Below are 57,671 nucleotides of genomic sequence, written 5' to 3'. Positions count from 1 at the left end.
CCACTCTCCGTTCACGTAGTTTGCTCTCGTATCCGTCATCAGCCACATGTTCTCGGTTCTCGCATACTACTCTTACGGTTCCCCAACTACCTGCCGACGAGCGTCGACTCGACGACGACGAACGTTGCCGTCGGTTTTCCGCCCCGTCCACTACACTTTTGCCAGTCGCCGAGAACGCTCGTAGTATGTCACTCGACGACCTACTGCAGGGTGTCCGCACCCGTGACTGGGAAGCACTGGATTCCGGAACGCTCCGACTCGCCATCATCGGTCTCGGCTGGTGGACCCGACAACAGGCGATCCCGGCCATCCAGGCCTCGGAGTTCTGCGAAGCGACCGTCGCCGTCAGCAGCAGCCACGAGAAGGCAAACGACACGGTCGAAGCGACACCGACGATCACGACCGGTCTCACCTACGACGAGTTCGTCGCGGGCGAGGCGACCGACGAGTACGACGCGGTCTACATCTGTACGCCCAACGCGCTGCATCTCCCCTACGCGGAGGCCGCAGCCGAACACGACAAGGCCGTCCTCTGTGAGAAACCCGTCGAGGCGACGCTCGAACGCGCCGAGGAGCTCGTCGACGCGACCGAGGACGTCCCGCTCATGGTCGCCTACCGGATGCAGACCGACCCGCAGGTCCGACTGATGCGTGACCTCGTCGCCGAGGGAGCCATCGGCGAGCCGGTGGCCGTCCACGGCCACATGGGCCAGCAGATGCTCGACTTCGTCTCCGGCGACCCCGACCAGTGGCGGCTGAACCCCGACCTCGCGGGCTACGGCGCGACCGTGATGGACCTCGGCATCTACCCGCTCAACACCGCGCGGTTCGTCCTCGGGACCGACCCGGTGAGCGTGACCGCCCAGATGCACTCCGAAGACGAGGCGTTCCGAGACGTCCCCGACCAGCACGCCACCTTCACCATCGAGTTCGACGACGGCACCTACGCCGCCTGTACGGCCAGCCAGCACTCACATCTCTCGGGTCATCTCCGGTTCGTCGGCACCGAAGGGGAACTCCTCTTGGAACCGACGTTCCTCGGCGAGTCGCCGCAGACACTGACCTACCGGACGATGAACGGCCGCGAGGTCGAACTCGACGACGGCCGCCGCGACGTCTTCGCTGACGAGATGACCGAGGAGTTCGACTACTTCGCCGACCACGTACTGCGAGAAGAGCCGCTGACGCCCGACGGTGACCACGCGCTCGTCGATATGCGAGCGCTCGCCGCCATCTACGAAGCCGCAGAGACCGGTCAAGAAGTCGACCTCGACTCGTTGTGAGCGGTCGAGACCGTCGCGGGACCGCACGACCCGCGTCGGCGACGACCTACGAACTTCCCTGCCGCTCGAAGATGTCGACCAGTTGGTTGGCGAACTCGACCGTCCGGGCGGGGAGACCGTATCTGTCCGTCGACATATCGTAGTCGACGAGGTCCGCGACCTTTTCTTCGGTGTGTGGCAGCGTCATCACCGCCTCGCGTACGTCGATCTCGAGCACGCCGTCGTCCGTCCGGAGCCACGGCTGGGTTCGCTGGTGGTGGTCGTATTCGATCTGATACGTCTCGCCACCGATGGCGTCGACGATGTCGTCGACGGTCCCGATCTCGATCCGGTCGCCGTCGTCCTCGCCGACGAGAACGAGTGTGTCGTCCACGCACTCGGGGGTGTACCGTGTCATAGTGTCGACTATGCCGGTGTGGGTAGTAATAGCTTGTCGGTGTCGCAGTGCCAAAAAATGTCGTCGGACGAATAGCGGGACGGGAGTGTCCGCGCGTGGTCTCAGTGCTGTGCGATGTCTTCGGGTTCGGCGACCGCGCCCTCGAGGGGTTCGCTGTCCCAGTACGCGTGGTCCGGGTCCTCGCGGAAGCAGGCCGCGGCTCCGTCGCCGTCGTCCAGCTCTGACAGCTGCGGCTGCTCCTCGCGACAGGCCTCACGCGCAACCGGACAGCGCGTGTGGAACCGGCAGCCCGACGGCGGGTTGACCGGGTCCGGAACGTCGATCTCACGGATCGGCGGATCCTCGGCGTCCATCGCGTCGAGGTCGAGGTTCGGCGTCGCCCACCGCAACACTTCCGTGTAGGGGTGTCGCGGGTCGTGGATGAGCCGCTCGGCGGAGCCGATCTCGACGATCTCGCCGAGATACATGACGGCGATACGGCCGTCACCGTGCTCGGCGAAGTAGCGTGCGTTTGAGAGGTCGTGGCTGATGAACAGGAACGAGGTGTCGAACTCCGCCTGGAGTTCGAGCATCAGGTCCATGATCCCGATACGCAGGCTCACGTCCACGGCACTGATGGCCTCGTCTGCGAGGATGGCGTCCGGGTCCATCAGGAGCGCGCGCGCGAGCGCGACACGCTGTTTCTCGCCACCCGACAGCTGGTGTGGGTAGCGGTCGAGGAAGTCGGCCGCGGGCGTCATGCCGACTCGCTCCAAGAGCGAGTGCATCCGGTTACGCCGCTCGGCACGGCTAATGTTCGGATGGGTGTGACGCAGTGGCTCCGACAGGATATTCGAGATGCGCCGGTTGGGGTTGAGCGCGCTGCCGGGGTCCTGGTGGATGATCTGGAGTGCCGAACGGACCTCGTCGTAGTCAATGTCGGCGTTGCCGTCCTTGGCCTCCCAGATGTCGTGACCGCGGTACTCGATGGAACCGCCGGTCGGCTTCTGGAGACCGATCATCGTCTTCCCGAGCGTCGTCTTCCCACAGCCACTCTCGCCGAGCAGACAGACGAGGTCCTGTTCCTCGATGTCCAGCGAGATGCCGTCGACTGCGCGGACGACGGTCGGGTCCTCCGTGAACCGTTCGACGAGTCCCTGCTGTTCTTCGAAGTGGACTTCGACGTCGTTGAGCGACAGCAACGGCGTGTCGGCCGTCTCCCTGCTCCCCGTGGTAGCCGCCGGTGCCGATCCGCCTTCGGACTCCTCGCGGAGCGGCTGCTCGAAGTCTTCGGCGGTCTTGCCGAAGTTGAGCGGGATCTTCTCGCGGGCCTCCTCACGGTGGTGACAGGCCGAGCGGTGGCTGCTCTCGTCGTCGACCGGCGAGAACGGCGGGTCGTCGGTCCGACACTCTTCGGTCGCGAGCTGACACCGCGGATGGTACCGGCAGCCCGAGGGGACGTTGACCGGTGCGGGCCCCTCGCCCTCGATGGGCTGCATGTCCTCCAACGGCGCGTCGAGGTTCGGGGTCGCGTTCAACAGCTCCCTCGTGTATGGATGCGCGGAGTTGCCGATAATCTCGTCACGCGGGCCGATTTCGGCGAACTGGAACGCGTAGATGATGGCCATCCGGTCGGCCAACGACGCGACCAGCGGCAGGTCGTGCGTGATGAAGATGATCGTCAGGTCGTACTCGCTCTGGAGGTTGTCGAGGAGCTGCAGAATCGACCGCTGCATCAGCAGGTCGAGTGCGGCCGTTGGCTCGTCCATGACGAGCACCTCCGGGTCGAGTACCATGCTCAGCGCGATGAGCGCGCGCTGCTGCATCCCACCGCTGAGTTCGTGCGGATACGAGCCGAGCACGCGCTCCGGTTCGAGATAGAGGTTCTCCAGCAGTTCGCGAGCGAACTCCATCCCCTGCGAGACGTCCTTGTCGTGGGTTCGCAGCGTCTCCTTGAAGTGCGACCCGACCTTCATCGTCGGGTTGAACGAACTCATCGCACCCTGGAAGACCATCGAGATCTCCTCCCAGCGGAACTGGCGGAGTTCCTCGTCGCTCATCTCGAGGATGTCGACGGTCGAGCCGTCCTCGCGGTTGTAGTGGATCTTGCCGGTCAGGAGACCGGGGTCCGGGACTGCGTCGAGCAGCGCGGAGGCGAACATCGACTTGCCCGAGCCGGACTCGCCGACGATGCCGAGTACCTCGTGGCGGTCGATGGTGACGTTGACGTCTTCGAGGACGTAGGTGTCGCCCTCGCTGTAGGTGACGTTCGTGTCCTCGATCTCGAGGATCGGATCGTCGACCTCGTCGTCCGATACTACCGTGTCGTTTGGTGAAGTGTTGGTCGCCATGTTATATCACACCCACGTGGACGTGGATTCGTTGTCGCTCTCCTCGACGGACTCGGACTTACCGGTGAGGCGCGTCCGAACCCGCGGGTTGAAGATACGGTCCATGCCCTGACTGACTAGGATGAGCCCGAACGCGAGGCCGACAATGGCCACGATGGGCACGAGCAGCCAGTGGAGCGCGCCGAGGGTGAACAGTCCACCCTGGTTGTACGCGTTGTTCAGCGTGACGCCCCAGTTCTGGCCGGTGTAGGGCAGCACACCGATGAAGTACAGCCCGACCGACGCGAAGATGGTGTACCGCGCGGCGAGCACGAAGTTGACCATGATGTAGGGCATGATGTTCGGCAGCACGTCCTTCACGATGATACGGGGCGTGCTCGTTCCCATCGTCCGCGAGGCTTCGACGTAGCTTTCCTCACGAATCGAGAGGACCTGCGACCGGATCGACCGACCCAGCCCGGCCCAGTAGTTGATGGTCAGGATCACACCGAGGAGAAGCGGGTTCTCCGGACTCAGCGCGATGGCAAGCACGATGATGAGCGGCAGTCCCGGAATCGCCATGAACAGGTCCGAGATGGACGTGATGACGGTGTCGACGGTACCGCCTTTGTAACCCGAGATGGTTCCGACGACGATGGCGACGCTCGTCGCCCATACGCCGCCCGCGAGCACCATCAACAGGATGAACGGCGTCGAGTCGATGATGAGTGCGAGTAGGTCGACGCCCGACTGCGTCGTCCCGAGCGGATACTGCATATTTGCGAAGGGGACGAGCAGGCGCGGTGCCTGGTTCGGCACCGGTGCGCGCCAGAGTCCCAGCACGTCGATGAGCGCCATCAGGAAGTAGACGCTCAGGATGACGATGCCGATTCGCGTCCGGATGTCCGACCACGCGACGACGGCGGGTTCGTAGATGCTCTGTTCGTAGAACTCAGCGAGCCGGTCGCGTTGGCTCATCTCGGCCGACGACGAATCGGATCGCCAGTCGATATCGTCGGACGACGAAGAGGAGTCGGCTTCAGTAACCATCGGAATCACCTGCACTGATGCGGGGGTCGATGAGACCGTAGGTCAGGTCTGCGATGTAGACCGCGATGACGAGCGTGATCGTGATGATGAGGAAACAGCCCATCATCAGCGGATAATCGTTCGCGTTGACCGCGGAGATGAGGTAGTAACCCAGCCCCGGATACGAGAAGATCTGCTCCAAAACGACGGTTCCGCCGAGACGGAAGCCGATGAGCAGCAGCAGTCCCGTGTACATCGGGAGGATAGCGTTCTTGGCGACGTACTTCGTCGCAATACGGCTGTCTGAAAGCCCGCGGAGGCGGGCGACTTCGACGTACTCCTCACCGAGTACCTGAATACCGTTTCCGCGCATGTTGAGTGCCGTCGACCCGACGCCACCGATGGTGAACGCCAGGATCGGCAGTGCCGCGTGGTGGAGTACGCTCAAGATGTACTCCAAGCTGAGTGCGGCATCGAGGCCCCGTTCGACCGCGTTCCCGGTCGGGAACAGTTGAAGCTGGAACGCGAGGAAGAACAGGAACATGACGGCGAAGATGTAGTACGGTACGGCCATCAGGAAGATGGAACTCCCCGAGGCGAATTTGTCGAACCGTGAGCCTTCCTTGTACGCCTGCACAGCCCCGATGAGGACGCCGACGACGAACATCAGTACTGTCGACGTCACGACGAGGAAGACCGTCCACGGAAGCGCGCGGGCGAGCACTTCGACCACGGGCGCGTTGAGGGATATCGAACGACCGAGATCCAACTGAACCACGCCGATGAGATAGTCGAGATACTGTTGCCAGAGCGGTGCGTCGGGTCTGATGTTCTGAAGCGCTTCGATACGAGCGTTGACCTGCTCGGCCGGAACACCCTGACGGATAAGCTGGATGCGCAGCTGCGTAAACGGCCCACCGGGGAGGAGGCGAATCAACCCGAAGGTGAGCGTCGCGACTGCGAGGATGGTCAGGGGTATTCTGACCGTTCGTCTGAGGTAATAGTTCATTGTTGGCGTTGGTGGCTTTGTCGAGGGGGCTTATTATCCCTGGTACTGCAGCTCGCCCTCGTGGACCCACCAGAACGGGGGCCACTTGACACGGCGGTTGGGACTGTCTTCACTGGCAACCGTCCACTCGTCGTCGGTCACCCAGGACTGCTCGAACTTCGAGACCAGCCCGAGGAACGGCAGTTCGATGTGGTTGTGCCACGCTGCCTGCTGGACGTAGGGCCGCGACTCGTCGTCGTTCGCCTGTCGAGCGATGTTACGCGTGACCTCCAGCGGATTGAGCGTCGTCTCGCCACCGTCGCGGCTGGGGATGGTCTGCTCGGAGTCGGCCTTCTCGCGGTAGCCGTGGCCGCCACCGATGTCGGTCGCCCACAGCTGGTAGTACAGCGGGAAGTACGGGAACGACGAACGCGATCCGCCCGGCAGCCAGTACAGCGACCCCATCGAGAAGTTGCTGTTGGAGTACTGGCCGAACCAGTCGTTCGTCGGCTTCGTGCTGACCGAGAAGTCGAAGCCGAACTCGTTGAGCTGGCTGACGACCGTCTGGGTCATCGTCGTCCAGTCGGTCCACCCCGACGGCGAGAAGTACTCCCCACCGAGGGTTTCGCCTTCACTGTCCTGCCAGGTGCCGTCCACCTTGGTGTAGCCGGCTTCTTCGAGCAGCTGCGTCGCCTGCTCTGCCTGCGTCTCGTCCGCGCCGTAGGTTTCGAAGTCGTCGTACCAGTCACCGAGCCAGTACTCTTGGTCGCGCGGCGCGATACCACAGGGAATCGGCGCGGTGAACTTCGTCCGCGGCCCGGCGTTGTCGACGAGTGCCTGCCGGTTGATGACGTGAGCGACAGCCTGTCGGACGTTCCGCTTGCCGAAGTGCGGGTCGTTGTGGTTGAAGACGATACCGTAGCCCCACTTCGCCGGAATGTTGACCTCGACGACGTGGTCCGGGAAGCGGTCTGCGATTTCCGGCGGTGTGAACAGACTCGTCGACGCGTCCACCTCAGTGCCGGAGATGAGTGCCTGGTGCTGGGCGGTGTTCCCACCGTAGCTCTCGAGGAGATAGCTCTCGAAGTTGACGTTGTCGGACTTGTAGAACTCGGGGTTACGCGAGAACTCGAAGGCCTGCTGGTCTTTGTTCTCGAACTGGAACATTCCGCTCGCGACAGGGTCTTCCCACGCCCACTGCAGGAAGTCTGCTTCGGGCGCGTCCAGCCACTGTTCGTGGGTCTCTGCCTTCGTGTCGACGAAGAAGTTCGTCAGCTCGAACTTGATGATCTGGGGGTTCGTCGGTCCCGACAGGATCAGTTTCCCCGTCTTGTCGTCGACCATCTCGAAGTCGTCGACGTAGCCGAACAGCGAACTGCCGGTCTTCTGGGCCAGCTGGAGCTGGACCTCCAGGTCCTCTGTGGTCCACTCGTCGCCGTTACTCCACGTGAGGTCGTCACGGAACGTCATCGTGACTTCCTGGTCTTCGATCTGCAGGTCGGAGAGCGCGCCGTACATGAACTCCGAGTTGTTGAACGAGTACTTCAGGAACGGCGCGAACACGGCTCGCCCGGCAGGCCAGGCGAAGTTCTGGGTTGCCGAGGCGTTGAAGTGGAGGTCGACCGGGTTGCCCGTGTAGGCGTTGGAGAACGACGCATCGGCGACGGACATCCCCGACTCACCCGACTCGTCTGTTGTGTCCCCCGAACCGGAACCAGAACCGGAACCCGAATCTGTCGGTTCGGTATTTCCACCGGAACAGCCTGCGAGGGCCGCAACCCCGGACGCTCCGGCCGCCGCCAGCAGCCTCCGGCGGCTCATGTGTCTATCGTACTCCCGCCTGCTATCAGATGACATAACATGGCGTAGTATTCTATAGTTGATTATAAACATTGTGTATTATAATGGGCTTATATCCCCTGAAAAATGGTATCAAAGGGGCTCTCGGTACTACGCGGACCGGAATCGGGTCGGATTGCTGACAACCTGCGTGGCACTGACTGTCAGCGGTTAACGGAACTGACGGCTCACACCAGTTTAATTATTCGGTTGAGCACTACCGTTTTAGTCCCCGGTACCGACTGCCCAGTCGAACACGATGAATCAGTACGACAGCTGCTGGCTCCGGTACGAGCGCGTCCCCGACGGACGTCTCGACTCGTACCGACGTCGGTGTCGACACGCGTACATCGCGGAGAAAGCACCCGAACTGAGCGCCGTTCGCGACGAACTCCGGCGCGCGCTCCCCGACCTGCTCGGGAGTGACCCACATCTCTGGCAACATCCCCCCACAACAGCCGACGGCTTTCTCGCCATCGGGACGCCCGACGACATGGCGATGATCGCCGAGTCGGTCCCGACGGACGTCGTCGACGACCTCGCCGACGGCGGCTATCTGTTGAAGTCGGTGACGTGGAATGGCCAGGACTGTCTCGTCGTTACCGCCTCGACTGACCGCGGGTTGGTGTACGGAACGTTTCACCTCTTACGCCTCCTGAACACACACGAACCCGTCGACGACCTCGACGTGCGTGAGGAACCGGCCTACGAGAACCGACTGCTCAACCAGTGGGACACACCCTTCCACCGGTCGGTCGAGCGCGGCTACGGCGGCGAGTCTATCTTCGACTGGGAGCGACTGCCCGACCTCCGACCGCGGTACGAGGATTACGCGCGACTCCTCGCCTCCGTCGGCGTCAACGGCATCGTCTTCAACAACGTCAACACGACGAAGCCGGAGCGAGCGAGCGCGAACGCCGCCTTCGACGCCTTCGAGGGCTGGCAACTGCTCGAATCACACCGGCTGGAAGCCTTCACGAGTCTCGCGTCAGTGTTCCGTCGCTATGGGATTCGGCCGTATCTCTCGGTCAACTTCGCCGCGCCGATGCTCGTCGGCGACCTCGACACGGCTGATCCGCTGGACGAGGAGGTCCAGGCGTGGTGGCGCGAGAAGGCCGACGAGATCTACGAACTCGTTCCTGACTTCGGGGGCTTTCTCGTCAAGGCCGACTCGGAGGGACAGCCCGGCCCGTACGACTACGGCCGCGACCACGTCGACGGCGCGAACGCTATCGCACGCGCGTTGGAACCACACGGTGGCCGAGTCTGGTGGCGTGCCTTCGTCTACGGAACCCACGAGGACCGCGCAGTACAGGCCTACGACACCTTCGAACCGCTCGACGGCGACTTCGACGACAACGTCACCGTCCAGATCAAGAACGGTCCCATCGACTTCCAGCCGCGCGAGCCGGTGTCGACGCTCTTCGGCGCGATGCCCGAGACGGACCTCGGACTAGAACTGCAGATCACCCAGGAGTACACCGGGCAGGGCGTCCACGCGACCTACCATCTCCCGATGTGGGAGGAGATATTCGACTTCGACACACACGCCGACGGGCCGGGGTCGCCAGTCCATTCACTGTTCCGCGACGACGGCGAGGGCGTCGTCGGCGTCGGCAGCGTCGGTGAGGACCACAGCTGGACGGGGACGTACCTCGCACAGGCGAACCTCTACGCCTTCGGCCGAGTTGCGTGGGACCCCGAGGCGTCCGCCGAGGCGGTCACGGAGGAGTGGGTCCGCCAGACCTTCGGCGGCGACGAGGAAGTCGTCGACACGGTGACTCGCATCCTCCACGACTCGTGGGAGGCCTGCATCGACTACGAGACGGGCGGGCTCGGTCTCATGCACATGATGCACAACGGCGAGGAGTATCTGGAGAACCACTACTACCCCTCGCCCGAGGAGTGGCCGGGCTACCACGGCGCGACCGAGGAGGGCATCGGCGTCGACCGGACGAGCACGGGCAGCGGCTACGCCGGCCAGTACCGCGACCCGGTCGCCGAACGGTACGAGTCCGTCGAGGACTGCCCCGAGGAGCTCCTGTTGTTCTTCCACCATCTGCCGTGGACCCACGAACTCGCCGACGGGACGACTGTCGTCCAACGGCTCTACGACAACTGCTTTGCGGGCGTCGAGGAGACCAAGCGACTCCGCGACGAGTGGCAGTCGCTCGAGGGCGAGATCGACGAACGGCGGTTCCGGCACGTCGCCGAACGGTTCGAGGAACAGGTCGCGCAGGCCGAACGCTGGCGTGACGTCCTCACAGACTACTTCTACGACTACTCGAGCGTCGCGGACGAGCAGGGCCGCGTCGGCGACGACTGACGGCGACTCGCTCGACGGCGTCGTTTTCTCAATAGGACCGTTCACTCGACGAGATCGAGCGGCGCGCCGAACTCCACGCCGCGGTCGAGCATCGCGTCGACGAAAGCTTCGAACTCCGCGGGGGAGTTTCCGGCGTCGTGAAAGAGGACGATGTCGGCGGAGTCGCTGTCGAGACGGGAACCGACCGCGTCGGAGGTGACACGCTCACGGAGATCCGCAGGCGACTCGGCCGTCCAGTCTTGGACCTCGATGGTCCAGTACCAGTCGAGCCTGTCGGCGTGTTCCGCCGCGTACCAGTCGTACGTGACTCGCCCCGCGTCCGGCGACACGAAGTCGAACTCCGCGAGGATGTCTTGCAGGGCCGCGGCGTGGTCTCCACCGTCATCGCTGCCGTCGTCACCGTAGGGAAACCGGAATGTTCGGGTCGGGCGGTCGACACCGGCGTTCTCGTAGACGTCGTCGAGGAGTGCCTCGGTCCACGCCACTTCCTCGCGGAACGTCGCCGGGGAGAGCGACGAGGCGTGCTCGTGGGAGTAGGCGTGGTTACCAAGGTGGTAGCCGGCCTCGACCGCCTCGCGGGCGTGGTCCGGATACTCCGTGAGCCGTCGCCCTTCGCAGAAGAACAGCGCGGGGACGTCCCGCGCGTCGAGGGCGGCGACTTTGGCGGGCAGGCTGTCGGACGGTGCGTCGTCGACGGTGAGATAAGCTGTCGTCATCGGTGACCTGTGGGCGAACGTCGACCCCGTGGTTCATGTAGATTGTCCCGTCACCGAACTGTCTCCGACGCCCGCTCGCTGCTGGCTGCTCCCGCGACTTCCGTCCGAGCTGAAATGGGCTGGTATAACCGAGATAGCGGATAAATTGCTGTCATTACCACAGTATTAAGTAATGATGTTCCTAGCTGCCAGTGGAGCTACATGACGAACGATAGTTCACAACTCAGTGGCAAGCGACGACTGTTCTTGAAATCACTTGGCGCGCTCGGCGTCTCGGCTGCCGTCGGGTCGACCGCGGCCGCTCAGTCCTCGTCATCGGCACTCGACAACTACCACCAGACGCTTCGGGCAGAACTGACCGCCTCGGCCAGACAGCAGAAATCCCTCCCCGACGGGACGTACGTCTACGGCGAGACGGAGGATGCAGCGACGGAGGCGTTCACACCGCGGGGCGGCGCGACGACGGAAACAGTCACCGTCGACACGGACGCTGTACCGATCACGACGGGCGAGCAGCTGACGGTCTCGGCGGGCACCGAGGACCCCTCGGCTATCGCCTACAGCGGTGCCGTCTCCGACCACGAGTTCAGCGAGGGCGACCTCCTGCTCGGCGTCGCCTACGTCCGCAGCGACGCCGACGATGCCGAGGCACACGCCGCCTTCGGCTACCGCGCACCCGACGCTGCTGGCAACACTCCCGTTGCAGAGAACTTCGTCCAGCGGGGCGCGGAGATCGCCCCGACCGGCGAGTGGATGCGCTACTTCTTCCCCATCGAAGTCGGCGCGAAACCGAGTTCCGACGCCGTCCCGACGCTGGAGTTCTGGGCCGGATACGGCGCGCAGAGCATCGAGTTCGGTGGCGTCGCCCTCTTCGACTACAGTGACGGCGACATCTCACTCGGAAACCTCCCGCCGTACGACTACGAGGGGCGCGACGAGGACGCCGAATGGCGGGAAGCCGCCCACGAACGCATCGAGGAGATCCGCAAGACGGACATGGAAGTCGAGGTGCTCAACCCCGGCGGCCAGCCGATGAACGACGCGACCGTCGAGGTCGAGATGGCCGAGCACGCCTTCGACTTCGGGACTGCCGTCTCCGTCGAACACATCACTGGCGACAGCGAGGACGACGAACGCTACCGCGAGGTCTTCCAGGAGAACTTCAACAAGGCGACCATCGAGAACGGTCTAAAGTTCCCCGCGTGGGAGGGTGACTGGGACATCGACAACGAAGCGACGCAGGCCACGCTCGACTGGCTGAACGACCGTGACTTCCCGGTTCGCGGCCACCACCTCCTGTGGGAGCAGGCCAACCCCGACGGCGGCGGTGGGATGAGTCTGGAAAAGGACCTCTCGGAATACACGGCCGACGAGGTCGACGAGCTCGTCTCCGAGAAGATCCGGAGCCACGCGGTGGAGTTCGAGGACGACGTCGCCGAGTGGGACATGCACAACCACCCCATCTGGCAGTCGAACTTCCGCGACAAGGAGGGACTCGGTTGGGAGGCCGTCGACAAGTGGTGGGACATCGCCGACGAGAACTCCGACCACGAACTCCACACCAACGAGATGGGCGTCGTCGGTGGTGCGTGGCAGCGGAGCCAGTACTACGACTACATCACCCACCTCGTCGAGAACGACTATCCGCTCGACGGCATCGGCTTCATGGCCCACCACCAACAGCAGTGGAACCAGATGCTCGACATCGAGAACATGATCGCGGGCTTCGACGACTTCTCGGAGTTCGGTGTCCCCCTCATCATCACCGAGTTCGACATCCAGATCTTCAGCCGTCGGAATGCCCAGGACGTCGCGGTCCAGCGCGACTACCTGCGTGACTTCCTGACGGTGGCGTTCAGCAAGCCTGCCGTCGAGGCACTCATCTCGTGGGGCTTCTGGGAAGACGACCACTGGCGGCCGACCGGTGCCTACTACGACTCCGACTGGACGCTCCGCGAGCACGGCGAGAAGTTCCTCGAACTCGTCTACGACGAGTGGTGGACCGAGGAGACCGGCGAGACCGACGACGACGGCGTCTACGCCACCCGCGGCTTCAAGGGCGAGTACGAGATCTCCGCCGAGAAGGGCGCGCTCTCCGGCGAAACGACCGTCACGGTCGACGACGACACCGACACCGTGACCGTCGAGTTGGAGACGCCCGGCAATGGCAACGGTAACGGAAACGGCAACGGCAAGGAAAACAAGGGCAAGGGCAACGGCAAGGGTAACGGAAACTGATCCGGCGGCGCGACAGCAGAACCGAGTAACAGCAGTAGAACGACCGCTGGCTTTTTTTATTGGGTCTACGGACCACGTACTATGGCGAACACGTCGTTTCTGGTCGATCTCGTTTGCGCGCAACGTGAGCGGATCAAGATTCTGCTCGCACTTCTCATCGCATCGGCGCTCTTCCTCGGTTTCTCCGCGCTCTACATCCGACCCGGTGACGAGACGTACCCCATCCTCGTCATCGACATCGTGCTCGTCGTCGTCCTGTTCGTCTCCTTCAGCGTGCTCTACTGGTACTGTACCAAGCGTGCGATGGAGGAGTGAGCTAGGTTTCCGCGTTTCTGCGCGTCCGCGCTCGGTTCGCTACTGTTTTTCTGTGATGAACTCGGCCGTATCGGCCGCCAGTTCTCGCACGTCCTCGTCGTCGTCGTTCTCGGCTACCTCCTGAAGTGCCGACACCGTCGACTCCTCACCGAGATAGCCGAGTGCCCGGATCGCTCGCGCACGCACGAGAGTGTGGTAGTGGTCGAGGCAGTCGACGAGCCGGTCGACGACGGGGGCGACGGCGTCGGGATGGCTCGCCGCGAGTTCGCCGAGTGCGTCGACCGCGCCGCCCGCAACCGTGGGGTCGACGTCGTCCAGAAGCGCGACGAGGTCGTCGACCGCCTCGACCGCCGCGTCCGGGTCGGTCTCGGCGACGGCGACGACGACGTTGACGAGGGTGCGACGGCTGTCCAGCCGTCGGTCGCGCTCGCCCTGTTCGTGTTGTTCGAGCGTCTGGCGGGTCACCGGGTCGGAGACGACTTCGCCGAAGTTCTGCGGGTTCTCGTCGAGTTCGGTGGCGCGGATGGCCGCAACGAGTTCGCGCACGTACGGACTGACGAGCTCGGGCTGTTCGACGACGAGCGTCGCGAGGACCCGCCCGCCCGTGAGCTGGACGTCGACGAGCTCGGAGTCGAGGACGGAGACGAGGTCGTCGAGCCGGCCGTCGAGTCGCGTCGGGTCGTTGACGGCGACGGTGTCGAGGACGCCGATAGCTCGCAGCGCGATGGCGACGTTGTCATCGGCGGTCGCCGTCGCGATCTCGTCGAGGAACGGGTCGACGGCGTCGAGATCCTGTGCGGCCAGCGAGCCGAGGACTTCGACGCCCCGTTGGCGGACCAGTGGGCTGGACGAGGCGAGCGCGGCACGAATCTCCGCGTCGTCCACGTCGTCGGGTGTCGTCTCTTCGGGGGCGATACCATCGAGTGGCTTCGACGAGTCCGTGGTCATGGCCGTACGATACGGAGCGGGAGATAAATACGTGGGGGTTGGCGTGAGAGACCCCGGGTCGCGTCGAACCGGTTAGTCCGGCGGAACATCTCCGGAAACCGATAAAAACGCATTTACTGGTCAAGTCGTAACAGAGAGAAGATGACGTCTGAGAACTCGCGAGGACTCTCGCGCAGGGCGCTGGTCAGGTCGGCACTCGCCATCGGTGGTACGAGTGCCCTCGCCGCCTGCCAGGAGGCCGAACGGTCGCCGGACGCCGAGACGCCCGACCCACCGGAGTATCCACAGGGGACCGACGACCGCTCGGAACTCCCCGACCGTCAACACGCCTGGGACGACTATCTCGTCAACAGTGCGCACGGGACGGTGACCCAGAGCCAACACCAGTTGCTGCTCGGGCTGTCCTACGAGGGGTCGGTGCCGCCGACCGACGAGGAACGACAGCAGGTCGAAGACGCGTTCCGGCTGCTCGAACGCGCCTTCCAGTGGGGGAGCGGTCTCGACACGAGCGGAAGCATCAACAACGGGCTCCTGTTTCTCGTCGGCTACGCGCCGCGGTATCTCGAACAGGTCGGCATCGACCTGCCCGAACTCCAAACGCCCGAGGCGATTCTGGAGGAACTCGGCGAGGACCCCTCGCTGGCCGCCGACTTCGACGCGATGCTGTTGCTCGACAGCGACTACGCGTCCATCCTGCTCGCCGCCGAGGAGGCGTTGTTCGGCGAGAAAGAACAGCTCAACGGCGTCGCGGTCGACAGTCGGCTGTCGGGCGTCTTCGAGGTCGTCGAGCGTCGGTCGGGTGTCCTCGGCAAGGGACGACCTGCTCAGGAGATCGGCCACGAGGACATCCCGGAGGATGCCCCGCTGTCGATGGGCTTCCGTGCGGGCTTCGACAACAGTCTCCCGCCGGAGGACACCGCGACGTTCTCCGACGGTCCCTTTGCGGGCGGGACGACGCTCGCCGTCTCGCGCATCCGGACGTCGCTGGACGAGTGGTACGGTCAGTCCCACGAACAGCGGACGAAGGAGATGTACTGTCCGGCTCACGACTACGACGACGTGGGCGACATCGGCGACCGGATGGGTAGCCACAGCGGCATCACGGAGGAGAACGTCGCAAACATGGAGGAACTGGCGGCCGAACACGGCATCGTCGGCCACGCCCAGAAGGTCGCGAGTGCGCGCGACGAGAACTTCCAGACACAGATCCTCCGTCGCTCCGAGGGCGTCGCCACCGACGACGTCGAGGGGTCGACGTTCAACTTCTCGTCGGTCCAGACGGACACCCAGAAGTTCGTCGACGTCCGGAAGGCGATGAACATCGACCAGTACGACCTCGACACCGACGTTCCGGACGACAAGCACGGCATCGTCGACTATCTCGGGACACTCTCGCGGAGCACATATCTCGTCCCGCCGCGCGCGGACCGCGCGCTCCCGAGCCAGCGATGAGTGGGCGAGCAGGCCGCCGACGAACCCTCACGCTCGCGACGCTCGCGCTCACAGTCCTCGTCGTGAGTGCGGGCTGTCTCGGCGCGGTAGGCGGAGCGGGCGTCGACACGGACATCCAGTTCGAGGAGTCGACCGAATCCTCGGGGCTGGACTACCAGACCGACGGTGGCGGCGCGGGCAACGGTGACGACGGCGTCTACGTCGCCGACTACGACAACGACGGCTGGCAGGACGTCCTCGCCGTCGGCGGCGAGCGGCCCGCGCTGTTCCGCAACACCGGCGGCGAGTTCGCGCGCGTCGAGAGCTTCCCCGAGTTCGGCGACGCGGTCAAAGGCGCGCTGTTCGTCGACTACGACGGCGACGGCTGGGAGGACCTGCTCGTGTTGCGCTCGCACGCCGAGCCGGTCCTGTTGCACAACGACGACGGGACGTTCGAACGGTCGGATACCGACCTCGGCAATCTGACCTATCCGATGGGTGCGACCGCAGCCGACTACGACGGCGACGGCGACACCGACATTCTGGTCTACCAGTCGGGCGACTGGGTCGACCGCAAGCCCGAGGGCTACTTCAGCCTCTATCAGTTCGTCGACGAGGACAACGGCAACCGGAACGTCCTCTACGAGAACACCGACGACGGCTTCGAGCGCGTCGAGGACTCCGGCCTGAGCGAGGCCGACCGGTGGAGTCTCGCGGCGAGCTTCGTCGACCTGAACGACGACGGCCTGCCGGACGTCCACGTCGCCAACGACTACAATACCGACGCGATCTACCTGAACCAGGGCGACGGCAGCTTCGAGGAGCGCGTCCTGCGCGGCAACACCTCGCGTAACGGGATGTCTTCGGAGATCGCCGACGTGAACGGCGACGGCCGCCAGGACGTGTTCACGACGAACATCTATCTGCCGCTCGACGAGGTCGAGGACAAGGAGCGCCACGAGCGGCTGAGACTGCTCTTCGGCAACGTCCTCAAATCCGGCCGGACGAAGGGCAACACGCTGATGATCAACGACGGCTCGGGTAATCTGACCGACCGCGCGGTCAAGTACGGCGTTCGAGAGGGCGGCTGGGGCTGGGCAGCGAGTCTGACCGACCTCGACAACGACGGCGACCGTGACCTGATCCACGCGACTCAGTACGTCACCCAGATCGACCCGGATGACCCCCACTACACCTATCCGATGCTGTTCGAGCGCGACGGCGACGAGTTCCGGAATCTCGACGCCTCCGAGCGCAACCTGACCGAACACGACGGCCGCGGGCTGGTGACGCTCGACTACGACCGTGACGGCGACCGCGACGTCATCGTCGCACCCTACGACGGGACGGTGACCGTCTACGAGAACGTCGGCGTCGGCGACGCGGCCAACAGCGTCGCCTTCCGCGTCGTCGACGACGCTGGCTCGACCGTCTACGGGGCGGAGGTCGTCGCCTCCACGCCCGGCGGCGAGACGGTCGTCCAGCAGACGGTCCAGTCGGACTTCCTCTCACAGGAGAGCCGCGTCACCCATCTCGGTCTCGGGAGTCGCGAGCAGGTCGACCTGACCGTCACCTGGCCCGACGGGACCGAACGCACATACGAGGACGTCGCGGCCAACCAACGGCTGCGAATCACCAAAAACGGCGTGGAGACCGTCGTCGCCTACGACGAGTCGAACGAGTCGGATTGAGAGACGCTCTCACGCCCTCTCGGCTGCTCTTTTCGTTCAGTATCGGTCCACCCGGCAGAATCGCTACCGACCCGCAAGCTTTAGTAGCGGCTTTCGGGATATACGAACGCAATGGTCGACCACGCCAAGCTTAGCGACCCGAACGCAGAGTATACGATGCGTGACCTATCGTCGGAGACGATGGGTCTCACCAACGACCGCGGCGGCGTCCGCGACGCGAAGATCACCGACGTCCAGACGACGATGGTCGACGGCAACTATCCGTGGATTCTCGTGCGCGTCTACACCGACGCGGGCGTCGTCGGCACAGGCGAGTCCTACTGGGGCGGTGGCGACACGGCCATCATCGAGCGGATGAAGCCGTTCCTCGTCGGCGAGAACCCGCTGGACATCGACCGTCTCTACGAGCATCTCGTCCAGAAGATGTCCGGCGAGGGGTCGATTTCCGGCAAGGTCATCTCGGCCATCTCGGGCATCGAGATCGCGCTGCACGACGCCGCAGGCAAGCTGCTCGACGTCCCCGCCTACCAGCTCGTCGGTGGGAAGTACCGCGACGAGGTGCGCATCTACTGCGACCTCCACACGGAGGACGAGGCGAACCCGCAGGCCTGCGCCGCCGAGGGTGAGCGCGTCGTCGAAGAGCTCGGCTACGACGCCATCAAGTTCGACCTCGACGTCCCCTCGGGTCACGAGGTCGACCGCGCGAACCGCCACCTGCGCGGCCCCGAGATCGACCACAAGGTCGAGATCGTCGAGGCCGTCACCGAGGCCGTCGGCGACCGCGCCGACGTCGCCTTCGACTGCCACTGGTCGTTCACCGGCGGCAGTGCGAAGCGTCTCGCACGCGCGCTCGAGGACTACGACGTCTGGTGGCTCGAGGACCCCGTCCCGCCGGAGAACCACGAGGTGCAGGAGGAAGTCACGAAGTCGACCGCGACGCCCATCGCCGTCGGCGAGAACGTCTACCGCAAGTACGGCCAGCGCACGCTGCTGGAACCGCAGGCGGTCGACATCGTCGCGCCCGACCTGCCGCGCGTCGGCGGGATGCGCGAGACCCGGAAGATCGCCGACCTCGCGGATATGTACTACATCCCGGTCGCGATGCACAACGTCTCCTCGCCCATCGGGACGATGGCCTCTGCACAGGTCGCGGCCGCCATCCCGAACTCCCTGGCAGTCGAATACCACTCCTACCAGCTCGACTGGTGGGAGGACCTGGTCGAAGAGGACAACCTCATCAGCGAGGGTCGCATGGAGATCCCCGAAGAACCCGGTCTCGGCCTGACGCTCGACCTCGACGCCGTCGAGGAGCACATGGTCGAAGGCGAGACGCTGTTCGACGAAGCGTAAGCCGAAGCCGAACTTGCTGAGCTTCGCTCAGCAGTGTTCGACGAAGCGTAAGCCGAGTCAAGCCAGCGAATCTCTGATTCGCGCTGTTCGACGAAGCGTAAATTCGTCGTGCGAGAGAACTTCCGGTTCCCATTTCGTCTGCGAGCGACGATACATTTTTAGTGGTCTATAGTCATCAACGAGTATGCGGTACTACAGACTTCCCGGCGGAGAGCATCGGTCGGAATCCGACTCACTCGTCGTCATCGACGACGAGGGTGACGCTTACGACTTGACGTCGACCTCCGAGGATCTCGGTTCGTTCACCGAACTCGCACGGGCGGCCAACGCTAGTAACCAGACAATCGACGCGATCGCCCGCGAGCGAATCCCCGAAGCGGACGAGCGCGACCTTGACGACGTCGAAGCCAACGCGCTTCGGCCCGTCGTCCCCGAAGAGGTGTGGGCCGCAGGGGTCACCTACCGCATCAGCGAGGAGGCCCGGAAGGCCGAGAGCGGCAAGCCCGAGGTCTACATCGACGTCTACGAGAGTGACCGCCCCGAACTGTTCCTGAAGGCGACGCCGTCGCGGACAGTCGGCACACACGACTCTATCGGCATCCGCGGTGACTCCAAGTGGGACGTGCCGGAACCCGAACTGGGCGTCGTCCTCCACCGTGGCGAGGTCGTCGGCTACACCGTCGGCAACGACGTGTCCAGCCGCGAGATCGAGGGCGAAAACCCGCTGTATCTCCCGCAGGCGAAGGTCTACGACCGCTGTTGTTCCGTCGGCCCCTGCGTCTCGACCCCCGAGTTCGTCGAAGACCCCCATGACCTCACGATGTCGCTCACCATCGAACGCGACGAAGAGGTCGTCTACGAGGACTCGACGTCCACGAGCGAGATGGCGACCTCCTGCGAGAAGTTGGTCGACTACCTCGGTCGTCACAACAACCTTCCCGAGACGGTCGTGCTGCTGACGGGTACGGCACTCGTCCCGCCGGAGACGTTCACGCTCGAAGAGGGCGACCGCGTCTCTATCGACATCGACAACATCGGCCGACTCGTCAACGACACGGTCGTCGTCTGATCGGATACTGCGCGTAACGGCCACCGACACGAACCGACGACAGAAACTGAGACGACCAAGCCACCCACACACAGCACCCCATCGCCGTCGACCTCAATCTCGACCCCGAACCCGACTCCCTCGAAAAAAGACCCGAATACCTCAAATCGGCCGAAAAACGGCCGAGTGACCCCTATTCGAGGGTCGTGACGTCCGTCTCGCTGAAGTACGTCCGACCGTTCGACGGCACTTCTTTCGTCTCTGTAACCGTGACCGACGCGGTCGACGTGATGTCGGCTGCCGAGTGACCGGTACGGAACTCGTAAGGACCTTCCTCGACCGCGAGGTTCATGTCCCGGTCGTGGTAGGCGAGTTGGTCGGCGGCGACCGTGAAGCTGACCTGCGTCGTCTCACCCGCGTCGAGGTGGACGCGCTCGAAGCCGACGAGCTCCTGGACCGGCCGCGCCTGGTCCGGGTTTTCCGCGTGAGCGTAGAGCTGGACCACGTCGTGACCGGCGCGGTCGCCGGTGTTCTCGACGGTCACCGTCGCCGTCACCGTGCCCGCGGGCGGCAGTTCCTCGGTCGACAGCGTGAGGTCGCCGTACTCGAACTCGGTGTAGGAGAGACCGTGGCCGAACGGGTAGAGCGGGTCGCTCTCGGTGTAGACGTACTCCTCGTTGGCCGTGTTGGGCTTGCGGTTGTAGTGGACAGGCAGCTGGCCGACGCTCCGCGGGATGGAGACGGGCAGATGGCCGCCGGGGTTGTGCTCGCCGAAGAGCACCGACGCGACGCCCTCGCCACCGCGCTCGCCGGGGAGCCACGCCTGCACGACGGCGGGGACCGACTCCGCGACGGACTCGATGGAGTGGGGCTTCCCACTGATGACGACGACGACGACTGGCGTGTCTGTCTCATCGAGCCGGTGGACCAGTTCCTCCTGGACGCCCGGCAGGCCGAGGTCGACCACGTCACAGCCCTCGCCGCTGGTGGCGACGCTCGGCATGTTGACGCGCTCTTTGTCGGAGTCCGAGAAGTCGACGGCCGAGCGGGCACCGACGAACGCGAGCGCGACGTCTGCGTCGCTTGCGGCGTCGGCCGCGGCGTCGAACCCGTCCGTCTCGGGGCCTGTCGTCGTACAGCCCTGCTCGTGGAGGACGTCGAAGCCGTACTCGTCGCCGCGTGCGGTGAGGGCGTCGAGCGGCGTCGTCGCCTCGAACTCGACCTCTTCCTCGGGGTAGTGGGCAGGGTAAGCGTAGTCGCCCATCAGCTCCTGTGCGTCGTCGGCTTTCGGGCCGACGACCGCGACGGAGTCGGTGTCGTCGCCGACGAGCGGCAGCAGGTCGTCCTCGTTCTTCAGGAGCGTCATCGACTCCTGCGCTGCGCGCGTGGTGAGGTCGCGTGCCTCGTCGGTGCCGAACGGCTCGGCGGCCGCCTCGGGGTCGACCGTCGAGTCGTCGAGCAGTCCCTTCTCGGCCTTCATGCGGAGGACGCGGCGGACCGATTCGTCCAGCGTCGCCTCCGAGAGTACGCCCGCCTCGACGGCGTCGACGAGATGCTCGCCGTAGCAGTCGGTGTACGGGAGTTCGACGTCGATTCCGGCCTCGACGGCCGCGACGCCGGCTTCCTGTTCGTCGGCGGCGACGCCGTGCTCGCTGCGGAGGAACTCGACGCTGTAGTAGTCGGAGACGACGGTGCCGTCGAAGCCCCATTCGCCGCGGAGCACGTCCGTCAGGAGCCACTCGTCGCTGGCACAGGGGATGCCGTCGATGTCGTGGTAGGCGTTCATGACCGACTCGGCGTCCGCCGTGCGGATCGCCGCTTCGAAGGGGAACATATGGGTCTCACGGAGTTCGCGGCGGCCGATGTTGACCGAACTGCGGTTCTTGCCGCCCTCGCCCGCGCTGTGGCCGACGAAGTGCTTCAGCGTCGCCGAGATGCCGTCGCCGTCACCCTGGAGACCGCCGACGTAGCCGCAGGCCATCGCCGCCACGAGATAGGAGTCCTCGCCGAACGTCTCCTCGACGCGCCCCCAGCGGAGGTCGCGTGCGACGTCGAGGACGGGCGAGAGCGCGTGGGCGGTGCCGATGGCTTCCAGCTGTTCGCGGATCGTCCCCGTGACAGACTCGAGGAGGTCGGGCGACCAGGTGCTCGCCATACCGATCATCTGGGGGAACGTCGTTCCTTCCGGTCCCATGTAGCCGCTGAGACACTCCTCGTGGGGTGTCGCGGGGATTCCGAGCCGCGTCTCCTCGCGGAGATACGTCTGGAGTTCGTTCGTGCGCTCGGCCGCCTCGCGCGGGGGAAGACTCCCCTCGCCGCCGATGCGTGTCAGGTGGCCGATGCCCTCGGAGAGATGTTCGTCGACCGCGTCCTCGTCGAGCGTGCCGTCGTCATGGAGAAGCTTCTCGGCGTTGACCGAGCCGAGCTGTGCCGCCTTCTCCGCGAGCGTCATCTGCTCGAGAAGGTCGTCGACGCGCCGTTCGGTGGCCGTTGCGTGGAGTCCACCGTCTGAACCAGTGTGCATCATCATTGTTCACTCAATCCCGTGTCTTAACCGTTCGGACTGGCCGACTTCGACGCCCCTCTGGACTTCTGATTCGAGACGATATTCGAATTCTTAAAGAGAGAACAGTGGGTTCTCGTTGAGAATGGCGGATGTGGCTGGTGTCGCGGAATCGAGATACGACAAAGCTGGGTACAGAGCTTCTTTGCACGTCGTTCGGTAGAATGAGTCTTGTTCTGAAAAAGAGAATCTACTGGTGGACAGGACAGAACGGACTGGACCCGGACTGTTGTGAATGGGTGACACACTACTCTCGTAAAACCATTACAAGACTAATACTGTAATGAATTTGGCCGATATGGAGACATTCGGTGGTGTGACGGAAGAGGATGGTGTCGTCGACTGTGAGGTGAACTGGAACGTGCCTGATTCTTCACGTTGCGGCGAATAATCTGTTCTCTATTTCAGAATAGTGTGAGAGACAAGACAGACGGTGTCGCACACGAGGTGCGGCCACAGAGCGGTTGCCGATTCACTGAATTATAACTGGCAGAACGTCAGCCATGACCCATGGAGTATACGACACTCGGATCCACCGGCATGGAAGTCAGCCGTCTCTGTCTCGGCTGTATGAGCTTCGGCAGTGGCAGCGACTGGATGCTCGACAGCGAGGAGGGTGCGGAGATCATCGAACGAGCCATCGACCTCGGCATCAACTTCTTCGATACGGCTAACGCGTACTCGAACGGCGAGAGCGAGGAGATTCTGGGCGACACGCTCGCGGGCTACGACCGCGACGAGCAGGTCGTCGCGACGAAAGTCCGGTTCGACCCGGGAACGGACCATCCGAACGCAGCCGGACTCTCGCGGAAGACCATCGAACAGGAGTTGGACAACTCCCTGGAGCGACTGGGCATGGACACGGTCGACCTCTATCAGATCCACCGCTGGGACGAGAAGACGCCCATCGAGCAGACGATTCGGGCACTGGACGACGCCGTCCGGCGGGGGAAGATCCGGTATCTCGGGGCGTCGTCGATGTGGGCCCACCAGTTCGCCGACGCGCTCCACACCGCCGACAACCTGAACGCAGAACAGTTCCAGACGATGCAGAACCACTACAACGTCGTCTACCGCGAGGAGGAACGCGAGATGAACCCGCTCTGTCGGAACGAGGGCGTCGGGCTGATCCCGTGGGGACCGCTCGCGCAGGGCTACCTCGCGCGTCCGCACGAAGAACTGTTCGAGACGACGCGTGGTGACCCCGACCAGAAACACAACCCGAACCCGGAGTATCGCCGAGCCGGTGGCACGGAGATCAACGAACGGGTGGCCGAACTCGCCGACGAGAAGGGCCTGACGATGGCACAGATCAGTATCGCCTGGCTCCTCCACAAGGATATCGTCGACGCGCCGATCATCGGGACGACGAGTATCGAGCATCTCGAAGCAGCGGTGGAGGCCGTCGACGTGACCTTGACCAGTTCGGAAATCGACTATCTCGAAGAGCCGTACGAGCCGGTCCCGGTCTTCGGACACTGACGGGTCCGAGTCGGGGCTGGTCGGGCGGTCGGTGAACGCCCGGTCAGTCTGCACCCCGCGGAACGAAATAGCCGCATTGGTCGCAGACGAACTCGCTGTCGCCGAACTCATCGTGTACGGTAAGCGTGTGGCTACACTCGGGGCAACGCATACAGGACGAACTGTTTACGACAGAGACTTAAGTTTAACTACGACAATCGTCGAACTCTCGTGGGTACCACACGACTGCGGCAACATTTTCACTAGCATCGTTTTTTATGTAGGTACAACTCAGAGGGTTAGATGGCCTAACACAGATGGCCACTCGTGTGAGTGTCTTCAGTCATTACACCCTTACACGGCGCCAGCGAGAGGGACCGTCTGTCCCCAGAGAGGCTCGTGAACACTCCTCTCGTGGCGCTTCTCGCGACGAAATCAGTCAGCTACGAGCGGCGGCTCGCTCCACAGTCAGTCGTCGCGTGGCTCGAAGATGAACCGCGTCTCGCTCGTGACGACGGCCGTCCCGACGACGTCTTCGACCCTGAGTGAGACGTCACGCGTCGTCCCACAGCCGCAGTTGACGAACTCCTCGAACTCGTCGCCGACGGTGACGGGACCGTCCCGTGTCCGCCGGAGATACGCACGGTACGACTCCGCGTCGAGTGCCGTCGCCGTTCTGTCGTCGGCCGGAGCGTACGAGAGAACGACCGTCTCCGCACCCTGTTCGCTCGCCGTCATCGGCCACGAGGCCGCCAGTGGTTCTGTCGTGTGCGTCCCATCGACCAAACGTTGTCCGTCAGAACTGATAAACTCGGGGGTGGACGTCTCGACACTCAACTGCTGGCGGTACCGCATCGGGAGCCGGACGGACCCCGGCGACCCGACGCTGTGACGTCCTCTACTCTTCTGCTGTTGGCTCGTAGGTGAAGTGGTCGAAGGAGGCGGGCGGCGTCGCGTCCTCACCTGTCGTCGCGTACGGTCCGACGTACACCCCGGTGAAGTCCCCGGTGACTTCGGTGGCGAGATATTTCGACGAGGCGGTGGCCGCTGCAACCGGGCTGTCGTCGTCTCCGTCGTGGTAGCTCAGGCGGTATTCGTCGGCCGTCGCGTCGACACGGAGCGAGTGTTCGGTGCCCTCGACCGGGGTCTCGACGACCGTCTCGGTCGCGTCGCCGATACGCAGTCGGACGACTGCGACCGTGCTCCCGTCCCGCTGGGTGACGCCGATCTCGTAGTGGTGGCGTTCGTCGGCGATGACGGTCAGCCCGGCTTCCGCACCCTCCGCCGGGTCGAACTTGAGGCGAGTGTCGACCTGACAGTCGAAGTGTGCTTGTCGACGGCCGACGAACGTCACGCCGTGGTCGTCGAGGCTCTCCGTCCGTCCGTAGAGGGTCAGGCTCCCCGGTCGGTCGGTCAACGAGTAGGCCGACTCGTCGGGGTTCCGACGGTATTCGAACGCACTGTCCAACGTCTCCCCGTCGAAGGTCGCTCGTGTCGCCCGTGCTGGCTCCGCCCGTTGCGGAGCGGTTCCCTCTCCGGGGAGCGAATCGACCGTCATCTGGAGTGTCACCAGCTCGTCATCGTTGACGACGGGCCAGCCGTCGACCCATTCGACGGGTGCGAGAAACGTCTCGCGGCCGAGCTGGTGCCAGCCGGGGTGGCCACCCTGCTGGCGGATGCCGAGGAAGATGATCCACCACGACCCGTTGGGCGCGCTGACCAAATCGCCGTGGCCTGTCGCTTTGATCGGCTGCATCGGATCGCCGCGGTGCGAGAGGATCGGGTTCGACGGACAGCTCTCGAACGGTCCCGTCGGGTCGTCGCTTCGGGCGGCGACGACCATGTGGTTGACGTGCGTCCCACCCTCGGCGGTGATCAGGTAGTAGGTCCCGTCGATCTCGTAGATGTGAGGTGCCTCGGCGAACGTGCCTTCGATACCGCGCCAGAGTTCGGACGGTTCGCCGACCTCGCCCGTTTCGAGGTCGACGGTCGCCTGCTTGACATTCGTCTCGGCGAGCGTTGGCCCGTCTGCGTACGAGAGATACGCGGTGTCGCCGTCGAAGAAGAGGTCGGGGTCGAAGCCGGGCGCGTCGAGCTGTATCGGTTCCGACCACTCGCCCGCAGGGTCATCCGCGGTGAGGAGGACGTTGCCCTGCCCGCCGACGTCCGTCGTCACGAGATAGAACGTCCCGTCGTGGTGTCGGAGTGTGGGCGCGTAGATACCGTTCGACGTCTCGGTCTCGCTGAGGTCGAGTTGGCTCTCGCGGTCGAAACAGTGGCCGATCTGCTCCCACGAGACCAGGTCGTCGCTGCGGTACAGTGCGACGCCGGGGAAGTATTCGAACGAACTCACTGCGAGATAGAACGTCGAGCCGACGCGACAGACGCTCGGGTCCGGATGCGTGCCTGGAAGGACAGGGTTCTGAAACTCCATGTCACGGAGTTTCACTGTCCGTTGGTAAAGATTTGGGTCGTTGCGTCGGCGTCGGCCGGAGCGCGTCACGAGTGGGCGTAGTTTTTTGGTCGTCTTCCGCACAGAACAGGACGATGTCGTCAGACAAGTCACTGAGACAGGCAGCTGATAGCCGTGAGTTCGATCTGGGTGTCGCCGTCGACCCGGACGCGCTCCGAAACGACGTGAGTTACCGTGCCCGCGTCCGCGACGAGTTCAACGCGGTGACGCCGGAGAACGCGCTGAAGATGGGACCGCTCCGTCCGACGCCGGACACGTACGACTTCGGCGACGCGGACGCCATCGTCAACTTCGCGCGGGCGAACGACATGGCGGTTCGCGGCCACACGTTGGTCTGGCACAACCAGACACCGACGTGGTTCCAGCCGTGGGACTACACGGACGACCAGCTCGCGGAGTTCCTCCGCGAGCACATCCAGACGGTCGCCGGGCGGTACCGACAGACGGTCGATGTCTGGGACGTCGTGAACGAGGCCGTCGACGACGACGGGACGATGCGCGACACGGTCTGGTACGAGGCGATGGGCGAGACGTATCTCGACCGCGCCTTCGAGTGGGCCCACGAGGTCGACCCCGAGGCAGACCTCTACTACAACGACTACGGGGCCGACGCGGTCAACGAGAAGTCCGACGCGATCTACGACCTGCTCGAACGGCTCCTCGACCGTGGGGTTCCTATCGACGGCGTCGGGCTCCAGCTCCACGCGCTCGGCGAGTGGCCCGACCCCGAGTCCATCGCGGAGAACATCCGACGGTTCCAGGCACTCGGACTCGACGTGCAGATCACCGAGATGGACGTCGCCTTCCCCGCCGGTGAGGCTCCCGAAGACGCCCTCGAGCAGCAGGCGGCGTTCTACCGCGACGTGGTCGAGGTCTGTCTCGACACCGGCGTCGACACGCTGGTGACGTGGGGCGTCGGCGACGCGAACTCGTGGATTCGGGGCTTCCGGGACTTCGCCGAGCGGTACACCGGCGACCCGCTCCTGTTCGACGACCGTAACCAGCCGAAACCGGCCTACCACGCCGTCAAAGACGCGCTCGACTCCTGAGCACCTGAGCGTCACCGCGCTCCGTTCGGGGTCGGCGACAGTGTCGCCGTGGCGGTCAGTGGACGTGAACGTGACCGACGGTGTCTCCGCGCCGTCCCCGGCGACCGTGTGACTCACCCTCATATATAAACCGCTCCTCCGTGATTCGCCGAGTAGATGACAGTCGATTCACTCGACTCCAGCGGACGCATCGACTCGGACGACCTCAGTATCGCGTACATCGGCGGCGGGAGCCGACAGTGGGCACCCGCGCTCATCCGCGATCTCGCGCTGGCCGACATCAGCGGCGACGTACGGCTCTACGACGTGAACGTCGAGAGTGCCGAGCGCAACGCTCGGTTCGGCAACTGGGTGCAACGGCAGGAGGAGGCCGTCGCGGAGTGGCACTACGAGGCGACCGACGCCATCGACGAGGCACTCGACGGGGCGGACGTGGTCATCCTGTCGACGCAGTTCGACCCGGCCGAGACGTTCGTCCACGACCTCGACATCCCGAAGGAGTACGGCATCTACGGGGCCGTCGCGGCGACCATCGGTCCCGGCGGCATCTTCCGAGCGATGCGGACCATCCCGCTGTACCGGGAGTTCGCGGCCGCAGTCCGTGAGCACTGCCCCGACGCGTGGGTCTTCAACTACACCAACCCCGTCACGTTTGTCACGCGGGCACTCTACGACGAGTATCCCGGCATCAACGCGCTGGGTCTCTGTCACGAAGTGTTGGGGACGCGTGACCGCCTCGCTCGTTACGCGCGCGAGGAGTTGGGGATGGACGCCAGCCGTGAGGACGTCTCGGTGAACGTCAAGGGGATCAACCACTTCACCTGGGTCGACGAGGTACAGTGCGACGGCGTCGACCTCTGGCCGTTGCTCGCCGACCTCGCTGACCGCGAGGAGGCGCGACGGACGTTCACCGCCGAGGACCTCGATGGCGAGAGCGTCTTTACCGACAACTGGCAGGTCACGTGGGAACTCTACCGGACGTTCGGGATACTGCCCGCGGCTGGCGACCGCCATCTCGTCGAGTACGCGACGTCGTTCCTGCGGGGTGGCAAGGAGACGCTCAACCGCTGGGGCGTCAAGCGGACCGGCAGCGACTACCGGGCCAAGCACTGGACGCCGGCGGAATCCGAGCAGACGACCGACGTCGAGGCGTGGATGAACGGCGAGCGGGAGTTCACGCTCGAATCCTCGAACGAGACGTTCATGGACATCCTCGCCGCGCTCACCGGCGACGGCCCGTTCGTCACCAACGTCAACCTCCCCAACGAGGGGCAGGTCGACGACCTCCAGCGCGACGCCGTCGTCGAGACGAACGCGGTCGTCCGCGAGGACGACGTCCAGCCCGTCGCGGCGGGCGGGTTCCCGCGACCCGTGCGGAGTATGATCCGCGGCCACATCGACACCCAAGAGACGGTCATCGAGGCGTCGCGCACGGGCGATCTCGACCACGCCTTCCGAGGATTCCGTATCGACCAGCAGGTCCGGACACTCCCGCCAGAGGCCTCGCGTGAGCTGTTCGCGGAACTCGTCCTCGCCGAGGAGCAGTATCTCGACGGCTGGAACCTCGACGAGTCCAGGATACTCCGCGAGTCGGAGGCGTATCCGACCGAGTAACCGAGCGGCACGAGTGACCGCCCGGGCGAGTTTCGCGCCGTGTAGCACTCGGAGTCGAAAGCATCCCGTTCGACATCCAAGGGGACTATTTATTATTGGTTCAGAGAGATAACAAAAGTAGGGTGTTCATAATATTTATTACGGATGGCTCGTATTGTTGGGTTGCAGGTGGATTGCTAGCATGCATGACGACACGGAGTCACGACGATCCGAGGAACGCACAGAAGCGGAGACACAGCGCGACGGCCGAGTCAGCCGACGCGGCTACATGAAGGCGGCGGCGACGACCGTCGCGGCCGGTCTCGGTCTCGGGGCCATGGCCTCCCCGGCTGCTGCGATCAGTACGAACCAGACGGGGACCGACGACGGCTACTTCTACTCCTTCTGGACCAACGCAGAGGGGACGGTCTCGATGACGTTGGGTGACGGCGGTAACTACAGCACCCAGTGGAGCGACACGGGCAACTTCGTCTGTGGCAAGGGCTGGAGCACCGGAGGGCGTCGACAGGTGGACTACTCCGCCTCGTTCAACCCCTCGGGGAACGCCTATCTCTGTCTCTACGGCTGGACAAGAGATCCGCTCGTCGAATACTACATCGTCGAGAACTGGGGCAGCTACCGACCCGACGGGGAGTTCATGGGTACTCACACCACCGACGGTGAGACCTACGACATCTACCGGACGGAGCGCGTCGAGAAGCCCTCTATCGAGGGGACGGCCACGTTCTACCAGTACTGGAGCGTCCGTCAGTCCAGGCGGTCCAGCGGGACCATCACCACCGGCAACCACTTCGACGCGTGGGCTGCAAACGGGATGAACATGGGGAACCACGACTACATGATCATGGCGACCGAGGGCTACCAGAGCAGCGGAAGCTCGAACGTCACCATCGGCACGACCGGCGGCGGTGGCGGCGGTGGCGGGTCGGGCGGCGACAGCGGCTCCTCGGGCTCCGTCGCCACCGGCACCTACCGCATCACCAACGTCAACAGCGGGAAATCCCTCGACGTCGCGAACGGCTCGACGTCGGACGGTGCCAACGTCCAGCAGTACTCCTACGGCGGCGGCTCGAACCAACAGTGGAACGTCGAGGAGACGAGCAGCGGCGTCTACCGCATCGAGAACGTCAACAGCGGGAAGTCCCTCGACGTCGCGAACTCGTCGACCGACGACGGCGCGAACGTCCAGCAGTACACCGACTACGGCAACGACAACCAGCGCTTCGAACTCCACGACCAGGGCAACGGCCAGTACCACATCCAGCCGGTCCACAGCGACAAGGCCGTCGAGGTGTCGAACTCCTCGACGTCGGACGGTGCCAACGTCCAGCAGTGGTCCTGGAGCGGTAACGGCAACCAGCTCTGGACGTTCGAGTCGGTCTGAGGAAACTTCCCGTAGCCGAGAACACGGTTCCGCCCTTCTTTTTCGACAGCTGATTCTGAGGTTCCGCGACGACTGTCGCCCCGTACACCTGCCGAGACGCCCGACACTCGCCGAGACGACGACTGCAAGCGTCTCAGCGACGCATCGGTCGGTGCCCGCGAGCGGACACCTGCACGAACACGCTCCAAAACGCCCGTAGCGGGCGCGACCCCGGAAGTGACGCTCGGCCGTCGGCGTTTCGCCACGCGACCACGGCCAAGACAGAATTCGATATAGCAGTATGCAATTTACAATAGCTGAAGCAACCCGAATACTCGCGCCATCAGTGGCGAGACGGCCACTCAGACCACTTCGGCCGAGTGGGACATCCACTCTGTTTTAGCCCAGTAAACGAGAGTAGATTTATGGGGGTCGCCGCTGTCGGTCGAGCCACACCGATGCATTCGCCACACTGCCCGGGTTCGAGGCCGAAAGAGGCGGCTCCAGTGAGAGACGCCCGTCGCTCGCGGGGTGTCGGCCGTGAGTGACGGCAAGGATGCCGTCCGCCGCGCTATCGACGCCTACGTCCGCTCGCTCGACTCGTCGTACTCGAAGCGGACGGCGCGGACGGCCGTGACGACGTGGGCCGACTGGGCCGCAGAGCGCGGGAGCCTGGACTTCGCAGTCCTCGACGATGACGACAGCGGGACGCGGACGATGCGACGGTACGCCCAGCGGCTGCGTCACCGCGCTGCCGACGGCCACATCGAAGCGACGACCGCCCACACGTACTTCGACTGGCTCTCGGGGTTTCTCTCGTGGTGCGTCCGCGACGGCCATCTCGGCCAGAACCCGGCACTCAAACAGCGGGCTCGCGAGGCACTACCCACGGACGACAGAGAGCGTACACAGCAGTTCTGGGACCCCGAGACGCGTGATCGCTTCCTCCAGTTCGTCGGGGAACGCGCCCGCGACGCCGTCGACGACCGCGGAACCGACGCGCTCGTCGAATGTCGGGACCGGGCGTTCGTCTCGCTTCTGGCCTTTAGCGGCGTGCGCGGGGCCGAGGTACTCCGGGCATCCGGTGACAGTCGCGAGGGACGACAGGGGCTGCGGTGGAAACGCGTCGATCTCGACCGTGGTGTGCTTACGGTCTACGGGAAGTCCGGCGAGTGGGAACGGACGCCGCTTCCGTCGCAGGCGCGGTCCGCCGTCCGCCGATACCGCGAGCTGCTCGACCCGCCGAGCGACGAGTGGCCCGTCTTCCCCACCGAGCACGCACCCTCGAAGTACCGTGCCGCCCGAGAAGGACTCCAGGAGAACGGGCTTGAGGACGACGAAATCGAGTCACTCCTCGGTGAGCGGGACGTCGACGGCGTTCTCACCGAGTATGGTATCGATCCTCCAGCAGTGACTGTCGACGGGATGCGAAAGCGCGTCCGGACGCTCTGCGAGGAGGCCGACATCGACATTGACGGCGAGTATCTGAAGCTCCACGCCGCCCGCCGCGGCATCGGCGACGTGGTCTTCCGGAAGGACCGCGGTGCTGCACAGGATCTCCTCCGCCACCGAAGCCAACAGACGACGCGCGATGCCTACTCCCACATCGAAGCCGAGGAACGCGCCGACCACGTCAGCGAGCTTATCGACGAGTGAACCATCGTCACTCTGATTGCACATCTCTTCGCACCTACTATTGAGTATAACTCATTAGTGTAACTAGTATAACCGCAAGACGAAAACGTGGCAAATGTAGTTCTCTGATTAGAATCCTAGACTAGCTCTCTAACTTATTCAGTGCAGATTCTGGGTCATTCTTCCAGTTACCAGTGCTCGGCGACCGGCGGCCACGACCCTCGGGAAGCGCGATAACAATCGAGAGAGTTTTGCCGCCCTCGCCGCCTGCACAGGGGTTTTCACGCCGCCATCCCTACGTGTGGTTATGTCCGAGATCGACGTCGACAGCCTCCTTCCCAACGAGCGCGTGAAGCAGGCCGTCGTCAGCGGCGACATCACCCAGCTGACCCGCGGCGCGAGCAACCGCTACGCCGAGGCGGGCGACACCTTCGACATCGACGGCGAGTCCTTCGAAGTCGTGAGCGTCGACCGGCGGACGCTCGGCGACTTCACCGACGAGGACGCCCAGCGCGAAGGGTCCGAGTCGCTCGACGCGTACAAACAGCGGATGGAGCGCGTCCATCCAGAAGGGTTCGAGTGGGACGACAGCGACGAGGTCGTGACCTACCGCTTCGAGCGGCGGGACTAATTTCTATCTCGCGCCAGCCACGCCGCTGCCGATAGCAGCACCACAGTGGCCGCAGGCGACGAGGTAGAACCGCTTCGAGGCGCGGAAGAAACCGGTCGTCGAGTCCATGTCGAGGAACTCCACGTCGGACTGTTCTTCGAGAGTCTCTTCGCACTCGGGGCAGTGAACCATCAGACGGCACCTCCGCCGTTGGCTTTCGCACCGGCGACGCCGCTGCCGATGGTCGCGCCGCACGCGGCGCAGTTACTCGTGTAGAACCGCTTGGAGGCTCTGATGAAGCCGGTTCGGGCGTCCATCTCGACGAACTCGATGTCGTCGATGGTTTCGAGGGACGTTTGACATTCGGGGCAGTGGACCATACGGTCGGCGTTCGACCGAGGTGGTGAAATAGCTGTTGGAGGTCATATTCGTTGACAGCGGTGACAGAGGGACTGTGCGGGCCGGAAACGTCGGTTGCGTCGATGCCACCCGTTGGCGAAACGTACACCAGCGATGACCGATAAATCCCATATTGCGATACAAACAATTGGTACTCTCCTCAACACAGCCTCGGAGTTTCGGTTGTGATGCGTGCGTTCTCTTCACGCCAAGTCGGGTCGATACGTCGCTCAAGACTCCTTTTCGCTTTCGACAACGGTGATGCGGCGTGCCTCGATATCTTCATACTGTGCACCCCACCCGCCAACCGTGTAGACCCCTTCGTCAGTCTGTATCGAAATCGAAGCAATACCCATCAGCTTCAATGGGTTTGAATCGGACATGAACGAGAGTTCGTCTGCATACGCGATATCGACGACAGTACCGGAGAGCTGCCGGGCTTCTTGTGTTTGAATATCCAGACCCTCCACGACGACTTTCAGTGTCGCTCCGTCCATCAAAAACGGCTCGTAGTCGATGATAAACTCGCGTATGTCTGCGTATCTGATCGGCGTCTTTTCGCCGACTTCCGAATAGAGTTCCGACCAGGGGAGCCACATAAACGACAAGAAGTACCAAAAGAACACGTGGGTAAACGAGCGATTCTCCAACGTGACTCCGTACTCTTCGATCGAGATGGGGTCAGGTGCGAATGCTGTTTTCTCGAGATCAGCGATGAGGATAAATGGAGAAGAGTGAGGACGCTCGCGGACAGCCGTACAAACCCCCTCGATATGCTCTTGCTTCAATGATTCACCGTGATTACTTTGCAAAATCGTCACGTTAACTGTCACACCCCGTTGATACGCCTTAGCGAGATCCCACTCTAATTTGTCGTATTGTTTACGGGTGAGCGTCGCGTGGATCTGTGTATCTGCTTCCGAGATGAACTGCTTTGCAGTCTCCAGAATAGTCTTGAACCGTCTGATAATGCTAATCGTGTGGTCGTCTATGGAGGGTCGTTGCCATCGCGTTTGTATCTCGTCTGTCGCTTTCTCGAAGCGTTTGATTCTACGGTTCAAATCCTCGGTGATGATGTCTGGGTCAAGAGCACGAGCCCGAAGAGTATCCTGTTCGTATAATTCTACGTACCCCATCTCTTCGAGGTCTCGCAGTACGTCATAGACTCGTGCATTCGGGATACCGCTTGCATTGGCGATCTCTTGTGCGGATCCCGTCTCGAGTTCAAGTAGTCCGACGTATGCTTTCGCTTGGTAAGGTGCTAACCCGGCCTCTTCCAGCGTATCCACGAGTCCCGAGGTCTCCATCTCTTCGTGTTCGAATCCTTTCCACCCTAATAAAATCAGTGGTAATCTTGGACAGTGTTCAGGGTAGCTGAACTCATACGAAAGCGAAGATTTGCAGCCAGTTTTCGACGGTATCGGTATTGCCGCGGCTGAAATAGGTGGGTTTGTGAGTGAGATATTAGTAACATGACTCAGTTGGAGGCGACGTCAAGGTCGGTTACAGTCGAGATGTCTGATGCCGGAATCAGCAAAGTGTAGATTTGAGCGTATAGAACAATACTATTCTGGAAAGAGAGTTCTTGGCGACGCACTATTGACCAGTTCAGTACCGGTGGAGTCAGTTCTTCTCTGCATATGCCGTGAGAAACGCTTGAGTTCGTTCTTTCTGGTAGAACGACGTTAGTGCCACCAAATAGTGCAATATCTGGCGATGATCTGTTTGTTACGCTCAAGATGGCCGTGGGACTGGTCCAGGAACGAAGAGTCAGCCGCAAAACTGTGTTTACACGAGTCTTGCATGTTTTCCTCACGACACGTGTCCTACAACTCCACTAACCGGTCGGCGAGTGCCCTGCAGGTTGAGAAGGCAACCCGGAACGGTGTCAGAACAGTAACCGAATCACGTGATCTGTGCTGGAATACCCGTTGCTGAAGTTCGTATACCACCTCTACAAAAATTCGAGTGGCAGTTATCCAGCCCATGTGTTCGTGAATACGGTGTTCACTTGTGCTACAACTTGTGGTGTATAATCCGCCAAAATTACACCACTAGTCGTGTAATGAATGTCTCCGGTTCCATCGGGTAGGTTCGGTCGAGCCAGCCTGTTGCGTACCTGGTCCCGTTGTCACTAATCCAGAGATACGATGAGATGACAGATACGTCCGGGACATCCGTGCTTTACAGAGTAACCACAAAAGGGAGTCTCGAACAGAAACCGGAAGCCGAAGAGCGATTGGGGTGAGATCGGTATTTTGCCTTACTGTACGACGGGAGATGGTTCGTCTTCGACAAGGATGTTCCGCTCAGTCGATTTCTCAAACAGATGAATGTGCTCCTCGGGGAGCGTGAGTGAAACGTGACTACCTGCGTCCAGCATCTGGTTCCCTGGAACCCTCGCGGTCCACTCGGTTTCCTCTTTAACCAAGTACAGGTAGTTGTCGCTACCTTCGTGCTCAAGCACGTCTAACTGTGCCTCGATCGCACCGTCACTTTCGTTGTCGATGCTGATGTGCTCCGGACGGATACCCAAAAGGAGCTCGGAGCTGTTCGTATGTTGCTTGACGCGTTCGGCGATTTCGTCCGAGATCTTGTATTCGAAATCAGCCCCGACGAGACGAGTGCCGTCAAGAGTGACGTCGAAGAAGTTCATCGAGGGACTGCCGATAAAGTCCGCCACGAAGACATTAGTTGGCTCAGCGTACACAGTCTCTGGTGTCCCAACTTGCTGAATCTCACCGCCATCAAGTATTACGATCCGGTCGCTCATCGTCATGGCCTCTGTTTGATCGTGGGTGACGTACAGTGAAGTGGTACCGAGGTCCTCTTGGAGACGTTGAAGTTCAGTCCGCATGTGGAGTCGTAATTTCGCGTCCAGGTTGGACAACGGCTCGTCGAATAGGAACACCTCCGGATCTCGTACGATCGCTCGCCCTGTCGCCACCCGCTGTTGTTGCCCCCCCGAGAGGTTTCCCGGCTTCTTCTCGAGGAGGTCTTCGATTCCCATCATCTCCGCCGTCTCTTCGACTCGGTCTCTGATCTCCTCACTCGGGAGATCAGTCGTCAGTTTCAGTCCGTACGACATATTCTTCCTGACGTTCATATGGGGATACAACGCATACTCTTGGAAGACCATGGCAACGCCGCGGTTCTGCGGAGACAGATCATTGATGACCGTCCCGTCAATCGAGATCGTCCCGTCCGTGATCGACTCCAGCCCGGCGACCATCCGGAGCAATGTCGACTTTCCCGACCCCGATGGTCCAACGATCGTAACAAACTCACCGTCATCAACTGACAACGAGACTCCATTTACCGCAACAATGTCCCCGTCTTTCGAGTCATAGACTTTCCGCACGTTGTCAACCTCTATCGAACCCATATTGTCCCTCATCTAGCCCTTGTATTTCAATATTGCGCAAGTTCAGGGTCAGACACTCTTCTTGGTCCCACATATTCGTTGATACACAATAGTTAAGTATATACTTCTGAATAGCACAATCATGGTTAGCAGAGATAGCACCTCTCAGTCCAGCCGACGGAAGGTCATCAAAACGCTCGGTACGGGGAGTCTTGTAGGTCTCGCCGGCTGTACTGGGGGCGGGAGTAACAACGGAAACACCGATAACGGTGAGGGGAGCACTGGAGGCAGTGGTAGTAACACGACTTCGAGCAAAGAGCAAGTCGAAATTACACTGTGGGAGTCGTTCGGTGGCACCGAAGCCGCAGAACTGCAGTCACTGACGAGCGATTTCGAAGAAGAGTATCCCCACATCTCCGTGAACACGCAGTCAGTCCCGTTCGGTGAGGTCCCAACGAAGCTCACGACGGCCGCTGCGTCCGGTAACACGCCGCACGTGGCCTCGTATTGGATGTCGTTCTCGACGTACTTCGACTCGTTGGGGATTCTCGACCCAGTTGACGACTACCTGGCGGACGGGCTGAACCCGTATTACGACGTCGTCGAACCCGCTGCGACCGCCGACGGCAACGTCGTCGCACTCCCCATGGACATTCACGGAATGATGCTGGCGACCAATAACACCGTCCTCGAAGAGGCGAACGCTCCGATGGAGCCGACGACGAAAGACGAACTCTTCGAGGCGGCGAACGCAATCAAACAGAACACAGACAAGCGGCCGTTCTTCCTCCAGACGTACAACAACGTGTACGAGGGATTCCGTGTGTATTACTCCCTGCTCCGACAGCAGGGAGGCAGAGTGTTCAAGAACGGTGACTGGACCACCGGTGAGCCAGTGTTCCACGAGACGGAGGAAGGGGCTGCGGCAGCCGAGTTCTACTCGTCAGTTACCGGGGAACACGGCTGGGACGCCACGAATGACCTCTCCGACCAGAACGTCCGCATCAACGACTTCAAAAACGGGGAAGCGGGAATGGGATTCCTCGGTAACTGGACAGTTAACCGCTTCCAGAACGAGAGTAACGAGGTCATCGACGGCCTGGACTTCTCGTACCACGCACCGTGGGGCTTCGACGGAAGCGAGAAAAAGACGTTCTGTGAGAGCAACGCTTTCTTCTTCCCGTCGAACCCGGAGCATACGGAAGCCGAGAAGAAAGCCAGAGTCCAATTCGTCGAATACATCACCCAGAACAACCCCGTGTGGGGGACTGGAGCAGCTCACCTGCCGTCGACGCCCGAAGTTGCCGAGTCTGACGTCGTCACCAGCCATCCGCTCTACGAAGAATACGACGTGATCAAGACCCTTTCGGAGATGGCTGAAAACGACCAGCTCCGATATCAGCCGCAGACCGACGTCAACTTCTATGCCTCCGAGATCGGTGGGCCGCTGTCGAACATCTACGCACAGAACGTTGAGCCACAGGAAGGAATCACGAAGGCTGCAAACGCCATCAGCAGCCGGATGAACTAATCTGTCGACTACCGATGCCAATCAGACCAACCAACGACGAGAGGGGATTGTTGTCTACTGACTGGGTAGACCGCGACACTCTCAACGGTATTCTGTTCGCGCTCCCTTACTTGGCTGTATTCGCCGTTTTCATGCTGTACCCCCTGCTTAAGGGGTTCTACATGAGCTTCTTCGAGTGGAATCTCCTACAACCAGCGCAGTCCGAATTCATCGGACTCGCTAACTACTCCACGTTGATCCAGGATCCGCTGTTCTGGCAAGCGTTGAAGAACACCGTCTGGTTCGTCGTCCTCACCGTTCCGTCACTTCTGGTCGTGAGCATGGTGCTAGCACTGGGTGTCAATCGCGGGGTAGCAGGGACGAAGCTGCTCCAGTTCTTCTACTTCGTTCCGTACGTCATGACGGTCTCTATCGTCGGCTTTCTCTGGTTACAGCTGTATTCCACAAACGGCGTCTTCACGGTGTATCTCAGGGAATTCTTCGGCATCGTACTGAGCAGTCAGCTGTTTGCTCTGCCTGCTCTCGCACTGGTCACGATCTGGTGGCAGGCGGGGTTCTACTTCGCTGTTCTCCTTGCTGCACGCCAGAGCGTGTCTGAACGTCTCTACGAGGCTGCCCAACTCGACGGTGCGGGCCCGTTGAGACAGTTCTGGAACGTGACGCTCCCGCAGATGAAGAACGCGATAATTTTCGTTCTTATCGCAGGAACCGTCTTCCAGTTCCAGGTGTTCGGTCAGGTCCAAACGATGACTGACGGGGGACCCGGCGAGTCGACTGTGACCTTAGTGTATTATCTCTACCAGTTGGGATTCAGAACGTTCGACCTGGGATACGGCGCCGCTGTCGGATACGTTATCATGTTGCTCCTCGTGGGCATCTCCATGCTCAATTACGCTGTTATCGGTCGGGGGGTTGAAAGCTAATGTCTGTCCGCAACTCGCTTCTTAGTGACGTTTCACTGAGCCGCGAAACCCTGTATACTGCAGGTGTTTATGTCGCGATGTACGGGCTGGCGTTCTTGTTCGCCGTCCCGCTGTTCCGGATGTTCTCGCTTTCGGTGACACCGGCGTCGGTGTCCTCGGGCTTCCAATGGATTCCCCCGGAGATCACCTTCCGATACTGGATCGAGATATTCACGTCTTCGGATCTGGTCTACCGGTGGATCTGGAACACGTTCGTGATTTCAACCGTCACAACGGTACTCGTACTCGTTGTCGACTCTATGGTCGCGTTCTCACTGACGAGACTCGAGTGGCGAGGCCAGCGTGTGCTGTTCGCAGCCATTATCGCGAGTTTCATGGTTCCTCCTCACGTGAACATCATTCCGCTGTTCACGCTGATCACGCAGATCGGGTGGACGAACTCCTACTGGGCGATCATTCTCCCGTTCACTGCGACACCGCTCGGTGTCTTCCTCCTCGTTCAGTTCTTCCGTGACATCCCGGAGGAACTGGAGGAATCCGCTCGGATGGACGGCTTCTCCACGTTCAGAATCTACGCGCAGATCATCGTCCCTCTTGCTCTCCCAGTAATCACGGCACTTGCTCTCTTCATGTTCGTCTGGTCGTGGAACCAGTATCTTTGGCCGTTGATCGTTCTCAACAACGACACAGCCTACACGCTGCCCGTCGGGGCGACAACCTTCCAAAGCGTCTACTCGGACAACGTCAGCCGGATGATGGCTGGGTTGGCAGTCATCTCGTTGCCGTTGTTCGTCGTGTTCCTCATCTTCCAGGATAAGCTTATCTCGAGTGTCCAGATGCAGGCAGGGACCGGATAGTGATGGCGAACGCCTCGGTGAAACGGCTCGGAGATGGTCTCTCCGGGACAAGCAGGTTCGTCTACAACAATAGCTACTGGCTTGTCGTTATCAGCCTCGCTTGGACGGTAAGCTGTCTCCCAGTTATCACCATCGGTCCTGCGACGTTGGGAGCCTACACTGCGATTCGGGAACTGAACTCCGACCGGAACCGAGTCAATCCCACCCAGGTCTTCCGTGTGGTCCGCCGACGGGCGATACCAGCCACCGTGTTCGGGCTACTGCCACCCCTGTTTTTCGGACTGTCAGCTTCGTATCTCTATGTCTTGACACTCGAATTCACCATCCTCCGGCTCGCAATCATGGTTCTGACATTTTATGTGGGGGTCTATCTCTCATTGGTTCTCGTCCCTACGTTCGTGGGACTCTCTCAGGGGCAATCCGGGAAAGACGCGCTCCGATTCGGCGTTCAGTGGGTCGCTTCGAACCCGACTTCCTCGATGACGATGGGCGTTCTCACACTCGCCTTGCTCCTTACGACGACTGTGTTCACTGTGGCGTTCGTACTCGTCTATGCGGGGTTCGCCTTCTCGATGCAGGTCCGACTCGTCGAGAATACCCTCAGTTAATCTCGACTAACTGCCCTGTGGCTTTCTGGGATGTCCCCGGAGGTGTGTAATTTCGTGTCTTGCACATGAGAACATATTTAACAGTATGGGACAGGTATAAATTACGGAAAATTCCGCGTCAATAGCCATGACTTCACCCGTAGATACGACGATAACGACGACTCCATCGAGAGCAGATGAAGTGCATCCACTGATCGCTGACCATCTTGAGGGGGATGCCGATTCTGATGACCCACCTGCAAGCGAGTTGACCGTCGAAGAGTTACGTCAGATGGACGCTGAGAGTCCTCTCAGTTCGGATCTCGAAATTCCGATCGAAAGAGTTTCTGACGATACTGTCCTCGGCCCGAATGGCGAGATTCCGGTCCGACAATACGAACCCCGAGCAGACCGTTCTCAGAGTTCTCCTTCGATCGTATTTTTCCACGGGGGTGGGTGGATCTCCGGTAGCATCGACACACACAATCGAGTGTGTCGGAAGATGGCCAACGTGACAGGCTATCCGATTGTCAGTGTCGACTATCGATTAGCACCAGAGAACCCGTTCCCGGCCGGACTTCTCGATTGCTACTCGGTTCTTGAATGGGTCTCCAATTCAGCGGCCGAACTCGGTGTCGACCCAGATCAGACAATCGTAATGGGGGATAGTGCTGGTGGTAACTTGGCCGCTGCAACCGCTCTGTTGGCCCGTGATCGTGACGGTCCCAAGGTGGCACACCAAGTGCTGATCTATCCTGCCGTCGGTGACGCTCGAACGAGTGAGGCCTACAAGCAAAACGCAACCGGGTACGACCTCACCGCAGACATCGTCGATATGATTTACGAGCTGTACACCGACTCAGACATCGACGACGCGAACTACTACGCGTGGCCGCGAAAGGCGAATGATCTCTCCGGGCTGCCACCAGCCACCGTACTCACTGCCGGATTCGACCCACTCAGGGACGACGGTGCACTGTATGCGGAACGGCTCCGAAAGTCGAATGTCTCCACCTCGTTCTCCAACTATGAGGATCTAACCCACGGATTCTTCGCTATGATTGGAGACCCTATCGATATTGAGAAGGTACACCAAGCGTACCGGGATATCAGCGAGAGACTGCACGCCCAGTTTGATTCCCAGTAAACCATTGGTACGGATTTTTTGATAGCCTGTGGGTTGGCGGTGTTACAGTAGAGAGCACCACATCGGCCACCGTTACCCAGTGCCCCTGGATTGGGACCTGAGCAGCTCGTGAACCTTGTGCTTCGTTCGAGACAGGATGTGGAGGTATTGAGGAGTACCAATACAAGACTCATTGGATATTTTGACCGCTCGTGACTGACATTATTCGTGTCGGAATTCTCGTGCTCATTAGCCAGTGAGATCCACTTAGAAATGGCGTCTATCTCGTTGGCAAAAGAGTTCAGCCGATGGAAACGTGACACGGATCTCACTCTGGTAGACCCATTCTGCTTGCCACAGAATGATGTCGTGTAGACTCCATTTTAACATCCATTATCTATAATTCACCCCGTACTATCGAATAAAGGCAAAATTAAACCAAGATATTCAGGGAATGTCTGATAAATGTAAATGTGGATCATATCGGGGCTCCCTCCGTGGATCTGTTAGTGAATTCTGATGCGAATTGTTCTAACTACTTCTGCATTCTCTTCAGGCTTTCACGCAGGCCTCTTACTCGGTGAGGGTCCTGAGCATCTGTTCACGTGTCCCCGCTTGGTTTTCTTGAGTTGCTCAATCCACGAGAGACCGTGGCAGCGACACGCCGCTCAGGACGACCGTGATTCAGAACAGGACGTGGTTGCAGTGAGAAGGTCGAAAAAGCACAGAATAACCACGTCACCATACCCGACTCAGTGATCACTGCAGCTCCGACGAAACGGACGAGAGGACGGCCACGGCCCCGACCAGCACGAGTCCTCCTCCGAAGAGACCCCCAAGCAGGACTGCGGTGCTTCCGGGCCACCCGACGACGAGGAGCACCGAGATGCAGACGAGTGCGACGCCGACGAGCGCGGACCGCCACGGTCCCGTTTCGACACGTGCAGCACGCGAGAGGAAGCCGATCCCGTCGATGACGACCGGAATCGCGAGCACCAGCGAGAGACGCGACGGTTCGAGCGGGAGCAAGAGGAGGATGAGTCCGACGACGACGTAGAGGCTGGCGCGGAGCACCTCTGCGGCCACGCTTCCGAAACGGACGTCGGACCGATGTTTCAATGCCTCCGTGCGGACGATACCGACGACGATCAGCAACAGCCCGAGCCACACGCTCACCAAGACGCCGGTGACGAGTGGCATCGCGATCGCGAAGAAACCGATTCCGATGGTGATCACGCCGACCGCAAGCCGCAGTCTCGTATCGACTGGCTCGTCCAGTGGTTCGGTGGTCGACGACGCTGTTCTCGACGCCGTTTCTCGTGTTGTAGCCATTACTGTCCCCATTGCTAGTCGGTTTCCTGTGATAAATATTCGATGCGCGAGATGCTCGCTCGGACGCCAGCGAAACGACGGAAACAGAGACTGTCCGGCGTGAGAGAGTACGAGTTGATGTAGCACAACCGCGAAGTTCTCTCTTCATGAGTACTGACGGGACACGTAGTGACACGCCAGCCGGTTCGCCCACAGACGAACGAGCGACGGGGCTTGAGTACTGGGGGCCAGCAATCGCGGTGAGTCTCGCGATGTTCATCGCGGTCATCGACTCGACGCTGATGAACGTCGCCATCCCCGCCATCGTTGTCGATCTCGATACAAGCGTCTCCGTCGTACAGGGCGCGATTGCGGTCTACTCGTTGGTGATGGCCGCGCTCATCCTCCCCGGCGGGAAGCTCGCGACGATGGTCGGGTTGCGACGGCTGATGACCGTCACGCTCGTCGTCTACGCAGCGGGGACGCTGCTCGCAGCAGTGAGTTGGAATCCGCTCGTTCTGTATCTCGGCTGGTCGTTCGTCGAGGGAGCCGCGGCCGCCGTGTTGCTCCCTTTGACCTTCACCGTGCTCGTCCTCAGCTACGAGGGGAAAGACCGTGCGAAGGCCCTCGGCATTCTGGCAGGGGTGAACGCGACCGGCGCGGCCGTCGGTCCCATCCTGGGGGGCGCGCTGACCACGTACGCCAGCTGGCGGTGGGGCTTCGCACTCGAAGCGCTCGTCGTCCTCGTCACGCTCGTGTTCGTCCGGTATCTCCCCGAAGCGCGACTCGGCGAGACGCGCGACCGGCTCGACGTCCAGGGCGCGCTCCTCTCGGCGGTCGGTGCGACGATGCTCGTCGCCGGCTTCCTCGCCGGTGGCACGTACGGCTGGCTCGTGGCGAGACGCCCGTTCGTCCTGGGCGGCGTTCAGTTGACCCCGTTCGGGACGTCTCCGGCGGTCTGGCTCATCGGGGGCGGCCTGCTCGGCTTCGCTCTCTTCGCGCAACACGAGCTTCGGGTCGAGCGCGCCGGTGGGTCGCCGCTGCTTCCCATTCGCATCCTCACGAACGGACGGTTCAGTTCGGGAATACTCACGAACATGGCCCGCTCGCTGGTCATGGCCGGGTTCATCTTCGTCATCCCCGTGTTCCTGCAGTCGGGAGTCGGCTACACGGCCTTCGAGGCCGGGTTGGCGATGCTGCCGTTCTCGCTCGCGACGCTGGTCGCGTCGATGGTCACCACTGGCTGGCGGGAGCACGTCTCGCCGAAGCTACTCATCCAGGGCGGTATCGTCCTCATGGCAGTCGGACTCCTGCTGTTGATTCCGCAGACGAGCCTAGAGATGACGCTCAGCCAGACCGTGGTCCCGATGGTGATCTTCGGTCTCGGTCTCGGTCTCGTGGGGGCACAGCTGATCGACATAACGCTCTCGGCCGTCGACACGGCGGACTCCTCGGAGGCGTCGGGCGCGCTGAACGCGACTGCGATGCTGGGCTACGCGCTCGGGACGGCAGTCATCGGGTCGTTCCTCCTCAACCAGTATTACCGTGGCGTCGTCACCGCGCTCTTCTCTGTACAGGGTGCGGACCTCTCGGTCGAACAGCGGAACACGCTGGCGATACAGCTTCAATCGGCCATCGAGACGGCGACGAAGGAGACGCAGGCGGCCTTCCTGGCTCGACTGTCGCCTGCCGAGCAGGACCTCGTCGCCGGTGCCTTCGATACGGCAATCGTCGATGCGGGACAAGGGTCGCTCTTGCTGCTCGTGTTGCTCGTGCTTCTCACGCTCGTGGCCTCCGCGCTCCTGCCGAGAGAGATAGCCGAGCCGGAGCCGGCACCGACGGCCGTCGAGCGTCCAGAGGACGGTCTCCGGGGAGACACTGAGACGGCCGGACAGGACTGACTCCAATCCGAGAGAGCGTCCCGCGACTACCGTTTTGCGGACTGCGCGCCGAGCCGCTCTGCGAGTTGCCCCGAGACGCCGGTGAGATACGCCGAGCCGAAGATGGCGACGAGCAGGCCACCGACCGAGTTGTAGAACAGGTCGAGGACGGTGTCGCCGAGTCCGTACTGGGTGAGGACGGTCTCGGCACCGAGGAGCGCGGAGACGACGCTGATGTAGAACTCGAGGAGTTCCCAGACCACCCCGAACGCCATCACGAACATGAGCATGAAGACGAAGAGGAACTTCGGCGGCATGTGGATGAACTCGCTGTGTTCGTCGAGTGCGCGGACGATCGCGTAGGCGACACCCGCGACCAACGAGGACGAGAGTGCGTGGGTCATGTGGTCCCACCACCACGTCGCTGAGTAGGCACTCGTGAACTCCAACCCCGGCAGCGGAAGCGTCCCGAACGCGTGGAGGAACATCGCCACCGTAATCCAGAGCACCAGCGCGACGTCCATCGTGAACCGGTAGTTACGCTCCAGATAGGCGGGGAGGAACGTCACGAGCAGCCCGACGGCGGCGTTGACCACGACGCCCATGTTCCCCAGATAGAGGCCGATGGAGAGGATGCCGACCATCACGAACTGCAGGAATCTGACCAGTTGGGACTGGCGACCTTTCGAAAGATGCAGCCGGTCTCGGAGCTTCATACGGTCCGCACCTCCTCGATTGGTTCCGCCTCGCGGTTCGCTTCGAGCACCCGTCCGAAATACCAGCGGAAGAGGAGCGCGGCGGCGAGACTGGCCACCAGCGCGGACGTAAAGATACCCATGAGTTGGTCGTTGGTCTCGACGAATCCCGTTCCGAGATATCTCGCGGAGGCCGCAGAGCCGAGTGCCCAGAACCCGGCGGTCGCGAGGGTCGCGATTACGACGACGCCGATGGCAACGTTTGGCGTCATGCTGACGGTCGTCGTCAGCTGCAGGACAACGACGACGAGCAGCGCCAGTGCCGCGATGCCGAGCGCGGCGACCGTATCGGCGAGGAACGACGGTTCGAACGCCCGAACGACCAGCGGCAGCGACGCGAGCAGCAGTATCGGCCAGGGGACGGTCCTGGTCCACGTTCGGTGTGCGAATGCTGGTACGAGTACGACCGCCGCCGCGACAGCCGCGACCGCCATGTCGACGAACAGGCCAGCGAAGAAGCTGACGGCGGCGACCACCACGAGGAGTGCGGTGAGCACCCACGCGATGGCGGCGTTGCGTCTGGCATCCTCGATGATCCTCTCTTCGGGTAACGCTTGGCTCATGATCTTCTAGCTCGACAGCGTGAACCGGCCACAGAGACGTCGTGACACCGAGTCCACCCTGTTCGAATGGCTACTGTTGGGTCGGGGACAGCATCAATCTATGTCCGACGTCGGCCCGAGCGACTCGCCAACTGTTTCGGCGGGGTCAACCTTCTCGGACGGTTCGACCGTATCGGTCGGGTCAACCGTATCGGTCTGCGACGGTTGTGTCGCGTCGCCGCCGCGGCCCACGAGTTCCGGGAGCTTCGACTGGAAGAACAGGACGACGACGACCATGAGCAATGGGCCGTAGAAGATGCCGTACCAGCCGAACAGCGGCGGGCCAAGGAGATACGCGAACACGATGAAACTCATCGGGACCAGTCGCCCCGACAGGGCCGGGCGGACGTACACCCGAATGAGGTTGTCGAAGGGCAGTTCCATGACGGCCAGAAACGCGAGGGGAAACCACAGCGACGTCGGGTCCGTCCGTACCGCGACGGTGGCGAGGTAGCCAGCGACGACAAAGTAGACGATGCTCCGGCCGACGAGCGGGATGACGGTGAACAGGCCGGTGACGACGGCCAGCGGAATCGGTGCCGGAATCCGCATCCCCGGCGGGGCGACGAGATTGAACGCACTGTAGGCGACCGTCGCCAGGAGCATGACGACGAAGATCGTGATGGTGTAGCCGAAGTAGACGGACTGTAATCTCTCGTCCACAGCAGAAAGATAGTCGACGACGTCGGAGTCCTCGCCGGCGACGTTTCGGACGAACCACGCGGCGAGTCGGTCGTCCTCCCGAAGGAGGAAAAACGCGAACAGCAACGACAGGAAGCCGTTGAACAGGGTCGCAGCGACCGACCCGACCGTCTGCGTTATCGACCCGAAGACGGTCTGAAACGCGCCACCGCTGAGCCAGCTGGCGAATACGGCACCGAACTCGGCGGGGTCCCGTGGGAGCACGCCGACCGCGAACGGCAGTGCCTCGTCGAGCCTCGCGACGATCTCGGTCGAGAAAAACCGGCTGAGTTCGACGACCGTGACGAGCACCGCGGCTCCCAGCACCGTGACGACCGGGACGACGACGAGGGTCAGCGTCACGAGAGCCGACAGGTTTCGCGACGGGAGCACGTCGTCGAGCCGGCGTTCGATGGGCCGTGCCACGTAGTAGACGAACAGCCCGAAGACGATCCACGGGAGATAGACGTAGCCGACGAACGCCACGATGCCGACGACGACGAGCGCGAACGCCCACCAGCCGACCTGCAGCTCGGCGAGAGTCTCTGTCGTCCGTCTCGCAATGCCGCGTTGTCGGCTCATGTGGGCTCCGGATGGCCACCGTCGTCGACGGAGACCCGTGACTCACCGAACCGTGCGGCCGTCACGGAATCCGCAAAAAGCCACACCGTTCCCGTCGACTCACCCGCTGACTTCTTCGGCAGCGAACGTGTCCTTGAGTGCCCGTTCGTCGGCCGGAGAGAGGTTCGTCTGGATGATTTCGAAGTCGAAGTCAGTCATCTCGTCTCTGACGCGCTCGACCTGTGCCTCGCGGGTCATCAAGAAGAGGGCGGAGTGGCCGGGTTCGATCGTCTCGCTCACCTCCTCGATGAACTTGTCGTCGACGCCGATGTCGGTGAGTTTGCCCGAAAGCGCGCCGGATGCCGCCCCCGCGAGGAGTCCGAGCCACGGTGCCCAGAAGAGCAGGCCGATGAGCATTCCCCAGAAGGCACCCCCGAGCGCGCCCGCACCGACGAGGCTGTGGGCCTGTTTGACTTTCACTTTCCCGTTCTCGTCCCGGCGAACGACTGCCGCGTCTTCGAGTGTGATGAGCTGCTGTTTCTGGAGTTCGTAGAGCTTCTCCCGGGCCTGTTCCGCACCGTCTATGGTCTTGAACGCAAGCACAACTAACGAAGTCATACACCCCTACAACGGACGGTATCGAGATAAGGTAGTACTGTGGATAAACGAGAATATTTGAGAACGATATCTGTACAATCCAGCGAATCGCCACTATCTGTCTCGGCCCGCCGGTGGCCGAAAAGCGGCTAGTCGTCCGGTAGACTGCAAATCGCGACTGTCACGGCCGTCCGAAGTGTTCGTGACACCGCTAGCTCTGTAACAACTAACAGTCTGTCGTGGCAACGGATGGACAGTCCATTGAGTGCCGTTAGCCCGCGGTTGTACCGCCGATCACGCCATCCACATGGCTCTCGTCGTTCACATCGGTCTCGCTGTTCCCATCGGTTCCGCCGTCCCCGTCGGCGGCGACGCCATCGACGGCCATCCGAGCGGTGGGTCTCGTTCTTCTGCCTCCGACAGCTGTGCCTCGATGAAGCCCACTCGGACGACGACGTCACGGCCCAGTTCGTCGGTCAGCGTATCGTCGAACCGTTGGGCGAGGTCGGGTGGTGCTTCGAGACTGCGGGGGATCCCGACGAGCACGTCGACCTGCGGTTGGTTTCCGAGCAGGATGTCGGCAGGGCGGTAATCGACGGTGACGCTGACGAGTTGCACCCCCTCGATGTCGGCCTCGTCGAACTGCTGTTGGAGGACGGTCTGCGTCTGTCGTTCGAGGGATTCCGCTTGGAAGCTCGTCCAGGTCACGGCACCGAGGACGACCGAGAGCACGGCGATGGCGACGACGATGACGACGATACGGGAGAAGACGGACGAACGGACCCCGTCGAACCGCCCCGCCTCCAGCGGCTTGAAGCCGGCGACGTAGAGCAAGACGAGTGCCGAGACGTTGATGGCGAGCAGGTTAATGACGACGAGCACGGTCCCCGCGACGGCGACACCCGGGAGACCGAAGGCGAGACCCAGCCCGGCCGTCGCGGCGGGCGGCACGAGTGCGACGGCGATTGCGACGCCCACGAGCGACGAGCCGGAGCCGCGGATGATGCTGAGTGCCCCCGCGATGCCCGACCCGAGCGCGAGAAAGAGCGACAAGAAGTTCGGACTGGTCCGCTCTGCGACCTGCGGAATCGACTGAATATCGAGTTGTGGTGGGATGAGGACCGTCTGCTGGAGCAGCCAGCCCAAGATCGCCCCGGTCGCAATCGCGGCGAGCAGTCCGAACACCTGGAGCTTCACCCCTCTCGCCGCCATCCGTTGGTCGTCGAGAACGGTCCCGACGCTCGCGGAGATCGCCGGTCCCATCAGCGGGGCAACGACCATCGCCCCGATGATCGTGGCCGCGGAGTCGAGTAACAGGCCCGTCGTGGCGATGACTGTACTCAAGATTAGAAAGGCGAAGAACGTCGAGTTCGCGGGTGCGAGGTCTCCCGCCCGTGCGTACAACTCCTCGCGGGAGATGCGGAGGCTCGGAAACCGCGCTTCCAGTGCCGAGAGTCGTTGTGAGACGACCGTCTCGGTCGGAAGGACGATGGTGTACGAGTCGTCCCGAATGCCCGCCGCAGTGAGTTCCTCCATGATCGGCTCGACACCGCTCGGCGGCACGGGAAACTGGACCATCGCTTCGAAGTCACCACGTCCAACTTCCTCGAAGACCGCATAGTCGATTCCTTGGTCGTCGAGGGCTGTGAGTACACTATCGCTCTTACCCTCGGGTATCAACACTTGGACCAGACGCATGAGAAGGGTACGCAGGGCGTAGCAATAAGTGAGATGACATTATTGGCTCGGACGCCTGCAACGCGCGAGACAGTGCTCAGGCCGACCTCTCGTCGGCCGACGGCCGTGTGGACAGTGTCTCTTCACGGTCGGCAGAGCGACGGTTCGGCTGTGGGCCGACGAGTGTCCGTTCGGGAATCGACGCCCCGCTCCGTGGTGCGCGTGTAAGCAGCCGTTCGAGCAGTGTCAACTCCGGTGGAGTCGACTTCTCGACGCGGTGGTACTCGACCGCGACGGAACCTTCGGACTCGAAGATCCGGACGTAGTTCAGACAGTACGACGGGTAGAACACCCACGGAAGCAGTCCGAACACGGCGGACTTGCGGGTGAGCCGTTTCAGCCACGTTCCCGTGTTCACGACGACCCGGCCGTCGACCTCGGTCACCGAGGGGCGGTGGGTGTGGCCGTAGATGAAACACGCCACCTCCGCATGGGCCGCGAACACCTCACGGGCACCCTCGACGTACACGTCGCGCATCTCTTCCGGGTCTGTGCCCTCTATCAGTCCGAACCGCCTGAGCGTCTTCCGCGTGTCTCGGACGAAGAAGAAGAGGGGAATCGAAATCAACACGAGAATCGCGATGACGACGAGGTTGACGAACAGGACGGCGTCGATCAGCGCGCCCACGATACCGAACTGCGCGAGGACCGCGTTGACCACGCGCTGTGGTGTCGGCCACAGCCCCGAGACGTCGAGCAGCACGACGAGGAGGTAGAGGACGCTCACGTTGAACAGGAGGAGAAACGGCAGAGAAGCGTACCGGAGGAACGGACTCATCTCCCGGTAGAAGTAGTTCGAGATCATCCAGTCGGGTATCTGCGTCATCGGCGTCACCGACTGGATGTCCTTCAGCCAGTTGAACTTCCCCCGTCCCGATATCTTTCCCGCCCGACTGGTGATGTGGCGGTTCACGAAGTATCCCGGGGGGTTCGCGTGCGGGTTGCCGAAGTCGGGGCTTCGGTTGTTGGCGTCTCGCTGTTGGCCGTGTTCGATCCAGAGGCGGCGGCCGCCGACCTCCCGCGTGATGACCACCTCCTGTTCGAGAACGACGTTGTACTCGGCCAACCGGTCGACGTACTCCGGATAACACGCGAGTTCGTAGTCGTGGTTACCGGGGATGAACGTGATCGGTATCCGTTGGCCGGTCTTCCGCAACTGCTCGAAGAGTCGCGGATACCGGTCGACGAGCGCGTCCAGCTTCTCCAGTCCTTCGAGTTCGGTGAACTCCCACAGACCGAAGGCGTCGCCGTTGACGACGAGTTCGGCGTCCTCGTCGGTCTGTTCGAGGTCACGGAGGAACGCCAGCAGTTCGTCCTCGAACTCGACGTTCTGCAACTGCTCGTCGCCCCCGATATGCAAGTCGCTGATGAAGTAGTAGGTCCGGTCTCCGGATGGCTGCATGGATGTCATACGTCTCGCGGTTATCGGCTCTGTTCGCCCCCGCTCTCCGTCCGTAGCAGGTGGTAATCGCCCGAACCACCTACGCTGGCTACCGACTTGATAGTAGTGGGAGACCCCCGGTGAGTAACGGCGTGTCGACCGCCTCTCAACTCGACCGTCCCGATTCCGAGACTCTCGGACGAATCGGCGAGACTGCTTAATCTCACTGCCGACCAACAGATACGCTAGCTATGTCCAGTACAAGCAATCCATCGGCCGGTGCAGCGGACGAACCACTCGGGAGCAGTCTTCAGTCGAACTGGCGGCCGCTTCTCGCCGCTGGCGTCGTCGTCGCGCTCCTCGGACTGGTCGCGACGCTCGCGCCCTTCCTGACCGGGCTGTCGATCGCGACTCTCGTCGGGGTGCTCCTCATCGTTGGCGGTGTGACGCAGGCGATCGGTGCGTTCAGAGCCACCGGATGGCGCGGGTTCGTCTGGCAGATCGCGGTCGGTGCGGTCACCCTGCTCGCCGGTCTCGCCGTCTTCCTGAACCCGGTCTTCGGACTGTTGACGTTGACGCTGCTCGTCGTCGGCTATCTCCTCGCGTCGGGTGTCGTCGAGGTCGCGATGGGACTCCGTCTTCGCGGTGAGAGACGCTCGCTCTGGACAGTGGCGAGCGGTGTCATCGGCATCATCCTCGCCCTCCTCCTGTGGGCTGGCTTTCCCTCGACCGCACTCTGGGCGGTCGGCGTCATGTTCGGCGTGAACCTCCTCGTCACCGGGCTGTCGATGGTGGGGATCGCACTCGGTGCCCGGAGCCTGTCGGAACCCGTCGACACCGGTGTCACCCCCGGCGTCGGAGGCGTCTGAACGGGTCGAGCGTCCCTCGGATGACGCCGTCGGACCCCGCCGGGAGACTTCGCTCGACCGGCAGACCGAACGGTCGCCGAGCGGCGATAGTATTGTGAATTACTAGAACTTATGAAGTCGACTGTAGTCAGTCCGTCCAACAGCTCTCTAGACATCTCGGCCCATCGACGTCGGCGTCCGAGCCGACTCGTAGTTTGGTCTCACCCGAGGTGTCGAAGCTGAATGTTCGCTGCGAAAGAGCCGAACAAGGGCGGTATTATGAGGTTTATCAGCTTACTTTGGTTTGGTGGTCCCCGTCCTCTTCGCAGTGTATCGAGCGGAGACAGAGACTCGCCGAGTGGCCCAACAGTGAGAGAGCATAGGGGTCTCAGAGTTGCAGATTTAACAAATAGCATTGCATTTATTAAACACTATTATTTACCCAGACAGCCGCCTCTTAGCCTCGGGACCACGACGTTCGGCGGTGTCTCGGAGTCGCGTCGCGTGGACGGTCTCCCGAGACGGCGATGGGCCACTCGAGGTCCGGGGCTGTCAACCCGTTTCGGACCGGATTCAGCCAGGGGACGGCTGCCCTGCCGCGCCGCTCTCAGAAGGTGACTCGTTCGAGGAGCCGACGGCCGAGCCGCGGACGGCTCGATTCGTGCTGGTAGACGGTGATGGTCGTACAGCCCGGACTCGGGAAGACCGGGCCGTCGTCGAACAGGACGTTGCGGAGCCGTTCGTCGGAACCGGGACGCACCACCACGTCCGGCGTCGACGGCTGCCCGCCGTCGGCCCGGAACAGCTCCGAACGCACCGGGACGGAGAGCAGTGCCGAGAGCTCGGACTGATACTCGTCGATGGTCCGCTTGTACTGGTCGCTCTCCGTCGAGTTCTCGGGATACCACAGCGAGAGTTTACTCCCGTCTGCCTTCGCGATCGCCTCGGCGACGTTCACTGCCAGCGGTGGATAGGGGCCGCCGTCGCTGGAGAGTGCGATGCGTGCCGGCAGGTCGTACCCGAGGTTGTCGACGAGGAGGACGTCGCACGAGGCGTGGCGGACGACCCAGTCGATGGGGTCGCCGAGCAGCCGCGAGCGGAGCCGGAGCGGTTCGTGCTCGGCGATGATGGTATCGACTCCGCGGTTTTCCGCGAAGTTGACGACCGCGTGTTTCGTGTCGTGGCTGACGATCTCGTCGGCCTCGACGTCGACGTCCAGCTCCTCCGAGAGCGACGCCATCCGCGTCTCGAACGAGCGGTCGGAGGGGGACTGGACCGTCAGGTCGTCCGTGAGCGGTGCCTGGTCGGGCACCTCCTCGAATCGGACGACGACCACGCGGCCGTCGTCGGGCCGGACGAGGTCGGCGGCGATAGAGACCAGCGACCGCTCGCGGTCGGCGTCGAGGTTCTTCGTGAGCGCGACGAGGACCTCGCGACGGCTGTCGTTCATGGCCGACTCCGTCTCCGAGAGGAGGTCGCGGCCGACACGGCGGCGCACCGCGTCGGTCGCTACGCCCTCGCGGTCAACGCGGGGCCGGACGTAGAAGAAGAACCAGGCGACACCGCCGACTATGATGGCGGCCGCACCGACGAGGGCGACCGTGCCCATCTGCGTCAGGAGGAGTCCACCGGTGACGAGACCGAAGATCTGAATCCAGGGATACAGCGGCGAGGTGAACTCGGGTTCGTACTCCGCGCTACCCTCGCGGAAGGCGATGACGGCGACGTTGATGAGCGCGAACACCAGAATCTGGAACGCGCTGGCGAGTTTGGCGATGTCCAGAATCGGGACGAACGCGATGAACAGCAGGAGCACCGCACCCGTGAGCGTGATGGAGGTGACGGGCGTCCCGAACCGCTCGGAGACCTTCGAGAGCGACGGCGGGGCGAGGCGGTCGCGGCTCATCGCGAAGGGATAGCGCGACGAGGAGAGGATGCCCGCGTTGGCCGTCGAGATGAGCGCGAGAATCGCGGCGGCGATGACGGCAACGACGCCGAACTGGCCGAGCGTCGCCTCCGCGGCGACGGCGACCGGCGTCAGCGACCCGGCGACGCTGCCGGGGTCGGTCACGCCGACCAACACAGCCACGATGGCGACGTAGAGCACCGTGGTGAACGCGAGCGAGCCGAGGATGCCGAGCGGGATGTTCCGGCCGGGGTCTTCGACCTCTTCGGCAACGCTCGCGACTTTCGTGACGCCCGCATACGAGACGAACACCAGTCCGGTCGCCGCGAGGATGCCCTCGAGACCCGAGTCGAAGAAGCCGACGTAGTTAGCCGACTGGACGCTCGGCGCGCTCCCGGCGGCGAACCAGCCGAGGGCGGCCAGCATGACGACGACGATGGCGACCTGGAGCCGACCGGTCTGTTTCGCGCCGACGAGGTTGATGAGGATGAGCAACCCCGCGAGACCGAGCGCGACCGGCTTCAGCGGCAGGTCGAACAGCAAGAGCAGATAGGGAACGCCGCCGACGAGCGCGAGCGCGCCCTTGAACGAGAGGGAGAACCACGTGCCGATGCCGGCGATAGTCCCGAGCAACGGTCCCATGCCGCGCTCGATGTAGATGTACGTCCCACCGGCCTCGGGCATCGCGGTCGCCATCTCGGACTTCGAGAGGGCCGCCGGGACGACGAGAAGGCCCGCGAGGGCGTAGGCGAGGATGACCGCCGGTCCGGCGATTTCGAGTGCGAGTGCCGGGAGGATGAAGATCCCACTGCCGATCATCGCACCGATACTGATGGCGAGGACCGCAGGAAGTCCGAGGTCCCGTTCTAACTCCTTCATGGAGGGCCACCGCTCTGTCCGCCGCCACGGTCGCTCTGTGCCGGGTCAGCGCTGAGAACTGCCGAACCGTCGGAGGAGAGTCGTGAACGAACCGCTGTCGTATGGAGTGTCGCTAATCGAGAGGAAGTCACGTTGTGTCTACTGGCTACTCTTGGACGGAGATGCATAAACAAACCGATTGATTTGACGGTTCGTCAAAATACACCCGTCAAAAATCCGTTTCCGTCAATCATGTAGGTTTTCAGTCGCAGGTCGACCGTCGGGAGGGGGGCCCGGAGACTGAACAAGACTATATCACTCCGGCACGCCAGCACTCTCCAGTAATGAAAGAGGGTGAGTTGGACTCCGTCGACCGCCATATCCTGTACTATCTCCAGCAGGACGCGCGCGGGACGTCGTCCACCGACATCGCCGAACAGCTCGGGCTGTCGTCGAGTACGGTCCGGACCCGCCTCAACAAACTCGAAGAGAGCGGCGTCATCCGAGGCTACCACATCGACATCGACTACGACCTCGCTGGCTACCCGCTGTACACGAAGATCATCTGTACAGCGGCCGTCCCGGAGCGGGACACGCTCGCCGACGAGGCACGGCATATCCAGGGGGTGACCGCCGTCCGCGAGATCATGACCGGCGAACGCAACGTCTACGTCAACGCCATCGGCAGAGACCACGACGACCTCAACCGGATCAGCAAGGAACTGGACGGACTCGGTCTCACCATCGTCGACGAACAGCTGATCCGCGACGAGTACGTCTGCCCGTACCACGGCTTCCTGGAGGAGGCCGATGAGTCGGGCCTCGGCGACGACGACGCCGAGAAGTAGGGCAGCTCGTGAGGACGACCCGGTGAAGGCGGCTCGGTGAAGCCGACTCGATGAAGGCGACTCCGCGGTGGTACGGAAGGATTATACCGGTTTCACTGCTGGACCCACGTACCAATGGTCCTCGGTGGTCTCTTCCCGGACACGCCGGTCGTCAACGTGCTCGTCATCCTCGTCGCGACCGGCTTCATCTGGTTCGGCAGCAGCTGGCTCGAAGAGTCGGCCGAACGGCTCTCGGGCTACTACGGCCTCCCCGCGGTCGTCCAGGGGTCTATCGTCGTCGCCGTCGGCTCCAGTTTCCCCGAGTTGGCGAGCGTCGTCTTCACCGCGCTCGCGGGGACGTTCGACATGGGTGTCGGCGCCATCGTCGGCTCGGCCATCTTCAACATCCTTGTCATCCCCGCGCTGTCGGGTATCGTCTCCGACGGGAACTTGGAGACGAACCGGACCATCGTCTACAAGGAGGCACAGTTCTACATGATCGCCGTCTCGACGGTCGTCGTCACCTTCGCGCTCGCGGTCATCTATCTGCCCGTCCCGGGCGGACCGGTCCTGACCGGCCAGGTCACCCGGCCGCTCGCCATGCTCCCCCTGCTCCTTTACGGGCTGTATCTCTTCATTCAGTGGCAGGACGTCAACGACCACGACGGCGAGACGGTCACCGACGGGGTCTCCATCTTCCGCGAGTGGGGCAAGCTCGCAGTCAGCCTGCTCGTCATCCTCGTCGCCGTCGAGCAGCTGGTCGGCGGCGTCGAGTCGCTCGGGACGACGTTCGGTATCCCCGAGTTCCTCGCGGGCGTGACCATCATCGCGGCGGCCACGAGTCTGCCGGACACGCTCGTCAGCGTCCGCACGGCGAAGGCTAACAAGGGCGTGACGAGCCTCGGCAACGTCCTCGGTTCGAACACCTTCGACCTGCTCGTCGCCATCCCTATCGGCGTGCTCATCGTCGGCAGCGTCACCATCGACTTCGCCGTCGCCGTCCCGATGCTCGGCGTTCTCACGCTCGCGACTGTGCTTCTCTTTTCCTTCCTCCGGACCGACCTCTCCGTGACGAGCCTGGAGGCGTACACGCTGCTCGTCGCGTATCTGCTCTTCGTCGCGTGGGTCGTCGCCGAGTCGCTCGGGATCACGAGCGTCATCAGAGTCGCCTGAGCCGCCGGAGACAGGCCGACGCGTCAACAGAACTCGGTTGAGAGTCCGTAGAGATCGGTCGACAAGTCAGTCGAAATAGTTGGTAAAACGAATCAGTCATACTAATCAGTATAACTAAGCAGTCTCGTCAGTTCGATCCGACGAGACAGCCGGTACGGCGGCTTTTCCCGACGACAACGACCGATCACTCCTCTGGCTCCTCGAGCAGTCCGCGCCGGAGCACACGGACGAGTGCCTCACTGGTCGACGTCGGCGTCGACGGCGACGCTGAGTTCGAGGGGCGACGAGTCCCGGTCCGCGCGAGGGCCTGGAGAGCAACTCTCAGATGTCGCGCCGCGACCCGTCCCGCAGGTCGTCCGTTCTCCGCCAAACAAGACTCAGTCCGACCAAACAATAAGACTGCAAAGTTTAGTCAGTCAAACCAAATAGTTAGACTGAGTAGTAATACTTTGAACCAGTGGCGTGATCGCCCGTACCGATGGCGACAGGCCGCATCGCGGTGGTACGTGTAATGGAACGTGGTTCTTCTAATAAACCAGCCCAAACAATAGGTCTGAATAGTCATACTGAATAGTTATACTATACAGTCTGTTTGGAAAGTCACAACGAGCAATCAGGCTGATGGGCGTGATACAGAATCGTAGCGCATACCCGCGTCTTTAGCCGCGGGTCGAGCGGACAACAGCGTACATATCCACCGACGATGTTATCGCTGTATTTCCCACCGTGAACCGTGTTTTTAAGATATTCTGGATACATAGTGTGTAGTACGGATGAAGACCACACGGCACGCCACTTACAACCTTAACTACCACATAGTGTGGTTGCCCAAGTACCGACAGTCGGTACTGGTTAACGAGGTTGGCGACCGTGTGCGAGACATTCTCCACGAAATCGCTGACGACAAAGGACTCGAAATCATCGACTTGACAGTCCAATCTGACCACATCCACCTGTTCGTCAGTAGTCCACCGAAGCACGCCCCGTCCCTTCTCGCCAATTGGTTCAAAGGGATTAGCTCGCGGAAATACAACCACCGCCACGCTGACCACAACGGCGAGAAAATCAAATGGGCACGCGGGTACTACGCG

General features: G+C 62.3%; 47 protein-coding genes (1 of these 47 running past the window's edge). 24 read left to right on the top strand and 23 right to left on the bottom strand.

Annotation, left to right across the window (positions count from 1 at the left end; translation table 11 throughout):
- Positions 1-39 carry the beginning of a 2,5-dioxovalerate dehydrogenase gene (gene xacF, locus BLR57_RS17975; protein ID WP_089699942.1) on the bottom strand. It extends 1,410 nt beyond the left edge of the window, so the window shows 39 of its 1,449 coding nt (coding positions 1-39); its start codon is at positions 37-39; the stop codon falls past the left edge of the window.
- Positions 40-185: 146 nt separating this feature from the next.
- Between xacF and gfo6 the strand changes: the two genes are divergently transcribed.
- Positions 186-1,283, top strand: a complete 1,098-nt coding sequence (gfo6, locus tag BLR57_RS17970) for a D-xylose 1-dehydrogenase Gfo6 (protein ID WP_089699940.1) — start codon at positions 186-188, stop codon at positions 1,281-1,283.
- Between the two features lie 46 nt (positions 1,284-1,329).
- Here gfo6 and BLR57_RS17965 read toward each other — a convergent pair whose 3' ends face one another.
- The 5 genes from BLR57_RS17965 to BLR57_RS17945 form a co-directional block, all read right to left on the bottom strand.
- Positions 1,330-1,680 (bottom strand): hypothetical protein, encoded by a 351-nt coding sequence (locus BLR57_RS17965; RefSeq protein ID WP_089699937.1) that lies wholly within the window; start codon positions 1,678-1,680, stop codon positions 1,330-1,332.
- 101 nt (positions 1,681-1,781) lie between these two features.
- Positions 1,782-4,010 (bottom strand): ABC transporter ATP-binding protein, encoded by a 2,229-nt coding sequence (locus BLR57_RS17960; protein ID WP_089699935.1) that lies wholly within the window; start codon positions 4,008-4,010, stop codon positions 1,782-1,784.
- Positions 4,011-4,016: 6 nt separating this feature from the next.
- Entirely contained in the window at positions 4,017-5,039 is a 1,023-nt protein-coding gene (locus tag BLR57_RS17955) for an ABC transporter permease (protein WP_170830703.1), read from the bottom strand.
- Positions 5,029-6,027: an ABC transporter permease gene (locus tag BLR57_RS17950; RefSeq protein ID WP_089699931.1), complete on the bottom strand. Its 999-nt coding sequence runs from the start codon at positions 6,025-6,027 to the stop codon at positions 5,029-5,031. Before BLR57_RS17950 ends, BLR57_RS17955 begins: the two co-directional genes overlap by 11 nt.
- A gap of 33 nt (positions 6,028-6,060) precedes the next feature.
- Positions 6,061-7,827, bottom strand: coding sequence for an ABC transporter substrate-binding protein (locus tag BLR57_RS17945; RefSeq protein ID WP_089699929.1), 1,767 nt, complete (start codon positions 7,825-7,827; stop codon positions 6,061-6,063).
- A gap of 277 nt (positions 7,828-8,104) precedes the next feature.
- Between BLR57_RS17945 and BLR57_RS17940 the strand changes: the two genes are divergently transcribed.
- Entirely contained in the window at positions 8,105-10,171 is a 2,067-nt protein-coding gene (locus tag BLR57_RS17940; protein WP_089699927.1) for an alpha-glucuronidase family glycosyl hydrolase, read from the top strand.
- A 41-nt stretch (positions 10,172-10,212) separates the two neighbouring features.
- On the opposite strand, the gene BLR57_RS17935 is transcribed toward BLR57_RS17940, so the two are convergent.
- The gene (locus BLR57_RS17935; RefSeq protein ID WP_089699925.1) at positions 10,213-10,887 is read right to left on the bottom strand and encodes a polysaccharide deacetylase family protein; all 675 of its coding nucleotides are present in this window, start codon (positions 10,885-10,887) and stop codon (positions 10,213-10,215) included.
- Positions 10,888-11,088: 201 nt separating this feature from the next.
- On the opposite strand from BLR57_RS17935, the gene BLR57_RS17930 reads away from it, so the two are divergent.
- Positions 11,089-13,125, top strand: coding sequence for an endo-1,4-beta-xylanase (locus BLR57_RS17930; RefSeq protein ID WP_089699923.1), 2,037 nt, complete (start codon positions 11,089-11,091; stop codon positions 13,123-13,125).
- 81 nt (positions 13,126-13,206) lie between these two features.
- Positions 13,207-13,440 carry a hypothetical protein gene (locus BLR57_RS17925; RefSeq protein WP_089699920.1) on the top strand — a complete coding sequence of 78 codons (234 nt, stop codon included), beginning with the start codon at positions 13,207-13,209 and terminating at the stop codon, positions 13,438-13,440.
- 39 nt (positions 13,441-13,479) lie between these two features.
- On the opposite strand, the gene BLR57_RS17920 is transcribed toward BLR57_RS17925, so the two are convergent.
- The gene (locus BLR57_RS17920) at positions 13,480-14,388 is read right to left on the bottom strand and encodes a HEAT repeat domain-containing protein (protein WP_170830702.1); all 909 of its coding nucleotides are present in this window, start codon (positions 14,386-14,388) and stop codon (positions 13,480-13,482) included.
- Between the two features lie 141 nt (positions 14,389-14,529).
- Here BLR57_RS17920 and BLR57_RS17915 point away from each other — a divergent pair, with 141 nt between their 5' ends.
- The 4 genes from BLR57_RS17915 (at position 14,530) to BLR57_RS17900 (ending at position 19,929) form a co-directional block, all read left to right on the top strand.
- Complete coding sequence (locus tag BLR57_RS17915; protein WP_089699918.1) at positions 14,530-15,840, top strand: DUF7405 family protein; 1,311 nt, start codon at positions 14,530-14,532, stop codon at positions 15,838-15,840.
- Positions 15,837-17,510: a CRTAC1 family protein gene (locus BLR57_RS17910; RefSeq protein WP_089699916.1), complete on the top strand. Its 1,674-nt coding sequence runs from the start codon at positions 15,837-15,839 to the stop codon at positions 17,508-17,510. Before BLR57_RS17915 ends, BLR57_RS17910 begins: the two co-directional genes overlap by 4 nt.
- Positions 17,511-17,621: 111 nt before the next feature.
- A complete protein-coding gene (locus tag BLR57_RS17905) occupies positions 17,622-18,860 on the top strand; it encodes a mandelate racemase/muconate lactonizing enzyme family protein (RefSeq protein WP_089699914.1) in 1,239 nt (412 codons plus the stop codon).
- A gap of 184 nt (positions 18,861-19,044) precedes the next feature.
- The gene (locus tag BLR57_RS17900; RefSeq protein WP_089699912.1) at positions 19,045-19,929 is read left to right on the top strand and encodes a fumarylacetoacetate hydrolase family protein; all 885 of its coding nucleotides are present in this window, start codon (positions 19,045-19,047) and stop codon (positions 19,927-19,929) included.
- A gap of 172 nt (positions 19,930-20,101) precedes the next feature.
- Here the strand turns inward: BLR57_RS17900 and BLR57_RS17895 are convergent, their stop codons facing one another.
- On the bottom strand, positions 20,102-22,432 hold the full coding sequence (locus BLR57_RS17895; RefSeq protein ID WP_170830701.1) for a glycoside hydrolase family 3 N-terminal domain-containing protein: 2,331 nt from the start codon (positions 22,430-22,432) through the stop codon (positions 20,102-20,104).
- A gap of 549 nt (positions 22,433-22,981) precedes the next feature.
- Here BLR57_RS17895 and BLR57_RS17890 point away from each other — a divergent pair.
- Positions 22,982-23,953, top strand: a complete 972-nt coding sequence (locus BLR57_RS17890) for an aldo/keto reductase (protein ID WP_089699910.1) — start codon at positions 22,982-22,984, stop codon at positions 23,951-23,953.
- A gap of 447 nt (positions 23,954-24,400) precedes the next feature.
- On the opposite strand, the gene BLR57_RS17885 is transcribed toward BLR57_RS17890, so the two are convergent.
- Together BLR57_RS17885 and BLR57_RS17880 are read right to left on the bottom strand one after the other, a co-directional pair.
- Complete coding sequence (locus BLR57_RS17885; RefSeq protein ID WP_089700018.1) at positions 24,401-24,670, bottom strand: DUF7968 family protein; 270 nt, start codon at positions 24,668-24,670, stop codon at positions 24,401-24,403.
- Between the two features lie 160 nt (positions 24,671-24,830).
- A complete protein-coding gene (locus tag BLR57_RS17880; protein ID WP_089699909.1) occupies positions 24,831-26,366 on the bottom strand; it encodes a glycoside hydrolase family 43 protein in 1,536 nt (511 codons plus the stop codon).
- Between the two features lie 113 nt (positions 26,367-26,479).
- Between BLR57_RS17880 and BLR57_RS17875 the strand changes: the two genes are divergently transcribed.
- The 5 genes from BLR57_RS17875 to BLR57_RS17855 all read left to right on the top strand — a co-directional run bounded on the left by BLR57_RS17875 (position 26,480) and on the right by BLR57_RS17855 (position 32,697).
- The gene (locus BLR57_RS17875) at positions 26,480-27,454 is read left to right on the top strand and encodes an endo-1,4-beta-xylanase (protein ID WP_089699907.1); all 975 of its coding nucleotides are present in this window, start codon (positions 26,480-26,482) and stop codon (positions 27,452-27,454) included.
- 156 nt (positions 27,455-27,610) lie between these two features.
- Positions 27,611-29,068 carry a family 4 glycosyl hydrolase gene (locus tag BLR57_RS17870; RefSeq protein ID WP_089699905.1) on the top strand — a complete coding sequence of 486 codons (1,458 nt, stop codon included), beginning with the start codon at positions 27,611-27,613 and terminating at the stop codon, positions 29,066-29,068.
- 181 nt (positions 29,069-29,249) lie between these two features.
- Complete coding sequence (locus BLR57_RS17865; RefSeq protein WP_211603323.1) at positions 29,250-30,452, top strand: glycoside hydrolase family 11 protein; 1,203 nt, start codon at positions 29,250-29,252, stop codon at positions 30,450-30,452.
- Between the two features lie 519 nt (positions 30,453-30,971).
- Entirely contained in the window at positions 30,972-32,087 is a 1,116-nt protein-coding gene (locus BLR57_RS17860) for a tyrosine-type recombinase/integrase (RefSeq protein WP_139173398.1), read from the top strand.
- Between the two features lie 286 nt (positions 32,088-32,373).
- Positions 32,374-32,697 (top strand): ASCH domain-containing protein, encoded by a 324-nt coding sequence (locus BLR57_RS17855; RefSeq protein ID WP_089699901.1) that lies wholly within the window; start codon positions 32,374-32,376, stop codon positions 32,695-32,697.
- A gap of 3 nt (positions 32,698-32,700) precedes the next feature.
- Here BLR57_RS17855 and BLR57_RS19560 read toward each other — a convergent pair whose 3' ends face one another.
- From BLR57_RS19560 to BLR57_RS17840, 4 genes are all read right to left on the bottom strand, one after another.
- Complete coding sequence (locus BLR57_RS19560; protein ID WP_170830700.1) at positions 32,701-32,868, bottom strand: hypothetical protein; 168 nt, start codon at positions 32,866-32,868, stop codon at positions 32,701-32,703.
- Positions 32,868-33,056: a hypothetical protein gene (locus BLR57_RS17850; protein WP_089699899.1), complete on the bottom strand. Its 189-nt coding sequence runs from the start codon at positions 33,054-33,056 to the stop codon at positions 32,868-32,870. Before BLR57_RS17850 ends, BLR57_RS19560 begins: the two co-directional genes overlap by 1 nt.
- Before the next feature lie 249 nt (positions 33,057-33,305).
- Positions 33,306-34,364: a TrmB family transcriptional regulator gene (locus BLR57_RS17845; RefSeq protein ID WP_170830699.1), complete on the bottom strand. Its 1,059-nt coding sequence runs from the start codon at positions 34,362-34,364 to the stop codon at positions 33,306-33,308.
- Between the two features lie 974 nt (positions 34,365-35,338).
- The gene (locus BLR57_RS17840) at positions 35,339-36,460 is read right to left on the bottom strand and encodes an ABC transporter ATP-binding protein (protein WP_089700013.1); all 1,122 of its coding nucleotides are present in this window, start codon (positions 36,458-36,460) and stop codon (positions 35,339-35,341) included.
- 121 nt (positions 36,461-36,581) lie between these two features.
- On the opposite strand from BLR57_RS17840, the gene BLR57_RS17835 reads away from it, so the two are divergent.
- The 5 genes from BLR57_RS17835 to BLR57_RS17815 all read left to right on the top strand — a co-directional run bounded on the left by BLR57_RS17835 (position 36,582) and on the right by BLR57_RS17815 (position 41,484).
- Positions 36,582-37,970, top strand: coding sequence for an extracellular solute-binding protein (locus tag BLR57_RS17835; protein ID WP_089699894.1), 1,389 nt, complete (start codon positions 36,582-36,584; stop codon positions 37,968-37,970).
- 14 nt (positions 37,971-37,984) lie between these two features.
- Positions 37,985-38,893 (top strand): carbohydrate ABC transporter permease, encoded by a 909-nt coding sequence (locus BLR57_RS17830; protein WP_170830698.1) that lies wholly within the window; start codon positions 37,985-37,987, stop codon positions 38,891-38,893.
- Positions 38,893-39,750 (top strand): carbohydrate ABC transporter permease, encoded by an 858-nt coding sequence (locus tag BLR57_RS17825; protein ID WP_089699891.1) that lies wholly within the window; start codon positions 38,893-38,895, stop codon positions 39,748-39,750. Before BLR57_RS17830 ends, BLR57_RS17825 begins: the two co-directional genes overlap by 1 nt.
- A gap of 2 nt (positions 39,751-39,752) precedes the next feature.
- The gene (locus BLR57_RS17820; protein ID WP_089699889.1) at positions 39,753-40,358 is read left to right on the top strand and encodes a DUF624 domain-containing protein; all 606 of its coding nucleotides are present in this window, start codon (positions 39,753-39,755) and stop codon (positions 40,356-40,358) included.
- Between the two features lie 127 nt (positions 40,359-40,485).
- The gene (locus BLR57_RS17815; protein WP_089699887.1) at positions 40,486-41,484 is read left to right on the top strand and encodes an alpha/beta hydrolase; all 999 of its coding nucleotides are present in this window, start codon (positions 40,486-40,488) and stop codon (positions 41,482-41,484) included.
- Positions 41,485-42,222: 738 nt separating this feature from the next.
- On the opposite strand, the gene BLR57_RS17810 is transcribed toward BLR57_RS17815, so the two are convergent.
- On the bottom strand, positions 42,223-42,795 hold the full coding sequence (locus BLR57_RS17810) for a DUF308 domain-containing protein (RefSeq protein WP_170830697.1): 573 nt from the start codon (positions 42,793-42,795) through the stop codon (positions 42,223-42,225).
- 146 nt (positions 42,796-42,941) lie between these two features.
- Between BLR57_RS17810 and BLR57_RS17805 the strand changes: the two genes are divergently transcribed.
- On the top strand, positions 42,942-44,675 hold the full coding sequence (locus BLR57_RS17805) for an MFS transporter (protein ID WP_244510109.1): 1,734 nt from the start codon (positions 42,942-42,944) through the stop codon (positions 44,673-44,675).
- A gap of 26 nt (positions 44,676-44,701) precedes the next feature.
- On the opposite strand, the gene BLR57_RS17800 is transcribed toward BLR57_RS17805, so the two are convergent.
- The 6 genes from BLR57_RS17800 to BLR57_RS17775 form a co-directional block, all read right to left on the bottom strand.
- Entirely contained in the window at positions 44,702-45,370 is a 669-nt protein-coding gene (locus BLR57_RS17800) for a DUF2238 domain-containing protein (protein ID WP_089699882.1), read from the bottom strand.
- Positions 45,367-45,972 carry a hypothetical protein gene (locus BLR57_RS17795; RefSeq protein WP_089699880.1) on the bottom strand — a complete coding sequence of 202 codons (606 nt, stop codon included), beginning with the start codon at positions 45,970-45,972 and terminating at the stop codon, positions 45,367-45,369. The genes BLR57_RS17800 and BLR57_RS17795 overlap by 4 nt, the downstream gene beginning before the upstream one ends.
- 93 nt (positions 45,973-46,065) lie before the next feature.
- A complete protein-coding gene (locus BLR57_RS17790) occupies positions 46,066-47,274 on the bottom strand; it encodes an AI-2E family transporter (protein ID WP_089699878.1) in 1,209 nt (402 codons plus the stop codon).
- Positions 47,275-47,373: 99 nt separating this feature from the next.
- Positions 47,374-47,871: a DUF1269 domain-containing protein gene (locus BLR57_RS17785; RefSeq protein ID WP_089699876.1), complete on the bottom strand. Its 498-nt coding sequence runs from the start codon at positions 47,869-47,871 to the stop codon at positions 47,374-47,376.
- Positions 47,872-48,171: 300 nt separating this feature from the next.
- The gene (locus BLR57_RS17780) at positions 48,172-49,548 is read right to left on the bottom strand and encodes a TIGR00341 family protein (RefSeq protein WP_089699874.1); all 1,377 of its coding nucleotides are present in this window, start codon (positions 49,546-49,548) and stop codon (positions 48,172-48,174) included.
- A 76-nt stretch (positions 49,549-49,624) separates the two neighbouring features.
- Entirely contained in the window at positions 49,625-50,989 is a 1,365-nt protein-coding gene (locus BLR57_RS17775) for a metallophosphoesterase (RefSeq protein ID WP_089699872.1), read from the bottom strand.
- A gap of 230 nt (positions 50,990-51,219) precedes the next feature.
- Here BLR57_RS17775 and BLR57_RS17770 point away from each other — a divergent pair, with 230 nt between their 5' ends.
- A complete protein-coding gene (locus tag BLR57_RS17770) occupies positions 51,220-51,837 on the top strand; it encodes an HdeD family acid-resistance protein (RefSeq protein WP_089699870.1) in 618 nt (205 codons plus the stop codon).
- 586 nt (positions 51,838-52,423) lie between these two features.
- On the opposite strand, the gene BLR57_RS17765 is transcribed toward BLR57_RS17770, so the two are convergent.
- The gene (locus BLR57_RS17765) at positions 52,424-54,601 is read right to left on the bottom strand and encodes a universal stress protein (protein WP_089699869.1); all 2,178 of its coding nucleotides are present in this window, start codon (positions 54,599-54,601) and stop codon (positions 52,424-52,426) included.
- 323 nt (positions 54,602-54,924) lie between these two features.
- Between BLR57_RS17765 and BLR57_RS17760 the strand changes: the two genes are divergently transcribed.
- The 3 genes from BLR57_RS17760 to tnpA all read left to right on the top strand — a co-directional run.
- Positions 54,925-55,428 (top strand): Lrp/AsnC family transcriptional regulator, encoded by a 504-nt coding sequence (locus BLR57_RS17760; RefSeq protein ID WP_089699867.1) that lies wholly within the window; start codon positions 54,925-54,927, stop codon positions 55,426-55,428.
- Between the two features lie 114 nt (positions 55,429-55,542).
- Positions 55,543-56,580: a sodium:calcium antiporter gene (locus tag BLR57_RS17755; protein ID WP_089699865.1), complete on the top strand. Its 1,038-nt coding sequence runs from the start codon at positions 55,543-55,545 to the stop codon at positions 56,578-56,580.
- Between the two features lie 773 nt (positions 56,581-57,353).
- On the top strand, positions 57,354-57,671 hold a 318-nt coding region (gene tnpA / locus BLR57_RS17750), incomplete at its 3' end, for an IS200/IS605 family transposase (RefSeq protein WP_089699862.1).

Origin of the sequence: Halogranum gelatinilyticum, from assembly GCF_900103715.1 — an archaeon.
In the GTDB taxonomy this organism is placed as follows: Archaea; Halobacteriota; Halobacteria; order Halobacteriales; family Haloferacaceae; genus Halogranum; species Halogranum gelatinilyticum.
Note: the sequence above shows the minus strand (reverse complement) of the source record. Positions and strands in the feature narration are given on the sequence as shown.

What these genes read in the sequence shown, in the direction of transcription:
- BLR57_RS17780 (WP_089699874.1), bottom strand. Translation starts at nt 49,548, where the DNA reads ATGCGTCTGGTCCAAGTGTTGATACCCGAGGGTAAGAGCGATAGTGTA.
- BLR57_RS17935 (WP_089699925.1), bottom strand. Translation starts at nt 10,887, where the DNA reads ATGACGACAGCTTATCTCACCGTCGACGACGCACCGTCCGACAGCCTG.
- BLR57_RS17955 (WP_170830703.1), bottom strand. Translation starts at nt 5,039, where the DNA reads ATGGTTACTGAAGCCGACTCCTCTTCGTCGTCCGACGATATCGACTGG.
- BLR57_RS17795 (WP_089699880.1), bottom strand. Translation starts at nt 45,972, where the DNA reads ATGAGCCAAGCGTTACCCGAAGAGAGGATCATCGAGGATGCCAGACGC.
- BLR57_RS17925 (WP_089699920.1), top strand. Translation starts at nt 13,207, where the DNA reads ATGGCGAACACGTCGTTTCTGGTCGATCTCGTTTGCGCGCAACGTGAG.
- BLR57_RS17885 (WP_089700018.1), bottom strand. Translation starts at nt 24,670, where the DNA reads ATGACGGCGAGCGAACAGGGTGCGGAGACGGTCGTTCTCTCGTACGCT.
- BLR57_RS17890 (WP_089699910.1), top strand. Translation starts at nt 22,982, where the DNA reads ATGGAGTATACGACACTCGGATCCACCGGCATGGAAGTCAGCCGTCTC.
- BLR57_RS17875 (WP_089699907.1), top strand. Translation starts at nt 26,480, where the DNA reads ATGTCGTCAGACAAGTCACTGAGACAGGCAGCTGATAGCCGTGAGTTC.
- BLR57_RS17930 (WP_089699923.1), top strand. Translation starts at nt 11,089, where the DNA reads ATGACGAACGATAGTTCACAACTCAGTGGCAAGCGACGACTGTTCTTG.
- BLR57_RS17965 (WP_089699937.1), bottom strand. Translation starts at nt 1,680, where the DNA reads ATGACACGGTACACCCCCGAGTGCGTGGACGACACACTCGTTCTCGTC.
- gfo6 (WP_089699940.1), top strand. Translation starts at nt 186, where the DNA reads ATGTCACTCGACGACCTACTGCAGGGTGTCCGCACCCGTGACTGGGAA.
- BLR57_RS17770 (WP_089699870.1), top strand. Translation starts at nt 51,220, where the DNA reads ATGTCCAGTACAAGCAATCCATCGGCCGGTGCAGCGGACGAACCACTC.
- BLR57_RS17775 (WP_089699872.1), bottom strand. Translation starts at nt 50,989, where the DNA reads ATGCAGCCATCCGGAGACCGGACCTACTACTTCATCAGCGACTTGCAT.
- BLR57_RS17810 (WP_170830697.1), bottom strand. Translation starts at nt 42,795, where the DNA reads ATGGCTACAACACGAGAAACGGCGTCGAGAACAGCGTCGTCGACCACC.
- BLR57_RS17765 (WP_089699869.1), bottom strand. Translation starts at nt 54,601, where the DNA reads ATGAAGGAGTTAGAACGGGACCTCGGACTTCCTGCGGTCCTCGCCATC.
- BLR57_RS17900 (WP_089699912.1), top strand. Translation starts at nt 19,045, where the DNA reads ATGCGGTACTACAGACTTCCCGGCGGAGAGCATCGGTCGGAATCCGAC.
- BLR57_RS17940 (WP_089699927.1), top strand. Translation starts at nt 8,105, where the DNA reads ATGAATCAGTACGACAGCTGCTGGCTCCGGTACGAGCGCGTCCCCGAC.
- BLR57_RS17825 (WP_089699891.1), top strand. Translation starts at nt 38,893, where the DNA reads ATGTCTGTCCGCAACTCGCTTCTTAGTGACGTTTCACTGAGCCGCGAA.
- BLR57_RS17880 (WP_089699909.1), bottom strand. Translation starts at nt 26,366, where the DNA reads ATGGAGTTTCAGAACCCTGTCCTTCCAGGCACGCATCCGGACCCGAGC.
- BLR57_RS17950 (WP_089699931.1), bottom strand. Translation starts at nt 6,027, where the DNA reads ATGAACTATTACCTCAGACGAACGGTCAGAATACCCCTGACCATCCTC.
- BLR57_RS17840 (WP_089700013.1), bottom strand. Translation starts at nt 36,460, where the DNA reads ATGGGTTCGATAGAGGTTGACAACGTGCGGAAAGTCTATGACTCGAAA.
- BLR57_RS17910 (WP_089699916.1), top strand. Translation starts at nt 15,837, where the DNA reads ATGAGTGGGCGAGCAGGCCGCCGACGAACCCTCACGCTCGCGACGCTC.
- BLR57_RS17755 (WP_089699865.1), top strand. Translation starts at nt 55,543, where the DNA reads ATGGTCCTCGGTGGTCTCTTCCCGGACACGCCGGTCGTCAACGTGCTC.
- BLR57_RS17865 (WP_211603323.1), top strand. Translation starts at nt 29,250, where the DNA reads ATGCATGACGACACGGAGTCACGACGATCCGAGGAACGCACAGAAGCG.
- BLR57_RS17815 (WP_089699887.1), top strand. Translation starts at nt 40,486, where the DNA reads ATGACTTCACCCGTAGATACGACGATAACGACGACTCCATCGAGAGCA.
- BLR57_RS17895 (WP_170830701.1), bottom strand. Translation starts at nt 22,432, where the DNA reads ATGCACACTGGTTCAGACGGTGGACTCCACGCAACGGCCACCGAACGG.
- BLR57_RS17800 (WP_089699882.1), bottom strand. Translation starts at nt 45,370, where the DNA reads ATGAAGCTCCGAGACCGGCTGCATCTTTCGAAAGGTCGCCAGTCCCAA.
- BLR57_RS17785 (WP_089699876.1), bottom strand. Translation starts at nt 47,871, where the DNA reads ATGACTTCGTTAGTTGTGCTTGCGTTCAAGACCATAGACGGTGCGGAA.
- BLR57_RS17820 (WP_089699889.1), top strand. Translation starts at nt 39,753, where the DNA reads ATGGCGAACGCCTCGGTGAAACGGCTCGGAGATGGTCTCTCCGGGACA.
- BLR57_RS19560 (WP_170830700.1), bottom strand. Translation starts at nt 32,868, where the DNA reads ATGGTTCACTGCCCCGAGTGCGAAGAGACTCTCGAAGAACAGTCCGAC.
- BLR57_RS17945 (WP_089699929.1), bottom strand. Translation starts at nt 7,827, where the DNA reads ATGAGCCGCCGGAGGCTGCTGGCGGCGGCCGGAGCGTCCGGGGTTGCG.
- BLR57_RS17960 (WP_089699935.1), bottom strand. Translation starts at nt 4,010, where the DNA reads ATGGCGACCAACACTTCACCAAACGACACGGTAGTATCGGACGACGAG.
- BLR57_RS17920 (WP_170830702.1), bottom strand. Translation starts at nt 14,388, where the DNA reads ATGACCACGGACTCGTCGAAGCCACTCGATGGTATCGCCCCCGAAGAG.
- BLR57_RS17830 (WP_170830698.1), top strand. Translation starts at nt 37,985, where the DNA reads ATGCCAATCAGACCAACCAACGACGAGAGGGGATTGTTGTCTACTGAC.
- BLR57_RS17760 (WP_089699867.1), top strand. Translation starts at nt 54,925, where the DNA reads ATGAAAGAGGGTGAGTTGGACTCCGTCGACCGCCATATCCTGTACTAT.
- BLR57_RS17835 (WP_089699894.1), top strand. Translation starts at nt 36,582, where the DNA reads ATGGTTAGCAGAGATAGCACCTCTCAGTCCAGCCGACGGAAGGTCATC.
- BLR57_RS17905 (WP_089699914.1), top strand. Translation starts at nt 17,622, where the DNA reads ATGGTCGACCACGCCAAGCTTAGCGACCCGAACGCAGAGTATACGATG.
- BLR57_RS17915 (WP_089699918.1), top strand. Translation starts at nt 14,530, where the DNA reads ATGACGTCTGAGAACTCGCGAGGACTCTCGCGCAGGGCGCTGGTCAGG.
- BLR57_RS17790 (WP_089699878.1), bottom strand. Translation starts at nt 47,274, where the DNA reads ATGAGCCGACAACGCGGCATTGCGAGACGGACGACAGAGACTCTCGCC.
- BLR57_RS17805 (WP_244510109.1), top strand. Translation starts at nt 42,942, where the DNA reads ATGAGTACTGACGGGACACGTAGTGACACGCCAGCCGGTTCGCCCACA.
- BLR57_RS17870 (WP_089699905.1), top strand. Translation starts at nt 27,611, where the DNA reads ATGACAGTCGATTCACTCGACTCCAGCGGACGCATCGACTCGGACGAC.
- BLR57_RS17855 (WP_089699901.1), top strand. Translation starts at nt 32,374, where the DNA reads ATGTCCGAGATCGACGTCGACAGCCTCCTTCCCAACGAGCGCGTGAAG.
- BLR57_RS17850 (WP_089699899.1), bottom strand. Translation starts at nt 33,056, where the DNA reads ATGGTCCACTGCCCCGAATGTCAAACGTCCCTCGAAACCATCGACGAC.